The organism is Gottfriedia acidiceleris, assembly GCF_002128425.1.
Classification (GTDB): Bacteria; Bacillota; Bacilli; order Bacillales; family Bacillaceae_G; genus Gottfriedia; species Gottfriedia acidiceleris.
In genome coordinates, this window is sequence record NZ_NESS01000008.1 from 1 (window position 1) to 57,671 (window position 57,671).

General features: G+C 33.1%; 60 protein-coding genes and 1 other annotated feature (1 of these 61 running past the window's edge). Of the genes, 52 read left to right on the forward strand and 8 right to left on the reverse strand.

Annotated elements, in window-relative coordinates:
- The 5 genes from B6K90_RS23770 to B6K90_RS15310 form a co-directional block, all read left to right on the forward strand.
- On the forward strand, nt 1-476 hold a 476-nt coding region (locus B6K90_RS23770; RefSeq protein WP_407920531.1), incomplete at its 5' end, for a hypothetical protein.
- Between the two features lie 250 nt (nt 477-726).
- Nucleotides 727-1,500, forward strand: a complete 774-nt coding sequence (locus tag B6K90_RS15295) for a YhcN/YlaJ family sporulation lipoprotein (RefSeq protein WP_088013638.1) — start codon at nt 727-729, stop codon at nt 1,498-1,500.
- A gap of 326 nt (nt 1,501-1,826) precedes the next feature.
- Nucleotides 1,827-2,402 (forward strand): TetR/AcrR family transcriptional regulator, encoded by a 576-nt coding sequence (locus tag B6K90_RS15300; RefSeq protein WP_088013639.1) that lies wholly within the window; start codon nt 1,827-1,829, stop codon nt 2,400-2,402.
- Between the two features lie 35 nt (nt 2,403-2,437).
- On the forward strand, nt 2,438-2,896 hold the full coding sequence (locus tag B6K90_RS15305; protein WP_235821818.1) for a GNAT family N-acetyltransferase: 459 nt from the start codon (nt 2,438-2,440) through the stop codon (nt 2,894-2,896).
- Nucleotides 2,897-3,296: 400 nt separating this feature from the next.
- The gene (locus tag B6K90_RS15310; RefSeq protein ID WP_167555385.1) at nt 3,297-3,806 is read left to right on the forward strand and encodes a BofC C-terminal domain-containing protein; all 510 of its coding nucleotides are present in this window, start codon (nt 3,297-3,299) and stop codon (nt 3,804-3,806) included.
- Nucleotides 3,807-3,917: 111 nt separating this feature from the next.
- Here the strand turns inward: B6K90_RS15310 and B6K90_RS15315 are convergent, their stop codons facing one another.
- Nucleotides 3,918-4,490, reverse strand: coding sequence for a GNAT family N-acetyltransferase (locus tag B6K90_RS15315; protein WP_088013800.1), 573 nt, complete (start codon nt 4,488-4,490; stop codon nt 3,918-3,920).
- A gap of 182 nt (nt 4,491-4,672) precedes the next feature.
- Between B6K90_RS15315 and ruvA the strand changes: the two genes are divergently transcribed.
- The 6 genes from ruvA (at nt 4,673) to yajC (ending at nt 9,079) form a co-directional block, all read left to right on the forward strand.
- Complete coding sequence (gene ruvA, locus B6K90_RS15320) at nt 4,673-5,290, forward strand: Holliday junction branch migration protein RuvA (RefSeq protein WP_088013641.1); 618 nt, start codon at nt 4,673-4,675, stop codon at nt 5,288-5,290.
- 5 nt (nt 5,291-5,295) lie between these two features.
- Nucleotides 5,296-6,297: a Holliday junction branch migration DNA helicase RuvB gene (gene ruvB, locus B6K90_RS15325; RefSeq protein WP_088013642.1), complete on the forward strand. Its 1,002-nt coding sequence runs from the start codon at nt 5,296-5,298 to the stop codon at nt 6,295-6,297.
- Entirely contained in the window at nt 6,294-6,491 is a 198-nt protein-coding gene (locus tag B6K90_RS15330) for a DUF2905 domain-containing protein (RefSeq protein ID WP_056472616.1), read from the forward strand. The genes ruvB and B6K90_RS15330 overlap by 4 nt, the downstream gene beginning before the upstream one ends.
- 87 nt (nt 6,492-6,578) lie before the next feature.
- On the forward strand, nt 6,579-7,607 hold the full coding sequence (queA, locus tag B6K90_RS15335; protein WP_088013643.1) for a tRNA preQ1(34) S-adenosylmethionine ribosyltransferase-isomerase QueA: 1,029 nt from the start codon (nt 6,579-6,581) through the stop codon (nt 7,605-7,607).
- A gap of 20 nt (nt 7,608-7,627) precedes the next feature.
- Nucleotides 7,628-8,767 (forward strand): tRNA guanosine(34) transglycosylase Tgt, encoded by a 1,140-nt coding sequence (gene tgt / locus B6K90_RS15340; protein ID WP_088013644.1) that lies wholly within the window; start codon nt 7,628-7,630, stop codon nt 8,765-8,767.
- A 27-nt stretch (nt 8,768-8,794) separates the two neighbouring features.
- Complete coding sequence (gene yajC, locus B6K90_RS15345; protein ID WP_088013645.1) at nt 8,795-9,079, forward strand: preprotein translocase subunit YajC; 285 nt, start codon at nt 8,795-8,797, stop codon at nt 9,077-9,079.
- Nucleotides 9,080-9,208: 129 nt separating this feature from the next.
- Here yajC and B6K90_RS15350 read toward each other — a convergent pair whose 3' ends face one another.
- Nucleotides 9,209-9,592 carry a TIGR04086 family membrane protein gene (locus B6K90_RS15350; RefSeq protein WP_069035161.1) on the reverse strand — a complete coding sequence of 128 codons (384 nt, stop codon included), beginning with the start codon at nt 9,590-9,592 and terminating at the stop codon, nt 9,209-9,211.
- 222 nt (nt 9,593-9,814) lie between these two features.
- Between B6K90_RS15350 and B6K90_RS15355 the strand changes: the two genes are divergently transcribed.
- Complete coding sequence (locus tag B6K90_RS15355) at nt 9,815-10,465, forward strand: DUF421 domain-containing protein (RefSeq protein ID WP_088013646.1); 651 nt, start codon at nt 9,815-9,817, stop codon at nt 10,463-10,465.
- Between the two features lie 150 nt (nt 10,466-10,615).
- Here B6K90_RS15355 and spoVB read toward each other — a convergent pair whose 3' ends face one another.
- On the reverse strand, nt 10,616-12,172 hold the full coding sequence (gene spoVB / locus B6K90_RS15360; protein ID WP_088013647.1) for a stage V sporulation protein B: 1,557 nt from the start codon (nt 12,170-12,172) through the stop codon (nt 10,616-10,618).
- Between the two features lie 157 nt (nt 12,173-12,329).
- Between spoVB and B6K90_RS15365 the strand changes: the two genes are divergently transcribed.
- The 13 genes from B6K90_RS15365 to B6K90_RS15425 all read left to right on the forward strand — a co-directional run bounded on the left by B6K90_RS15365 (nt 12,330) and on the right by B6K90_RS15425 (nt 27,541).
- Nucleotides 12,330-12,608 carry a post-transcriptional regulator gene (locus B6K90_RS15365; protein WP_088013648.1) on the forward strand — a complete coding sequence of 93 codons (279 nt, stop codon included), beginning with the start codon at nt 12,330-12,332 and terminating at the stop codon, nt 12,606-12,608.
- A 102-nt stretch (nt 12,609-12,710) separates the two neighbouring features.
- The gene (gene secDF / locus B6K90_RS15370; RefSeq protein WP_088013649.1) at nt 12,711-14,948 is read left to right on the forward strand and encodes a protein translocase subunit SecDF; all 2,238 of its coding nucleotides are present in this window, start codon (nt 12,711-12,713) and stop codon (nt 14,946-14,948) included.
- Between the two features lie 145 nt (nt 14,949-15,093).
- Nucleotides 15,094-16,005, forward strand: coding sequence for a cation diffusion facilitator family transporter (locus B6K90_RS15375; RefSeq protein ID WP_088013650.1), 912 nt, complete (start codon nt 15,094-15,096; stop codon nt 16,003-16,005).
- Nucleotides 16,006-16,044: 39 nt separating this feature from the next.
- Complete coding sequence (recJ, locus tag B6K90_RS15380) at nt 16,045-18,396, forward strand: single-stranded-DNA-specific exonuclease RecJ (RefSeq protein WP_088013651.1); 2,352 nt, start codon at nt 16,045-16,047, stop codon at nt 18,394-18,396.
- The gene (locus B6K90_RS15385; protein ID WP_088013652.1) at nt 18,396-18,908 is read left to right on the forward strand and encodes an adenine phosphoribosyltransferase; all 513 of its coding nucleotides are present in this window, start codon (nt 18,396-18,398) and stop codon (nt 18,906-18,908) included. Before recJ ends, B6K90_RS15385 begins: the two co-directional genes overlap by 1 nt.
- A gap of 162 nt (nt 18,909-19,070) precedes the next feature.
- Nucleotides 19,071-21,266 (forward strand): RelA/SpoT family protein, encoded by a 2,196-nt coding sequence (locus B6K90_RS15390; RefSeq protein ID WP_088013653.1) that lies wholly within the window; start codon nt 19,071-19,073, stop codon nt 21,264-21,266.
- 15 nt (nt 21,267-21,281) lie between these two features.
- A complete protein-coding gene (gene dtd / locus B6K90_RS15395; protein WP_088013654.1) occupies nt 21,282-21,722 on the forward strand; it encodes a D-aminoacyl-tRNA deacylase in 441 nt (146 codons plus the stop codon).
- A gap of 135 nt (nt 21,723-21,857) precedes the next feature.
- Nucleotides 21,858-22,037, forward strand: coding sequence for a hypothetical protein (locus B6K90_RS15400; RefSeq protein WP_088013655.1), 180 nt, complete (start codon nt 21,858-21,860; stop codon nt 22,035-22,037).
- A gap of 626 nt (nt 22,038-22,663) precedes the next feature.
- The gene (locus B6K90_RS23775) at nt 22,664-22,837 is read left to right on the forward strand and encodes a hypothetical protein (protein ID WP_088013656.1); all 174 of its coding nucleotides are present in this window, start codon (nt 22,664-22,666) and stop codon (nt 22,835-22,837) included.
- A 71-nt stretch (nt 22,838-22,908) separates the two neighbouring features.
- Nucleotides 22,909-23,136, forward strand: a binding site (T-box leader).
- Between the two features lie 67 nt (nt 23,137-23,203).
- On the forward strand, nt 23,204-24,469 hold the full coding sequence (hisS, locus tag B6K90_RS15410; RefSeq protein WP_088013657.1) for a histidine--tRNA ligase: 1,266 nt from the start codon (nt 23,204-23,206) through the stop codon (nt 24,467-24,469).
- Nucleotides 24,470-24,488: 19 nt separating this feature from the next.
- Nucleotides 24,489-26,258: an aspartate--tRNA ligase gene (gene aspS, locus B6K90_RS15415; RefSeq protein WP_088013658.1), complete on the forward strand. Its 1,770-nt coding sequence runs from the start codon at nt 24,489-24,491 to the stop codon at nt 26,256-26,258.
- A 165-nt stretch (nt 26,259-26,423) separates the two neighbouring features.
- Nucleotides 26,424-27,191, forward strand: a complete 768-nt coding sequence (locus B6K90_RS15420; RefSeq protein WP_088013659.1) for a tRNA threonylcarbamoyladenosine dehydratase — start codon at nt 26,424-26,426, stop codon at nt 27,189-27,191.
- A gap of 101 nt (nt 27,192-27,292) precedes the next feature.
- Nucleotides 27,293-27,541, forward strand: coding sequence for a hypothetical protein (locus B6K90_RS15425; RefSeq protein ID WP_088013660.1), 249 nt, complete (start codon nt 27,293-27,295; stop codon nt 27,539-27,541).
- 94 nt (nt 27,542-27,635) lie between these two features.
- Here B6K90_RS15425 and B6K90_RS15430 read toward each other — a convergent pair whose 3' ends face one another.
- Nucleotides 27,636-27,854 carry a hypothetical protein gene (locus tag B6K90_RS15430; protein ID WP_088013661.1) on the reverse strand — a complete coding sequence of 73 codons (219 nt, stop codon included), beginning with the start codon at nt 27,852-27,854 and terminating at the stop codon, nt 27,636-27,638.
- A 99-nt stretch (nt 27,855-27,953) separates the two neighbouring features.
- The gene (locus B6K90_RS15435) at nt 27,954-28,385 is read right to left on the reverse strand and encodes a Myb-like DNA-binding domain-containing protein (RefSeq protein ID WP_088013662.1); all 432 of its coding nucleotides are present in this window, start codon (nt 28,383-28,385) and stop codon (nt 27,954-27,956) included.
- Nucleotides 28,386-28,522: 137 nt separating this feature from the next.
- Here B6K90_RS15435 and B6K90_RS15440 point away from each other — a divergent pair, with 137 nt between their 5' ends.
- Nucleotides 28,523-29,812, forward strand: a complete 1,290-nt coding sequence (locus B6K90_RS15440; RefSeq protein ID WP_088013663.1) for a replication-associated recombination protein A — start codon at nt 28,523-28,525, stop codon at nt 29,810-29,812.
- A 45-nt stretch (nt 29,813-29,857) separates the two neighbouring features.
- Here the strand turns inward: B6K90_RS15440 and B6K90_RS15445 are convergent, their stop codons facing one another.
- Both B6K90_RS15445 and B6K90_RS15450 read right to left on the reverse strand, forming a co-directional pair.
- The gene (locus B6K90_RS15445) at nt 29,858-30,490 is read right to left on the reverse strand and encodes a DUF2306 domain-containing protein (RefSeq protein WP_088013664.1); all 633 of its coding nucleotides are present in this window, start codon (nt 30,488-30,490) and stop codon (nt 29,858-29,860) included.
- 110 nt (nt 30,491-30,600) lie between these two features.
- Nucleotides 30,601-32,361 carry a hypothetical protein gene (locus tag B6K90_RS15450; RefSeq protein WP_088013665.1) on the reverse strand — a complete coding sequence of 587 codons (1,761 nt, stop codon included), beginning with the start codon at nt 32,359-32,361 and terminating at the stop codon, nt 30,601-30,603.
- Between the two features lie 299 nt (nt 32,362-32,660).
- Here B6K90_RS15450 and B6K90_RS15455 point away from each other — a divergent pair, with 299 nt between their 5' ends.
- Nucleotides 32,661-32,993 (forward strand): DUF4257 domain-containing protein, encoded by a 333-nt coding sequence (locus B6K90_RS15455; RefSeq protein ID WP_056472677.1) that lies wholly within the window; start codon nt 32,661-32,663, stop codon nt 32,991-32,993.
- 43 nt (nt 32,994-33,036) lie between these two features.
- Nucleotides 33,037-33,249, forward strand: a complete 213-nt coding sequence (locus B6K90_RS15460) for a hypothetical protein (RefSeq protein WP_088013666.1) — start codon at nt 33,037-33,039, stop codon at nt 33,247-33,249.
- Nucleotides 33,250-33,278: 29 nt separating this feature from the next.
- On the opposite strand, the gene B6K90_RS23780 is transcribed toward B6K90_RS15460, so the two are convergent.
- Nucleotides 33,279-33,455: a hypothetical protein gene (locus B6K90_RS23780; protein ID WP_167555386.1), complete on the reverse strand. Its 177-nt coding sequence runs from the start codon at nt 33,453-33,455 to the stop codon at nt 33,279-33,281.
- 433 nt (nt 33,456-33,888) lie between these two features.
- On the opposite strand from B6K90_RS23780, the gene cymR reads away from it, so the two are divergent.
- The 24 genes from cymR to B6K90_RS15580 all read left to right on the forward strand — a co-directional run.
- Nucleotides 33,889-34,305, forward strand: coding sequence for a cysteine metabolism transcriptional regulator CymR (gene cymR, locus B6K90_RS15465; RefSeq protein ID WP_056472685.1), 417 nt, complete (start codon nt 33,889-33,891; stop codon nt 34,303-34,305).
- 55 nt (nt 34,306-34,360) lie between these two features.
- Nucleotides 34,361-35,506 (forward strand): cysteine desulfurase family protein, encoded by a 1,146-nt coding sequence (locus B6K90_RS15470; protein ID WP_088013667.1) that lies wholly within the window; start codon nt 34,361-34,363, stop codon nt 35,504-35,506.
- Nucleotides 35,507-35,515: 9 nt separating this feature from the next.
- Nucleotides 35,516-36,652 (forward strand): tRNA 2-thiouridine(34) synthase MnmA, encoded by a 1,137-nt coding sequence (gene mnmA / locus B6K90_RS15475; protein ID WP_407920532.1) that lies wholly within the window; start codon nt 35,516-35,518, stop codon nt 36,650-36,652.
- Between the two features lie 221 nt (nt 36,653-36,873).
- Nucleotides 36,874-37,533: a tetratricopeptide repeat protein gene (locus B6K90_RS15480; protein WP_088013669.1), complete on the forward strand. Its 660-nt coding sequence runs from the start codon at nt 36,874-36,876 to the stop codon at nt 37,531-37,533.
- A gap of 37 nt (nt 37,534-37,570) precedes the next feature.
- Nucleotides 37,571-39,928 carry an SF1B family DNA helicase RecD2 gene (gene recD2 / locus B6K90_RS15485; protein ID WP_088013670.1) on the forward strand — a complete coding sequence of 786 codons (2,358 nt, stop codon included), beginning with the start codon at nt 37,571-37,573 and terminating at the stop codon, nt 39,926-39,928.
- Nucleotides 39,929-39,996: 68 nt separating this feature from the next.
- Entirely contained in the window at nt 39,997-40,230 is a 234-nt protein-coding gene (locus tag B6K90_RS15490; protein ID WP_088013671.1) for a hypothetical protein, read from the forward strand.
- Between the two features lie 13 nt (nt 40,231-40,243).
- Nucleotides 40,244-40,378, forward strand: coding sequence for a DUF3918 family protein (locus B6K90_RS15495; protein WP_088013672.1), 135 nt, complete (start codon nt 40,244-40,246; stop codon nt 40,376-40,378).
- Nucleotides 40,379-41,045: 667 nt separating this feature from the next.
- Nucleotides 41,046-41,600, forward strand: a complete 555-nt coding sequence (locus B6K90_RS15500) for a GNAT family N-acetyltransferase (RefSeq protein WP_088013673.1) — start codon at nt 41,046-41,048, stop codon at nt 41,598-41,600.
- A gap of 39 nt (nt 41,601-41,639) precedes the next feature.
- Complete coding sequence (locus B6K90_RS15505; RefSeq protein ID WP_088013674.1) at nt 41,640-42,707, forward strand: AI-2E family transporter; 1,068 nt, start codon at nt 41,640-41,642, stop codon at nt 42,705-42,707.
- Nucleotides 42,708-43,066: 359 nt separating this feature from the next.
- Nucleotides 43,067-45,718 (forward strand): alanine--tRNA ligase, encoded by a 2,652-nt coding sequence (gene alaS, locus B6K90_RS15510; RefSeq protein ID WP_088013675.1) that lies wholly within the window; start codon nt 43,067-43,069, stop codon nt 45,716-45,718.
- Between the two features lie 114 nt (nt 45,719-45,832).
- Complete coding sequence (locus B6K90_RS15515; RefSeq protein ID WP_056472706.1) at nt 45,833-46,099, forward strand: IreB family regulatory phosphoprotein; 267 nt, start codon at nt 45,833-45,835, stop codon at nt 46,097-46,099.
- Nucleotides 46,100-46,102: 3 nt separating this feature from the next.
- Nucleotides 46,103-46,519: a Holliday junction resolvase RuvX gene (gene ruvX / locus B6K90_RS15520; RefSeq protein WP_088013676.1), complete on the forward strand. Its 417-nt coding sequence runs from the start codon at nt 46,103-46,105 to the stop codon at nt 46,517-46,519.
- 113 nt (nt 46,520-46,632) lie between these two features.
- Complete coding sequence (locus B6K90_RS15525) at nt 46,633-46,923, forward strand: DUF1292 domain-containing protein (RefSeq protein WP_056472710.1); 291 nt, start codon at nt 46,633-46,635, stop codon at nt 46,921-46,923.
- A gap of 121 nt (nt 46,924-47,044) precedes the next feature.
- Nucleotides 47,045-48,139, forward strand: coding sequence for an endolytic transglycosylase MltG (gene mltG / locus B6K90_RS15530; RefSeq protein WP_235821819.1), 1,095 nt, complete (start codon nt 47,045-47,047; stop codon nt 48,137-48,139).
- A 234-nt stretch (nt 48,140-48,373) separates the two neighbouring features.
- Nucleotides 48,374-49,033, forward strand: a complete 660-nt coding sequence (locus B6K90_RS15535) for an O-methyltransferase (protein ID WP_088013677.1) — start codon at nt 48,374-48,376, stop codon at nt 49,031-49,033.
- On the forward strand, nt 49,026-49,958 hold the full coding sequence (locus B6K90_RS15540) for a peptidase U32 family protein (protein WP_088013678.1): 933 nt from the start codon (nt 49,026-49,028) through the stop codon (nt 49,956-49,958). Before B6K90_RS15535 ends, B6K90_RS15540 begins: the two co-directional genes overlap by 8 nt.
- Before the next feature lie 111 nt (nt 49,959-50,069).
- Complete coding sequence (locus tag B6K90_RS15545; RefSeq protein WP_088013679.1) at nt 50,070-51,347, forward strand: peptidase U32 family protein; 1,278 nt, start codon at nt 50,070-50,072, stop codon at nt 51,345-51,347.
- A 20-nt stretch (nt 51,348-51,367) separates the two neighbouring features.
- The gene (gene udk / locus B6K90_RS15550) at nt 51,368-52,003 is read left to right on the forward strand and encodes a uridine kinase (RefSeq protein WP_056472723.1); all 636 of its coding nucleotides are present in this window, start codon (nt 51,368-51,370) and stop codon (nt 52,001-52,003) included.
- Between the two features lie 209 nt (nt 52,004-52,212).
- Nucleotides 52,213-52,689 (forward strand): transcription elongation factor GreA, encoded by a 477-nt coding sequence (gene greA, locus B6K90_RS15555; RefSeq protein ID WP_088013680.1) that lies wholly within the window; start codon nt 52,213-52,215, stop codon nt 52,687-52,689.
- A gap of 73 nt (nt 52,690-52,762) precedes the next feature.
- The gene (locus B6K90_RS15560) at nt 52,763-54,523 is read left to right on the forward strand and encodes a peptidoglycan D,D-transpeptidase FtsI family protein (RefSeq protein WP_088013681.1); all 1,761 of its coding nucleotides are present in this window, start codon (nt 52,763-52,765) and stop codon (nt 54,521-54,523) included.
- Nucleotides 54,524-54,590: 67 nt separating this feature from the next.
- Complete coding sequence (locus B6K90_RS15565; RefSeq protein WP_088013682.1) at nt 54,591-55,187, forward strand: YrrS family protein; 597 nt, start codon at nt 54,591-54,593, stop codon at nt 55,185-55,187.
- Between the two features lie 197 nt (nt 55,188-55,384).
- Nucleotides 55,385-56,077, forward strand: a complete 693-nt coding sequence (gene mtnN / locus B6K90_RS15570; protein WP_088013683.1) for a 5'-methylthioadenosine/S-adenosylhomocysteine nucleosidase — start codon at nt 55,385-55,387, stop codon at nt 56,075-56,077.
- A 173-nt stretch (nt 56,078-56,250) separates the two neighbouring features.
- Complete coding sequence (locus tag B6K90_RS15575; RefSeq protein WP_088013684.1) at nt 56,251-56,970, forward strand: ABC transporter ATP-binding protein; 720 nt, start codon at nt 56,251-56,253, stop codon at nt 56,968-56,970.
- Nucleotides 56,967-57,671, forward strand: partial view of an ABC transporter permease gene (locus tag B6K90_RS15580; protein WP_088013685.1) — the 5' portion only. The gene runs 312 nt beyond the window's last position; the window shows 705 of its 1,017 coding nt (coding positions 1-705); its start codon is at nt 56,967-56,969; the stop codon falls past the right edge of the window. The genes B6K90_RS15575 and B6K90_RS15580 overlap by 4 nt, the downstream gene beginning before the upstream one ends.

The following is a 57,671-nucleotide window of genomic DNA, read 5'->3' on the forward strand; positions in this document are numbered from 1 at the left end:
CATATATGGGACCAAATGAAAACTTCCCAGCAACAATGCCAGCATATATGGGACCAAATGAAAACTTCCCAGCAACACTACCAGCATATATGGGACCAAACGCAAACTTCCCAGCAACAATGCCAGCATATATGGGACCAAATGAAAACTTCCCAGCAACAATGCCAGCATATATGGGACCAAACGCAAACTTCCCACAAACAATGCCAGCATATATGGGACCAAACGCAAACTTCCCACAAACATTACCAGCGTATATGGGACCAAATGAAAACTTCCCACAAACAATGCCAGCTATGGACTATCCAAAGTTCCAAGGCGGACCAGTTGTTTCACCTTATGCTACTGGACCGAATACTCCAATGTATCGTGATGCATCTGAACCTTATTTTGATCCAAATTCGCAATTATTTACTCCTTATGCACAAAATCAGTCTTCATACGGAGTGCCATATTTTGAGGAAGATGAACAATAACGAATATAATTTGAAAAGGCAAAAGGCGATTAATTTTTAATCGTCTTTTTTTATTTTTTCTATTTTAATACAGGAATTAATTGGAGAAGAAATTAATTCCTCATGTAAAAGCCTTTAGAGACCACTTTTTGACTTAAAATGAGTTTCAAACCATCAATTAACAATTTAAAATCCACCTAAAAAGGTCAACCTAACTTTGTAATACAACATGAGTATTACAATTAGCTGTAATTAAAGGGAGGGTTTTATATTGAATAAAAAAGGTCTTATCGTTGCTACAGGTACGGTGCTAACAGCTTTAACATTATCTGCTTGTGGAACAAATAATAATGCTATGAATGACCACAAAAGAAATGTTGGTTATGAAAAAGTAGATTTCAATAGACCGACAAACCCTTATGCTGTTAATTATCGTTATGAAAACGTAAACTATCCAAATAATAAAGATTTTTTCACAAAGAAAAATAATCATTACGGAAATGATCGCATAAATGAAGGTTTAAGTAGTGAGTATTCTAATGATGGCGTAATCCATGACGGAACATATGGAAGAAATGTCAATTATACGAATAGAAACTACACGATGGATCAAGTTCGTTATACTAACGATTTAAACACAGCTCCTCTTGTACCGTATACAAATATTAGTACAAACACTAATATGAATGCAGGTGAACGAAAGTTTGCGGACCAAATTTCTAAACGAGTAGAACAAATGTCTAATGTAGCCGACGCAAACACGGTTGCTGTTGGTGATCAGGTTCTCGTTGCAGTAGATTTGGTAAATGAAAATGTTGATGAAAGCGCATTTCGATCAAAAATCAAAGACGCTTTATCACCATACACTAGTGGTAAAAAAGTTTATGTAACATTCGATGGAACAATTAGAAATAATTTAAATAACGGTTTAAATAACGTTCCAAAAGCCACTAAAAATGTATTATACGATACAAAAGAAAATGTTAAACATATGTATCGTAATGTAAAAAATGATGTTAAGGATGTAACTAATCCTAACCGATAAAACATCAATTTTTTACACTAAAAAGGAAGAAGCCCTTGCTTCTTCCTTTTTTCATGCAGTTGAGAAAGAATTTATCACTGATAAGTAAGTTGTGTGATATTGATTTCCACTACAGGGTGCTCGCTTTCAATAACATTTAGAACAATTTAAAAGCTCCAATCATTTTTTTCCCTTTCAACTCTTTAATTTGATTGTGAAAAATAAGTTCCTTTTAGTTCTTAGAATAGTTAAACAATTCGTTTGATGAGGGTTAAACAATATGGTAAAGTGATTTTTATATTGACCAAAAGTTTGAAGTGGTCAATTGGTTAATTAGAGAACTTGAGGTGAGTTTTTTGAAAAAGCAAAATATTTTACAAGCTGCCACAAAGTCATTTACCATTTTTGGCTATAAAGCAACTACAATGAGTCAAATCGCAAAACAGGCAAATGTGGGAAAGGGAACAATCTATACTTTCTTCAAAAATAAAGAAGAATTGTTTGATGAAATCATAAATAATTTAATTACTGAAATGAAATTTTTAGCAGAACAATCCATTCGTGATGAAGATTCATTCATCGAAAAAGCTCATAAAGGAATAGAAGTTTTTATAGCCTTTCATAATGAACATGAATTAACAATAAAGTTACTTCAAGAACAAAAAGAAATTGGAACGACTATTGTACATGACGCATTAAAACGATTGAATCAATCAATCATTTTATACATACAGAAAAAAATTGAAGAAGCAATAGCAAAGAAAGAAATCGTTGAATGCGATCCTGAAATAACTGCTTTGGTAATGTTTCGACTTTATACAACACTAAAAATTGATTGGGAGAAAGAGCACGAAGCATTAAGTCCTAAAAAAATTACTGAGTTATTTAACTTTTATATCCTAAATGGTTTATCAAAAGGATAGGAATAAGGGGCAATGGATTATAGGAGGAGAAAATTTTGATTTTTAAATTAGATAATAAAGATAAAAAAATGGCAAATTTAATTTTAAATGTACAGTTACTTGCATATAAGGTTGAAGCAAAGTTAATCAATTTCGAAGGGATACCTCAATTACAGGACAATGTCGAAAGTATTAGAAATTCCAAAGAAATCTTTATCGGTTATATGATTAAGAATGATTTAAAGGGATTTTTGGCATATTCAGAAAACGATACTGAATATCAAATATGTAGATTGGTAGTACATCCTAGTTGCTTTAAGCGGGGCATAGCTAGAAAATTAGTTAATTATTTTTTAAATGAAATTGCCAAAAAGAAAAAGGTAATTGTTTCAACAGGATCAGATAATTTACCAGCCATTAATTTATATAAAACTTCTGGATTTAAATTTCATCAGAAAATTGAAGTCGCTCCTAATTTTTTTATTTCTCTATTTGAAAATACACCTGATAATTAAAGATATAATTACAAATAAAAGGTTCTTTTTTAGTAGAAAGATGAAAAAGCTGAGTGATGAGGTTCAGACCTCTCCATTTGGGAAGTTAATTAAATATTAACGTTACGAAAACAGTATTTGGTGTTTTAAGAATTAAGTTTTTTCAAAAAGTGTTCATAATAATTATCAAATCTTTAAATAGTTAAATGCTAAAATTATATTGAGGTTTCATTAACATTATTTGTTAGTGAATCCAGCTATGTTCATTCCATCCCCCTTACCTAAAGACAACTCTTTAGGTTTTTTTGTTTAAAAGCTTAATGGTCATCTCAAGTTAAAAATATGAACATTTTGGATAAAGATAAATAGAATGGTCAAACTAAAAAAGCTTGTATGATTTTGTCTAAAGGAGTGGATGTTTGTGAAAAAGTTCATTTTATTATTTGTTTGTTTCCTAGCTTTGTTTATACCGGCACAAACTGAAACATTGGCAGCTCATAATGATGTTCATCATAGTTCTAACATTAAGGGGATTACGATCATTTTACATAAAGTTTATATAAACGGTGAAGTGATTGAAGAAATTTATATTAATCAACATAAAAAGCTAGGTCAAGTAAAGAAAGAATTTAAGGGTTGGAAAGTCATAGAAGAGAATGATGATCAAATCGTACTATTGAAAAAAATCAATGATCTTTCACCTACTTTGAAGTCGAAAGGTTACTTAGGAATAAATTCAAATGGTGTGTTGAATTTATATATTGGAGTGCCAAGTGGTAATAATATTATTGAATCTTTTTTTCAAATAGATACAAATAAATTAGAAGTAAATAAACAAAATCAGCTTGAAAAAGGGATTAAAATTTCGACTAAAAATCATTACGAATATCTATTACATTACTTAAAAGAGTATGAAAGAATCGTAAATTAAATTTTGGGATTCGACTATGGTCAATCGTAATCGGCTGTGTCTAAATGTTATGTAAATAAAGAAGCCACAAGGTAATTTCCTTGTGGTTTTTCAGTATTTCTATCGTTTAAGTCATTTTCTATGTCTCGAACTTCCTTTTTGCTCAATTCTTTTCCATTCACTTCGCAAAATTGAATAAACATATGTATCATGCGCTGTACTACCTTGTATTAAATACTCGCGTAGTAGACCCTCATTCGTAAATCCTATTTTTTCAAGAAGTTTTTGGGAAGGTACATTTTCTGGATAAACGATCGCTCCAATTCGATTTAATTGAAGAATATCAAATCCATATGATAATAATGCTTTTAAAGCTTCTGTGGCAAAGCCTTTTCTCCAATAGTCGGGGTGTAACTCATAGCCAACTTCAGCCCTTTTGTTTCGTTCTTGGTAGGCATTAAATCCACATGTTCCGATTAGTTTGTTTGTTACATTATTAATCATCGCCCAACGGATGCCTTGGCGCGTTTCATACATTTCTCTAAAATAATGAATTACGTCCAATACTTCACTACTATTTTTTAGCGCATCTAGTCCATAATATTTCGTGACATCTTCCCTTGATAAAATATTAAACATTCGATTAAGATCAGTGACTTTAATTTCTCTTAAATAAAGTCGCTCTGTAGTTAGAATTGGAAACATGTTCAAATCGAATGGCCTCCCTATAGAATTTCTTAAGTATCGAGTTTTAAAATGTTTATACATTTTTATATAAATTTTTAAGATAAATTATATGTATAAAATTTTTATTTTCGACAGCCGTCTATTTTTTTCCTTCTTCTATCTATGGTACAATGGAATACATGTAAAAAGGGGAGAAAACCATGTACGAATACATAATTGGAAAGATAGAATGGGTTGGACCAGAATATATAGTAATTGATCATAATGGAATGGGCTATCAATTATTTACACCTAATCCATATGTTTTTAGACCTTCAAATGAAATCTTAAAAGTTTATACTCATCTTTATGTAAGAGAAGATGTTATGATGTTATATGGTTTTAAAACATTAGATGAACGTACTTTATTTCAAAAATTGTTAAGTGTGTCAGGGATCGGTCCAAAAGGTGCCTTGGCAATTGTTGCGACTGGAGAACCAAATCAAATAGTTCATGCGATCGAAGAAGAGGACGAGGTATTTTTAACAAAATTTCCTGGTGTTGGTAAAAAGACAGCAAGACAAATGATCCTTGATTTAAAAGGAAAACTTGAAAAAGTCTTTGGAGCTGTTCAAGTCGATTTATTTACTGACATGGATGCTATTGAAGAGAAGGAAAGTGCAGCATCTTCATTAGATGATGCAATTGAAGCTTTAAAAGCATTAGGCTATGCAGAAAAAGAAGTTAAAAAGATTGTACCTTTATTAAAGAATGAGACACTTTCAACTGATGAATATATTAAAAAAGCACTTCAATTACTATTGCAAGCTAAGAGGTGATATAAATGGATGACCGAATTTTATCAAGTGAAAGTAGTGGCGAAGAATTTGATCAAGAACTTTCACTAAGGCCTCAATCATTAAGGGAATATATCGGGCAAGATAAAGTTAAAAAGAATTTGCAAGTCTTTATTGAAGCTGCAAAAATGCGAAATGAGTCTTTAGATCATGTTCTATTATATGGTCCTCCTGGATTAGGTAAAACTACTTTAGCAGCGATTATTGCGAATGAACTAGGTGTTGGATTCAAAACGACTTCAGGACCAGCGATTGAGCGTCCAGGAGATTTAGCGGCTATTTTGACTTCACTTCAACCAGGCGATGTATTATTTATCGATGAAATTCACCGATTGCCTCGTACAGTAGAAGAAGTACTCTATCCAGCAATGGAAGACTTTTTCTTTGATATCGTAATTGGAAAGGATGCAACTGCTAGGTCGGTAAGAATTGATTTGCCACCATTTACATTAATAGGTGCAACAACTAGAGCAGGACTGCTATCTTCACCACTTAGAGATCGTTTTGGTGTATTAAATCGTTTAGAATTTTATACAGTTGAACAGCTCGCATTGATCGTTAAAAGAACAGCGGAGTTATTTGGAATGGAAATTGAAAACGATGCTGCTTTAGAGGTAGCTAGAAGGTCGCGAGGTACACCTCGAATTGCAAACCGTTTATTACGAAGAGTTAGAGATTTTGCTCAAGTTCAAGGTAGTGGAATCATTACTTTTACGATTGCAAAAGACTCTTTAATTCAAATGCAAGTAGATGAAGCAGGTCTAGACCATATTGATCATAAATTGTTACTAGCTATTATTGAACGATTTCGAGGAGGCCCTGTTGGAGTTGATACGATTGCAGCTTCGATCGGAGAAGAATCTCAAACGATTGAAGATGTATATGAGCCCTATTTACTGCAAATTGGATTTCTTCAGCGGACTCCAAGGGGACGAATTGTTACTGATTTAACATACAAACATTTCGGTTTGCAGGTGCCAGAGAAATGATTGATTTGTCAAAAATTTTAATTACACTTGGAATTATATTATTAGTTGTTGGTTTGTTTATTCGTTTTGTTGGGAAACTTCCAGGCGATATTTTTATTAAAAAAGGAAATGTATCGTTTTACTTTCCGATTGTAACATGTATTATCATAAGTATTTTACTTTCACTTATTTTTTCACTATTTGGGAGAAAATAAGTGAGTAGGAATAAATAGAGTTTGGAGAAGGGAATTGTGGATAACCTCCCTTTTTCTTTACTCCTGAAATTTATGAGGTGTATAGAAATGGATGTAAATTTATTTGATTTTGATTTACCTGAGGAATTGATTGCTCAGACTCCTTTGTTGGACCGAGAAGCATCGAGACTAATGGTATTACATAAAGAGTCTGGAAATGTAGAGCATAAACAGTTTCCTGATGTGTTAGATTATTTACAAGAAGGCGATTGTTTAGTTTTAAATGAAACAAAAGTTATGCCTGCTAGATTATTTGGTGTGAAAGAAGATACAGGTGCTCAAATTGAAGTATTATTACTTCAACAAGAAGAGCAGGATGTATGGGAAACATTAGTCAAGCCTGCTAAAAGAGTAAAAGAAGGTACAATCATTCTATTTGGAGATGGCAGATTAAAGGCAGAATGTGTTGGTTCTAGTGATCAAGGTGGAAGAAAATTAAAATTCCAATACGATGGGATTTTTTATGAGATTTTAGATCAACTAGGTGAAATGCCATTACCTCCATATATAAAAGAAAAATTAGAGGATAAAGATCGTTATCAGACTGTATTTGCAAAAGAAATTGGTTCAGCGGCTGCGCCTACAGCAGGTTTACATTTTACAAAAGAACTTTTAGCTAAAGTTCAAGAAAAAGGTGTAAAGTTAGCATTTATTACTTTGCATGTAGGTTTAGGTACATTTAGACCAGTAAGTGTAGAATCGATTGAAGAACATGATATGCATTCGGAATACTACTATATGTCAGATGAAACGGCTAAACTGTTAAATGAAACAAAAGCAAACGGTGGTAGAATCATTACTGTTGGGACAACTTCTACTCGTACAGTTGAAACGATTGCTACAGCTAACAATGGTAAGTTTGAAGGATCTAGTGGTTGGACGTCCATCTTCATTTTCCCAGGATATAAATTTATGGGAATTGACGGGATGATAACGAACTTCCATTTACCAAAATCAACTCTAATTATGCTGATTAGTGCTTTAGCTGGAAGAGAACCAGTTTTATCTGCTTATAAAGAAGCAGTAGATCAAAAATATCGCTTTTTTAGCTTTGGCGATGCAATGTTAATACTTTAAGAATTGAAAGGAATCGAAAAATGACAGCAATTCGTTATGAACATATTAAAACTTGTAAGCAAACAGGTGCGAGATTAGGAATTGTCCATACTCCACATGGTTCATTTGAAACTCCAGCATTTATGCCTGTTGGAACTTTAGCCACTGTTAAAACAATGGCTCCTGAAGATTTAAAAGCAATGGGAGCAGGTATAATTTTAAGCAATACTTACCATTTATGGTTAAGACCTGGTCATGAGATTATTAAAAAAGCTGGTGGCTTACATAAATTTATGAATTGGGATCGTGCAATTTTAACAGATTCAGGAGGATTCCAAGTATTTAGCTTAAGCCAATTCCGTAAAATTGAAGAAGAGGGTGTACATTTCAGAAATCATCTAAATGGTGACAAATTATTCCTTTCTCCAGAAAAAGCAATGGAAATTCAAAATGCGCTTGGCTCAGATATTATGATGGCATTTGATGAATGTCCCCCATATCCTGCTGAGTATGACTATATGAAGCGTTCAGTTGAAAGAACAAGTAGATGGGCTGAGCGTTGTCTAAATTCTCACCAAAGACCAGAAGACCAAGGTTTATTTGGAATTGTACAAGGTGGAGAATATGAAGAACTTCGTAAACAATCTGCAAGAGACTTAGTTTCTTTAGATTTCCCAGGTTATGCGATTGGTGGATTATCTGTTGGTGAACCTAAGGATGTAATGAATCGAGTATTAGAGTTTACGACACCTTTATTACCGACAAATAAACCTAGATATTTAATGGGCGTAGGTTCTCCAGATTCATTAATTGATGGGGCTATTCGAGGAGTAGATATGTTTGACTGCGTACTTCCAACGCGTATCGCTCGAAATGGTACATGTATGACTAGTGAAGGTCGATTAGTTATTAAGAATGCAAAATATGCAGAGGACTATACTCCACTTGATCCTAATTGTGATTGTTATGCATGTAAAAACTATACAAGAGCATATATCCGTCATTTAATCCGATGCGAAGAAACGTTTGGAATGCGTTTGACTACTTACCATAACTTACATTTTCTGTTACAATTAATGGAACAAGTTCGCCAAGCAATCCGCGAAGACCGTTTAGGTGATTTCCGAGAAGAATTTTTTGAACAATACGGTTTTAATAAGCCGAACGCTAGGAACTTCTAAAATTTACATATTGAAAGGAAGATATGAATGAACTTAGGATCTTTAGGTGGAATTTTACCACTAATATTAATGTTCGTAATTTTCTACTTCTTACTAATCCGTCCACAACAAAAGCGTCAAAAACAAACAGCTGCTATGCAAGCTGGAATTAGTAAAGGCGATACGGTTGTAACAATCGGTGGATTACACGGATTAGTTGATGCGGTTAACGAAGAGAATAATACAATTACATTAAAAACTGCTGACGGATCACGTATGGTATTTGAAAAAAACGCAATTCGTGAAACAAGAACACAAGCTAAAGGTAATTAATTGTAATCGTAAAGAAACGCTAGTTCCAATTTGGTGACTAGCGTTTTATTTATATTCTAAGAAATCAAAATGATGTCCGAAGTCGATGCCAGTTCTACTTCGCCTAAAAAACTCGTCAATAGACGAATTTTATTTATTATAAGATTTATTACTTGCAGCATTCACTCCAAAAATTGAGCCTAACATACAAACGCCTAAGAAAATACCATGATACATTATTTGTTCTTGTGAAAAAGTTCGATCATAACCAAGAAACTGTACAAAAAATACAAAAATGGAATACGCTCCACTCGTTAATAATCCAAGAATCCACCCTTTTTCTTTTCCTTTTGCTCCCGTAACAAAACCACCAATTAACATAACGATAAATGATAGGATAAGAGTTGTTGTCGTGACACTTGCTTCTGTAAGAGAAGTTAGTTTAAGTAATAATGATAAAATCAAACTAATTGACAATACTAATAATAGAATAGTTAAAAAGCCAAAAGAGACAGCTACAGCTGTTTTTTTCATTCATATTCCCCCTTGTACACTCTTTTAATACAAGCATATTCATGAGATGAATTTTTAGAATACTTATAGGGCAATTACAAATAGTAAAATTATGAACAAAATTCTACTATTATTTTCTTTAGGGGAAATTAGTTGTATTTGGGCTCATATTTACAGGTATTAAGCGCTAACTTAATATCATGTTTTTGATATCAACAAGTTTTGGATGTGAGGGTAAGTAAAATGGAATTAGGTTCTATGACGATTCGTACCATTTCGATCTATTTAATTATTGCATTTTTCTTTCGGTTAATGGGAAAGAGAGAAATTGGAGAGTTAAGTTTATTAGATTTAGTAGTATATATATTGTTAACTGAAATAGCAGCCATCGGAATTGAAACCCACAATGAACCGATAATAAAAGTGATTTATCCAATGTTTTTAATTGTGGTTATCCAAATAATTTTTTCTCTAATCTCCTTAAAAAGTGTTATGTTCAGAAAAATATTAGATGGACATCCTGTATTAATCATTAGCAAAGGTAAAGTTTTAGAGAAAGAGATGAAAAAACAGAGATACACATTTGACGACCTATTACTCCAACTAAGAGAGAAAGATATTGGAGATGTACGAGATGTCGATTATGCAATACTAGAGCCTACAGGAAAATTATCAATATTTAAAAAGGAAATAAACGGTGATATAAATTATAGTTCACTCACATTTCCATTAATATTAGATGGTGTCGTACAAGAAGATAATTTAAATCAGTATCATAAAGATAAAGAATGGTTACTAGAGCAGTTGAAAGAACATGGTTATGATGGTTTTAAACAAGTATCTTATTGTAGTTTACGAGGCGGAGAAATATTTTTTGATAAGAAAGACGTTTAATGAAGATCAAGAGATAACAGTATCCTTATGTGGATTTCATCTAACATATACATATTAGGCAAAATAACCTGGATAAAAATTAATCAAAGAAAATAAAAATAAACCACAAAGTACATTAAATTCTTTGTGGTTTTGTTAAGGTTTAAGTAATTATCTCGTAATTAGCTTTTTAAAGAATGGGATTCGGATAATTTCGTCTTTCTTAACTAGGTTAAATAATAGAATTAATAAGATATACATTAATGTGACAACAGAAATACTTGCTAAGGTTTGTACTAATAAAGAGGATGAAAAAACTACATATTCCTTGATGAATTTTCCAACATAAATACAAATACCTAAAATGATTAGACAATAAACATAATCCTTAACGTAAATTGAAAAATTGATGGCCTTTAATACAGTGAAATAGTGTAGAACTGTTATTGTTACAATACTAATATTCATAGCTAAGGCAACACCGTTAATACCAAACTTTGGATTTGTTGCTAGTAATAAAATACTAGCGATTTTTACGACTGAGCCGACAAAGCTATTGATCATGGCTGAATTAGCAAGATTAAGTGCTTGCAATACAGCTTGTAGAGGACCTTGGAAATAGTAAAAAATAAAGCAAGGTGCTAATAGTAATATAAAATTCGTAGCTTGGTCACTTTTGTACATTAGCGTTAATATCGGTGAGGCAAAAACGTATAAAATAACTACAGACCAACCACCCGCAATCATTGAGTAGCGTAGAGCTTGCTGCAATCTTCTTTCGACAGTTACACGATCTTTTTTGGCCATTGCTTCACTAATCGCTGGTACAAGTGAAGTAGATAATGCATAAGTAATAAACGCTGGTAAAAGTAATAGTGGTAAAGCGTAACCTGCAAGTAATCCATATTGTTTAGTTGCAACAGCTGCGGTTACCCCTGCAATTGCTAAACTTTGTGAGACAACTATTGGTTCTAAAAACATTGATATTGAACCAATTAAACGACTTCCAGTTGTTGGAAGTGCAATGCTTAATAAGTCGCTAAGCGTTTTTCTTCCATCTTTAATATTGTTCTTAAATCCAGAAATGAACTTTGCATTTTTTTCTTTCTTAAAAACATAAAGCATATAAATTAAAGAAGCTAATTCTCCTAAAACAGAAGAGATAATGGCTCCACTAGCGGCAAATTCAACTCCATATGGTAAAAAAGTTTTAGTACATACAGCAACTAGTACAATACGAACAACTTGTTCAATAACTTGAGAAAAGGAAGAAGGTCGCATATTCTGTACACCTTGAAAATATCCACGTAAAACTGATGAGATAGCAATAATCGGAACAACTGGAGCGATTGCAATTAGTGGGTACATAGTCCTTGCGTCCGTTAATAAGTTTTTAGCAATAAAAGGGGATAAAAAGATCATTGCTGTTGTAAAAATAATACTTAAAACGCCAGTAATTGACATTGAGACAGCTAAAATCTTTTTTATCCGATCTTGTCTATTTTGAGCAACAGCTTCAGCAATTAATTTTGAGATGGCAATTGGTAAGCCGAGTTGTGTCAGTGTCATAACCAAAAATAGTGTAGGAACAGCCATCATAAATAATCCTACGCCTTCTTCACCCATTATTCTTGCTACTACAATTCGATTAAAAAATCCTAATATTCTTGTAATAAGCCCTGCAATAAGTAAAAAAAACGTTCCTCTTAAAAACGTTTGCTTTGTCATTACTTTTACCACCTTCTCAAACAGCCTAGAATGATTTACAATTATATATATGCAAGAAATGTAGGCAAGCATGACAAGTTAGTTCAACATCTAGGAAATGAAATGTAAAGGTCTAAAATCATTTTTCTAAAAATACAGAAAATTAGGGGGGAAGAGTATGTCGACATTTCATCAACAAGCTGCAGAATTTAAGCCTAAGCTACAGGTAGTAATTGAAAGTAAACTAGATGAATTTAGAATGCTTGGATTCGATACTGTCAGTGAGGATGACTTATGGGAATGCCTCGAAAAAACCTTATGGCGAAAGAAAGAGGATGAACCAAAGCTTTTTCAACTCGTAGAAGACATACTCTCATTAACTGTAAACGATTATATGAATTATATTCGAATCGAGGCATTTAAATCACCTACTTGGCAGTTTGGGGAGTCAGTTTAACCATTAATTGACAATAAAAAAATTGCATTTGTATAATATAAGAATGAAAACATACCATTTTCGTACTAGAACTTGAACTAGTTAGAGGAGGAAATTCACAACATGGTGAAGCGTAACAGAATTGTTGCTTTCTTCTTAATTATTGCTGTTTTAGCAGCAGTTATCGGAACAACTGTCTTTGGTACCGCGAAAAATATAAAGCTTGGTCTGGATTTACAGGGTGGCTTTGAGGTGCTTTACAAAGTTAAGCCGATTAAGAAAGGCGACAAAATTAACAAAAATGTTTTAGTAAGTACAGCAAAAGCTCTTGAAAAACGTGTAAACGTATTAGGGGTAAGTGAACCAAACATTCAAATCGAAGGAAAAGATCGTATACGTGTACAATTGGCTGGTATAAAAGATCAAGCTAAAGCACGTGATATTCTTTCTACTGAAGCGAATTTAACAATTCGTGACGTAAATGATAAGGTTCTAATGACTGGAGCGGATTTAAAAGAAGGCGCTTCAAAGCAAACATTTGACCAAATGGGTAAACCTAGTGTATCAATCACATTTAAGGATGCTTCTAAGGTTAAGGATGTTACAAGTAAAGTTTTAAAAATGGGTGCTCCAAATAATATGATGGTTATTTGGTTAGATTTTAAAGAAGGAGAAGACTCTTTCAAAAAGGAATCTGCAAAAGCAAAGCCTAAATTCTTATCTGCAGCAAGTGTAAATCAAGTATTTACCGACGATTCACTTTCTATTGTTGGTTCTACATTTACAGTTGAAAGTGCAAAAGAACTTTCAGACTTATTAAATGCAGGGGCTCTTCCAGTGCACCTTGAAGAAATGTATTCAACATCAATCGGTGCAAAGTTTGGTACAGATGCTCTGCATGAAACTATCTTTGCTGGAATTATTGGTGTATCAGTTATTTTCTTATTTATGCTTTATTTCTATCGCTTACCAGGTTTAATCGCAAGCATTATGTTAATGGCTTATACATACGTAACATTACTTGTATTTGACGGCATGAATGCAGTATTAACACTTCCAGGTATTGCTGCATTAATACTCGGAGTAGGTATTGCGGTTGATAACAACATTATTACTTTTGAAAGATTGAAGGACGAGCTTAAACTAGGAAAATCAGTTGCATCAGCGTATCGTGCTGGTAATCAGCGTTCATTTGGAACTATTTTTGATGCTAATATTACAACTTTACTTGCTGCGGTAGTATTGTTCATATTTGGAACAAGCTCAGTAAAAGGATTTGCAACAAGTTTAATTGTAAGTATTTTAGTAAGCTTTTTAACTGCAGTTTTCGGAACTCGTTTATTACTTTCATTATTAGTTCAAAGTCGATACTTAAATAACAAGAAAACTTGGTTTGGTATTAAGCAAAGTGAAATTCTTGGTTTAAATCATAATTTATCACATCCTCCTACAAAATATGATAAGGTCGATTTTGTAAGTATTGGTCGTAAATTTGTTTATTTTTCAATTGTTACATTAGTTGTCGGTGTCATTTTACTTTCAATTTTCCGACTAAATTTAGGAATTGATTTTGCAAGTGGTACACGTGTAACATTTGAATCTAAATCGGCAGTTACAAAACAAGTTGTTAATGATGAAGTTTCAAAAATGGGTTTAAAGCCTGAGAGCATTACCGTTTCAACAAATGATGCAAAAACAGGTTCAATCGTATTTAAAGGTGTATTAACAAAGGATCAGATTAATGATTTGAAAAAGGATTTTACGACTAAATTTGGGGTAGAACCAAACGTGAGTACTGTTGATCCAGTTGTTGGTAGAGAATTAGCAGCTAATGCCATTAAAGCATTAATTATCGCGTCAGCAGGTATTATTCTTTACGTATCATTACGTTTCCAATTCTCATACGCAATTGCTTCAGTAATTGCCCTACTACATGATGCATTTTTCATCGTTGTAGTATTTAGTATTTTTAGATTAGAAGTAGATATAACCTTCATCGCAGCGGTTCTAACGATTGTTGGTTATTCAATTAATGACTCGATTGTTACTTTTGACCGAGTTCGTGAAAATATGAAGCTTAAGAAGAAAATTCGTACTAGAGAAGAATTGAAAGAAGTTGTAAATGAATCAATTCGTCAAACTTTAGGTCGATCTGTTAAAACAGTTCTAACTGTCGTATTAGCAGTACTTGCATTGCTTTTATTCGGAAGTCATGCAATTCTTAACTTCTCACTTGCATTATTAATAGGTTTAGTCGTTGGAACGTATTCTTCAATCTTTATCGCTTCACAAATTTGGTTATTTATTAAAGGTCGCCAACTTGATAAAAACCAAGTAATCGATGTTGAAGAAGCTAAATAAACTTTAAAGAGTTAAAAGAGTATAAGCACATGCTTATACTCTTTTTTGTATTAAACTCATTATGAATTGAAGATACTAATATAATGTGTTAATAATGGTTAGTGTAATTTTTTTAGAGTTAGAAAAAGGGAAGTAGGTAAAGTATATGGAACAGGAAGAACGTTATAAAGAAGCCAAGAAAGGGGCTTATATTGGAATATATGGAAATTTACTTCTAGCAATTGTTAAAGCAATTATCGGATATATTGGAAATAGTAAAGCGTTAATGGCTGATGCAGTACATTCTGCGTCAGATGTGGTCGGTTCGATAGCGGTTTTATTTGGTTTAAGAGCTGCGAAAATGCCTCCAGACGATGATCACCCTTATGGTCATGGTAAAGCTGAATCTATCGCTGCAATTATTGTTGCTGTACTTTTATTTATCGTTGGAATTGAAATAACTAAATCCTCTATAACCGCATTTTTTAAGCCTGTTCATCCACCAGAATTAATCGCTTTATTAGCGGCTTTTATATCTATATTTTTAAAAGAATGGATGTTTCGCTATAAATATGCTTTAGGGAAAAGATTAAATAGTGACGCAATCATCGCTAATGCATATGAACATCGCTCTGATGTATACTCATCTGCTGCAGCTATGGTTGGTATTGGAATTGCGATTCTAGGTACTAAATTTAATATGCCAGTACTTTTATATGCTGACCCAGCGGCTGGTCTTATTGTAGCAATTATGATTTTAAAGATGGCATGGGATATAGGAGCAGAATCAATACATACGACAATGGATCACGTCCTTCATGAAGAAGATATTGAACCATATAAAGAAATCGTTAGAAATATAGAAGGAGTTAAGGAAATAAATACTCTTTATGCGAGAGAACACGGATATTACGTCATAATCGATATAAAGGTCTCCGTAGACCCATATATAACGGTTGAAGAAGGGCATAAGATAGGAAAAAATGTTAAAGCAAAGTTGATGGAACACAATGATGTGGAAAATGTTTTTGTCCATATTAATCCATATAATGATAAAAATAACTCTTTCATCCAATAAGTTTACTTTAGTATAATAGTACAGTTAGGGGTGAGAGTATTGTTAAAGTCAAAAGCACGTTGGAAACCGAAATTATCGAATCACCAAGAAGAGCAATTATTAAGTAAAGAATTACAGATTTCCCCTCTATTAGCTAAGCTACTTGTTACTCGTGGATTTAATACAGTAGATACAGCAAGTAAGTTCTTATATGAAGATCAAATGAACTTTCATGACCCGTTTTTATTAGAGGGTATGGATATTGCAATTGACAGAGTATTTCAAGCGATTGAAGAAAATGAAAAAATATTAATTTTTGGCGATTATGATGCAGATGGAGTTAGCAGTACTTCAGTATTGTATTTAACATTAATCGAACTAGAAGCAAAAGTAGATTTTTATATACCAAATCGTTTTACTGAAGGGTATGGCCCAAATAAGAATGCTTTTAAATGGGCGAATGAACAAGGTTACTCATTAATCATTACTGTAGATACAGGTATTTCCGCAGCAGAGGAAGTTAACTTTGCAAATGAACTAGGTATTGATGTAATTATTACGGATCATCATGAACCACCAGAGGTGCTACCAAACGCTATTGCTATTCTTCATCCAAAGCTAAGTCCAAGCTATCCTTTTAAAGAATTAGCAGGTGTAGGAGTTGTGTTTAAATTTGCTACCGCATTATTAGGTAGGGAGCCTGAGGAATATTTGGAACTAGTTTCAATTGGAACGGTTGCTGATTTAGTACCTTTAGTTGATGAAAATCGTTTAATCGTAAAAAAAGGTGTAAGGCAACTGAAGCAAACTAAGCGAGAAGGACTAAGAGCTCTTTTAGAAATTAGTGGAACTACAACAGATTCAATTACTGAAGAAACAATTGGATTTGCAATTGGTCCTAGAATTAATGCAGTTGGTAGACTTGGTGATGCTAAGCCTGCAGTAGATTTAGTTTTAGAAAATGATAGAGCACTTGCTAAAAAAAGAGCAGAACAAATTGAAATTCTAAATAAGGAACGACAAGAATTAGTATCACGTATGACAGAAGAGGCAATTAAGCAAGTTAACGAGCTGGATTCATCTTGTTCAAACAAAGTGATTATTGTAGCAAAAGAAGGCTGGAATGCAGGAGTAGTTGGAATTGTTGCTTCGAAATTAGTTGATCGCTTTTACAAACCAGTAATTGTTCTAAGTATTGATCGTGAGAAGGGAATAGCAAAAGGTTCAGCAAGAAGCATTGAAGGTTTTTCGCTATTTGAAAACTTAACAAAATGTAAAGATATTTTACCTCATTTTGGAGGTCATACACTTGCTGCTGGAATGACATTGGCAATTGAAGATGTCGAGTTATTAAGACATCGTTTAAATGAATATGCTGATCAAATAATGACAGATGAAGACTTCATCCCGTTAAAAGAAGTCGATTTAAAATGTCAGGCTAGTGAAGTTTCAATTTCATTTATTAATGAGTTAAATATGCTGGCACCTTTTGGGATGCATAATCCAAAACCTGTTTTAGAAATAAACGAGGTTGATGCTCTAAATATTAAACAAATCGGTAATGAAGGTGCACATCTTAAAGTACAACTAAAAGATGACATTACATTCCTTGATGCTGTAGGGTTTGGATTTGGACATGTTGCAAATGAAATTGCAAGCGGGTCAAAAGTATCTTGCTTAGGAATGGCTTCTATTAACGAATGGAATGGTAAACGTAAACCACAATTAATGATTCATGATATTAAAGTAAATCATTGGCAGTTATTTGATTTAAGAGGTCAAGAACCACACCGGTTAACTTTACCTATGAACGAAGAAAAATTTATATTCTTACATCAATCTTTAAATGAATATGAAAATTTAAAGACAAAATATCCTATTTCAAAGTTTGTTGCATATGAAGATGTACTAGACTTAGATGTTAATATACAAAATAATTATGTGATTCTACTTGATTTACCAAGTTCTGAAAATGATTTAAAAGAAGTTTTTCGAAATGGTTTATCAGAACGGATCTACTTAATTTTTAATCAAGAAGAATTACATTTCTTCTCACCAATTCCAAGTAGAGAAAGTTTTAAAAAATTCTATTCAATCTTAGCAAATACCAATCCATTTGACATGAACATGTATGAAGTGGCATTATGTCGTAAGATGGGATGGAAAAAAGAACAAGTCGATTTTATGACAAAGGTGTTTTTTGATTTAGAATTTGTTACAATAGAGGATGGAAAAATTCGTTTGTTGCCACAAACTGAGAAGAAAGATCTCTCTTTATCTAATACGTATGCAAAAAAATTAGCTAGTATTGAACTAGAACGTTTGTTTCTGTACTCAAAATGTGATGAATTAACTACATTTTTTCAAAATATGAAAAGTCATTTTTCCGAAAATGGGGAGGCACTTATTTAATGAATTTAAAAGATTATATTACAATTGTACCGGACTGGCCTAAAGAAGGCGTTCAGTTTAAAGATATTTCGTCATTAATGAATGATGGAAAAGCTTATAAAGAAGCAACAGATCAAATTGTAGCTTATGCAAAAGAAAAAAACGTAGATTTAGTAGTTGGACCAGAAGCTCGTGGATTTATCGTTGGTTGTCCAATTTCTTACGCTTTAGAAATAGGTTTTGCACCTGTTCGTAAACCAGGAAAATTACCTCGTGAAGTAATTAGCTACAATTATGATTTAGAATACGGTACAAATACGTTAACAATGCATAAAGATGCTATTAAACCAGGTCAACGTATACTGATCACTGATGATTTATTAGCTACTGGTGGTACGATTGAAGCTACAATCAAACTAGTTGAAGAATTAGGTGGAATCGTAGTTGGAATTGCTTTCTTAATTGAGCTTTCTTACCTAGAAGGACGCAAAAAATTAGAAGGTTATGATATATTTACACTAATGACATATTAATTTTTAACATATTATAATGTTATCTAGACAGGGTACTCTGATGAATCAGAGTGCTCTTTTTCTATCAAAGATTTGCAAAAAAAATTGAAATTTGACGACTCCTGCTTTACAAAAAACGAAATTTTCATGATAATAAAAGAAATAATGATTTAAGGTGATTAGATGGCTACTGAGCAAGTTTTGACAGCAGAACAGGTTTTAGAGCAAGCGTCCCATTATTTAAAAGAAGATGATGTGGCGTTTATTAAACGTGCTTATGAATATGCTCGTGACGCACATAGTGAGCAATTTCGTAAGTCAGGAGAACCATATATTATACACCCGGTTCAAGTAGCAGGTATCCTTGTAGGCTTAGAGATGGATGCTACAACCATTAGTGCTGGTTTTCTTCATGATGTAGTAGAGGATACAGAAGTATCTAAAGAGGACTTAGAGAACCATTTTGGCAAAGAAGTATCTATGCTTGTAGATGGTGTAACAAAGTTAGGTAAAATCAAGTTTAAATCGAAGGAAGAACAGCAAGCTGAAAATCATCGCAAAATGTTCGTAGCGATGGCACAGGACTTGAGAGTAATATTAATTAAATTAGCCGATCGCCTTCACAATATGAGAACGTTAAAACACTTACCTCAAGAAAAACGTATGCGAATTGCAAATGAAACGTTAGAAATATTTGCACCGCTAGCTCATCGACTAGGGATTAGTAAAGTAAAGTGGGAGCTTGAAGATACAGCGCTACGCTATTTAAATCCACAGCAATACTATCGAATAGTTAATTTAATGAAGCGAAAAAGAGCAGAGCGCGAGCAATATTTAGAAGAGGTTATTAACGAAATCTCAACTCAACTTGAAGACGTTGAAATTAAAACAGAAATTTCTGGACGTCCTAAGCATATCTATAGCATTTATCATAAAATGGCTAAGCAGAATAAACAATTTAACGAGATCTATGACTTATTAGCTGTACGTGTAATTGTTAATAGTATTAAAGATTGCTACGCTGTTTTAGGCGTTATTCATACATGCTGGAAACCGATGCCTGGTCGTTTTAAAGATTATATTGCAATGCCTAAGGCAAATTTGTATCAATCTCTTCATACGACTGTAATCGGTCCAAAAGGTGAACCACTAGAAGTACAAATTCGTACAAAGGAAATGCACCAAATTGCTGAATATGGTGTTGCAGCACACTGGGTATACAAAGAAGATAATGCAAATCTTCCTTCACAAAAAACGTTAGAAAATAAATTAAGTTGGTTCCGTGAAATTATCGAATGGCAAGATAATTCTACAAATGCAGAAGAGTTCATGGAATCAGTAAAAATGGACTTATTCTCTGATATGGTTTTTGTATTTACTCCAAAAGGTGATGTATTTGAATTACCACTAGGATCTGTTCCAATTGATTTTGCTTACCGAATTCACTCTGAAATTGGAAATAAAACAATTGGCTCAAAAGTAAATGGGAAAATGGTACCACTTGATTATAAACTTAAAACCGGTGATATCGTTGAGATTATGACATCGAAGCATTCATACGGACCTAGCCAAGACTGGTTGAAGGTCGCTCAGTCTTCACATGCTAAAAATAAAATACGTCAATATTTTAAAAAGCAAAGAAGAGAAGAGAATGTTGAAAAAGGCAAGGAATTAGTTGAAAAAGAAATTAAAGCTTTAGAATGTGATTTAAAAGAAGTTTTAACGTCTGAAAATTTAAAACGCGTCGCAGAGAAATTTAATTTCTCTAATGCAGAAGATATGTATGCAGCCGTTGGATACAATGGAATTACTGCAACACAGATTGCTCACCGTTTAACAGATAAATTCCGTAAACGTACTGAAATTGAGCTAGAAGACCGATTAAAAGAACTTTCTTCGGACCTTAAAAAAGCTCCATCACGTCGTAAAGATGCTGGTATTTCAGTAAAAGGTGTAGATAATTTATTAATCCGTTTATCAAAATGCTGTAATCCCGTACCTGGTGATGATATTGTTGGCTATATCACAAAAGGCAGAGGAATATCAGTTCATAGAAGCGACTGTGTAAACATGTTAAATGATAGTGAAGAAGATCGTTTTATTGAAGTTGATTGGGAGGAAAGTCCTACATTTGAGCGTGATTATAACGTTGATATAGAAATCTTCGGTTATGATCGTCGTGGTCTTTTAAATGAAGTTCTTTCAGTTGTAAATGAAACAAAAACAAATATTTCTTCAGTAACAGGAAAAAATGACCGAAATAAAATGGCAACTATTACAATGAGTTTGTCTATTCGTAATATAAACCACCTGCAAAAAGTTGTGGATAAGGTTAAACAAATTCCAGACATTTACTCTGTGAGACGTATTTTTCACTAATAGGAGGTTGCTATCTTGAAAGTATTATTACAGCGCACAAAAGAAGCAAAAGTCGTAGTAGACGGACAAGTAGTAGGTCAAATACCTAAAGGATTATTATTGCTAGTCGGAATTACGCATGAAGACACAATTGAAGATGTTAAATATTGTGCTGACAAAGCAGTTAACCTAAGAATTTTTGAAGATGAACTTGGAAAAATGAATTTATCATTAAATGATGTTGGAGGCCAGATTCTATCTGTTTCTCAATTCACTTTATATGGAGATACTAGAAAAGGTAGACGTCCAAGCTTCACAGATGCAGCCAAGCCAGAAATCGCAAATGAATTATACGAATATTTTAATTCATATTTACGCGAGCAAGGTTACGAAGTACAAACGGGTATTTTTGGTGCAGATATGGATGTAACATTTACAAACTGGGGACCAATTACAATTATGATTGAAAGTAAATAAGCTAATCTTTAACCTCCTTTTTCCAATTAAAAAGGAGGCATTTTTTTTTAGAATTAATTTTTAAAATAATAACTTCATATTGCGAATATACTGAAGTACACGGGTTCTTACAAAGAATTCAGAGGAGGTAATTATTTGGACATAATTACAATTGTGTTAATCCTTATCGCTGGTGTAATTTTGTTTACAATCCTCAAAAGCTTCTTTAAAGCACTTTTATTTGTCATTTTAATCATTCTAGTTTATTACGGATTAATGTATTTCATTGACGGGTCAGTTGAAAGCATTCAATCTAATTTAAGAATATTTCATTAGGCCATGGTGTGTACCATGGTTTTTTTAGTTGAGATGAAGATTTGTTGGATGTAGTACATAATAACTGGGAATGACAATTAAATACAAGGAATCGCAAATAAAAATCGAGAATCGCAAATAAAACCTTGTGATGGCAAATAAAAACTGGAAGTGGCAAATAAATATAGGGAAATGCAAATAAAAGCTGGTGATGGCAATTAAAAATAGGAATTGAAAAAAAGACCGAGAATCGCAAATAAAAACTGGAAGAGGCAAATAAATATAGGGAAACGCAAATAAAAGCTGATGAAGGCAATTAAAAATAGGAATGGCAAATAAAAACCGAGAATCGCAATTAAAAATCAGAAATCGCAAAATAATAACTGATATTCACAATTAAACTTAGTAGCTTTATGAAATTTGCAATAATATCATAAATTTTACTAATTAAAATCTCCTTTCAAGATTATCCATATTAAAAACTACTCTAATCTAATCAAATTCCAACTTTCTAAATCCATGGAACTAGATAAGTGCTGAACAAACTCAAGTAAAAGATTCCTTAAGTTTTCAATAATATTTTAATTGTTTAATCCATTAATATTTGGACATCCTATATAACAACATACTTGGAAGGAGACTGCAGCATGAGAATAAATAATCGTAATAGTCTAGGATCAGGTAGAAAAGGTGTCTTGAATATGGATTTTCATGAGTTTCAAAATAGAGGACAAGAATCCAATTCATTAGAGATGGCGAGTGAGTTTGGCTTAACTTTAAGAGAAGTGCGTGATTTAAAAAGACAGTTGGAGCGTTCGTAAAAAATTTTTAACTGTTCTTGACATTTGTTGTATCCGAACGTAAGATATTAAATAACATATTGATACATAGTAACATTCCATAGACGGAGAAAAGTAGGATAGGATCTCTTGGAGAGAGAGGAAGTGCCGTGGCTGAGAGCATTTCCACAAGTAGACTATTTGAAAGACACTCCCGAGGCTTTATTCTGAACGATTTCTAGTAAGAATAAACGTAATCGGCGTTAACGATGAAAGTGGGAGAACAGTTTATTGTTCTTCAATTAGGGTGGCACCACGGGCTTATAACTCTCGTCCCTACTGTTTTTATTTCAGTAGGCACGAGGGTTTTTTGTATTTATAAAGGTTTATTATTTAGGAGGATTTAAAATGTCGATTAATATTCCAAGAGGTACACAGGATCTTTTACCTGGTACGATTGAAAAATGGCAGTATATTGAAAAGTTTGCAAGAGACTTATGCAAACGATATAACTATAACGAAATTCGAACACCAATCTTTGAACATACTGAATTATTCCAGCGTGGTGTTGGAGATACAACGGATATTGTTCAAAAAGAAATGTACACATTTACAGATCGTGGAGATCGTCAATTAACATTACGTCCAGAAGGAACTGCGTCAATTGCTCGTTCTTATGTTGAAAATAAAATGTACGGAAATAGCAATCAACCTACAAAGTTGTACTATATCGGACCTATGTTCCGTTATGAACGCCCACAGGCTGGTCGCTATCGTCAATTCGTACAATTCGGTATAGAAGCTTTAGGTAGTAATGATCCTTCTATCGATGCAGAAGTATTAGCTCTATCAATGGAATTATATCGTGGTCTTGGATTGAAAAATGTTAAGTTAGTTATTAATAGTTTAGGTGACTTAGAAAGCCGTAAAGCACACCGTGAAGCGCTTGTGAATCATTTTAAACCGGTAGCACATGAGTTATGTAGTGATTGTAATAATCGTTTAGAAACAAATCCATTACGTGTTTTAGATTGTAAAAAGGATCATGATCACCCTTCAATGAAGACAGCACCATCGATTTTAGACTATTTAAATGAAGAATCTATGAACTATTTCGAAGCTGTTCAATCTTACTTAACAGCTATGAAAATTCCGTTTGAGATCGATGCAAATTTAGTACGTGGTTTAGATTATTATAATCACACTGTATTTGAAATCATGTTAGAAGGTAAAGGATTCGGTACAATTTCAACTTTAAGTGGTGGTGGTCGCTATAACGGATTAGTTGAAGAAATCGGCGGACCGAATACTCCTGGTATTGGTTTTGCATTAAGTATAGAGCGTTTAATATTAGCTCTTGAAACAGAAGGAATCGAACTTCCAATCCAACAAGAAATGGATGTTTTCTTAATTGGCCTTGGAGAAGAAGTGAAAAAAGAAGCGACTGCTATTTTATATCAATTGCGTAAAGCTGGTCTTGTTTGTGAAAAAGATTATCAAGACCGTAAAATAAAAGCACAATTCAAAGCAGCGGACCGTTTTAAAGCGAAATATGTAGCGGTTCTAGGTGAAGAAGAATTATCTCGAGGAGTCATTAATTTAAAAGACCAAGAGACTGGTGTACAAGAGGAAGTTGCATTAGACATCTTTGTAAAATACGTAAGCTCTAAATAAACAAATGGGGGAATTGAAAATGGAACAACGAACGCATTTATGTGGGGAACTAAGAGAATCCCATATCGGTCAAAGTGTAACACTTAAAGGATGGGTACAAAAAAGACGTGATTTAGGTGGATTAATTTTTATTGATTTACGTGACCGTTCTGGACTTGTACAAATCGTTTTTAATCCTGAAACTTCAGGTGAAGCTTTAGCTCTAGCAGAAACTGTACGTAATGAATTTATTCTTCATGTTCATGGGAAAGTATTATCTCGTGGTGAAGGTACAGTTAATACAAATCTTGAAACGGGAGCAGTTGAAGTTTCTGTTGAAAAACTTGAGATTATTAATAAAGCTAAGAATCCTCCATTTGCAATTGAAAATAAAACGGAGGTAGCAGAAGACCTTCGTTTAAAATATCGTTATTTAGATCTACGTCGTCCAGTTATGTATGACACATTTAAATTACGTTCAAAAATTACAAAATCAATTCGTGATTTCTTAGATGGTGAAGACTTCTTAGAAGTTGAAACGCCAATTTTAACGAAGAGTACACCAGAAGGAGCGCGTGACTATTTAGTACCTAGCCGTGTGCATCCAGGTGAGTTTTATGCATTACCACAATCACCTCAAATTTTTAAACAATTATTAATGGTTTCAGGCTTCGAACGCTATTTCCAAATTGCACGATGCTTCCGAGACGAAGATTTACGTGCTGACCGTCAACCAGAATTTACTCAAATAGACATTGAAACAAGTTTCCTTTCTCAAGAGGAAATTATGGAAATGACTGAAAGAATGATGGTTAAAATGATGAAGGAAACAAAAGGTGTTGAGTTAGTTACACCACTTCCTCGTATGAGCTATGAAGTAGCGATGAATCGTTACGGTTCTGATAAGCCTGATACTCGTTTTGGATTAGAGCTAATTGATGTTTCATCTTTTGCTAAAGAAAGTGGATTTAAAGTATTTACTTCAGCTGTTGAAAACGGTGGCCAAGTAAAATGTTTAAACGTAAAAGGTCAAGCAGCAAATTATTCTCGTAAAGACATTGATGGCCTTCAAGAATATGCTAGTCGTTATGGAGCAAAAGGTCTTGCTTGGTTAAAACTTGAAGAAGATGGTTTCAAAGGTCCAATCGCTAAATTCTTTAGTGAAGAAGAGTTTGCTACATTAAAATTAGCTGTAGAAGCAGAGGTAGGTGACTTAATTTTATTTGTAGCTTCAGATGCTTCAGTAGTTGCAAATAGCTTAGGTGCACTTCGATTAAAACTAGGTAAAGACTTAGATTTAATTGATCAATCTAAATTCAATTTCTTATGGGTTACTGACTGGCCATTACTTGAGTATGATGCAGAATTAGATCGTTATTTTGCGGCTCATCATCCATTTACTTCACCAGTTCGTGAAGATATTGAGAAACTTGATACTGACCCAGGTAGTGTAAAAGCTCAAGCTTATGACTTAGTATTAAACGGTTACGAGCTTGGTGGGGGATCTGTTCGAATTTACGAAAGAGACGTACAAGAAAAAATGTTCAAATGCTTAGGATTTTCTGAAGAAGAAGCGCAGGCACAATTTGGTTTCTTAATGGAAGCATTTGAATATGGTACTCCACCACATGGCGGAATCGCGTTAGGCTTAGACCGTATTGTTATGTTGCTTGCAGGTCGCTCAAATTTACGTGACACAATTGCATTCCCTAAAACAGCATCAGCAAGTTGCTTATTAACAAATGCACCAAGTGCAGTTTCTTCTGCACAATTAGAAGAATTAGCGTTAAAAACAACTGTAGAAGAGTAAAATAAAAAGGAAGGGTGAAGGAATTAATTTTCTTAATCCTTTCCTTTTTCATGTTGTTAGGTTAAGAAAAATTCTGTTTTTCTTTAATTCAAGCTTGATGTAAATAGCTTGTATCATGTATATTTAAATCATTGTAATCTGATTAAGATAGTGGGAGTTGAATAAATGTTACACCAATTTTCTCGTAATGAGCTTGCTTTTGGTAAAGCAGGTTTAGAGCGATTACAAAACAGTACGGTAGCTATTTTAGGTATTGGAGGCGTTGGCTCATTTTCTGCAGAAGCTTTAGCGCGTTCTGGAGTCGGCCGTTTAATACTAGTGGATAAAGATGTTATTGATATAACAAACGTGAATAGACAAATTCATGCATTATTATCAACAGTTGGAGAGCCTAAAGTAGAAATGATGAAGCAACGTATTCTTGAGATTAATCCTGAGTGCGAAGTAATTACACATAGAATGTTTTATACAGAAGAAACATTTGAAAAGTTTTTCGAAATTCCATTAGATTTTGTAATTGATGCTTCTGATACAATTACATATAAAATTCACTTAATTAAAGAGTGTCGTCGTAGAGGAATTCCACTTATTTCAAGTATGGGTGCAGCTAATAAGATGGATCCAACTCGATTTAAAATTGCTGATATATCTAAAACAACTCATGATCCTATTGCAAAGGTTATTCGAACTAAACTTCGCAAAGAAGGTATTCAAAAAGGGGTAACAGTTGTTTATTCAGACGAAAGTCCTATTGTTATTCGTGAAGATGTACGTAAAGAAATCGTGCCAGATGAAAATACAAAAATTCGTAAAGCAAAGATGCCACCATCTTCAAACGCCTTTGTACCATCAGTTGCTGGCTTAATCGCAGCTAGTCATGCAGTACGTGAATTAATAAAGGATATTGAAATTAAGCGTGTAGGTAAAGAATAACTAAAAGATGTTCATGCTGGAAACAGTCTGACTGTAGGAATTAATTTCCTACAGTTTTTTTATTTATTAATGTAAAAACTACCTTCAATAGGAGGTGTTTGATGTTGAATAGAGTGTTGAAAGTATTTTGTACTTTCGGATTATCTTTAACAATTTTAACTGCTTGTAATAGTACTAGTGACGTGGAAAAAGATCCAAAACAGCATAGTGTAGATAATTTATCCAATCGGATTAATGTTAAGTATAAAAAGCAAAATAATGTTGTCGAGAAAAATGGTAAGGTTGGCAATGATGGTGTTGTAAACGATATGGAATCCATTGAAATGAATAAAAGAAAGCCTAGTAAGTAAAAAAATACCCCCATTCAGATTGGGGGTTGCAGGGATTTTATAACTTTGTCTTTTGGGGAGTATGGCCCCATATATCCGTTTAGCGTGAGAAGGATTACATAGTTAAATCCTTCTCATTTTTTGCTTTATTTTTACGTCTTCTCACAATTTGGCGACCAATAATCGAAATTACTAAAAGTCCAACTACAAGAAGTAGAATTTGAATAGATGATAAGTTAAAGTATTTAGCACCAGTAATAATTAAAAGTGAGGATAACGTACCTTTAATAATAAAAAATATAATTATCCATAAACCGCCTTTTTTCCAATTCATTTCATTATACTCCTTACTAATGCATGCAATTTGTTACTTCATTATACAATAGTCCAAGATATAATATACTGTGAATGTTTTACATTATTTTGTCCAAAGTTATTCTGTTAGATTGACCAATACATTTTGTTTCTTTTGGATTAATGTTTTTAAATTAACAATTTTTTTGTTTAGATTTTCATTTTCTATTTTTATTTTGCTTACTCTTTCTTTTAACTGCCTATTTTGATCTGAAGCTTGAAGCTTTTGTTCAAAATTCATTAAAAATTGGATAATCATTTCTATATCTAGTGAATGATGATTTATAGTCTTATTAGATTCAGTAATTTCATTCGGTTTGTTTATTTCTTTAAATTGACTTTTTGATAATTTTCGGTATCTTGAAGCACATGCTGCTTTTGTCCGATTAATAATATTTGCTACCATTTCAAATGCTTCTTGCTTCGATTTACCTTTACATTCATAATTTTCAACTAGTTCAATTAATGTATTTTCATCTTCGAGTGACCATTTTGTTTTCGGAGCATTCATTTTTTCACCTTCTTAATTTCATCTATTATTATCTTCACCAAATAATTGTTTAGTAAAAAGAAATATTTTCAGGTGCAGATGAAAAATGTTTCCAATTCATTTACAATAGAAAAAAGAGTTATAAAGGAGGGAGAAAAATGAGTCATGAACCTCTAGCATACCGTATGAGACCAAGAACGATTGATGAATTAATTGGTCAGGAAAAAATTATCGGAAAAGAATCAGCGTTATATCGATTAATACATAACGGAAGAGTTCCTTCTATGTTAATACACGGGGAACCAGGAATAGGTAAGACATCGTTTGCCCATGCAATTGCTGGTACTGTTGATAAACGTTTTGTAACTGTAAATGCGACTACTTCTGGTAAAAAAGAACTTGAGGATATCGTTCATGAGGCGAAAATGTTCGGTGAGATCATTCTTTTTGCAGATGAAATTCATCGTTGGTCAAAGCTACAGCAGGATTATTTATTATCATATGTAGAAAGCGGGTTTATCACGTTAATTGGAGCAACAACGGAGAATCCATACCATGATGTTAACAGTGCGATACGATCTCGATGTAACCACATATTAAAATTAGAACCGCTCTTACCAAAACATATTTATAAATTACTAGATAAAGCTTTAAGAGATGAGGATAGAGGGTTAGGCAATCTGCAAATCCAAATTTCAGAGGAACAAATTTTAAAAATTGCTCATGGGGTAAACGGTGATGCAAGGTCATCATTAAATATTTTGGAATCAATTGTATACGGTTCTCCAAAAGAATCAGATGGAACGATTGTCGTACAAGATGAAATTATTGATGAATTTCTTCGTTCAAAAGGTTTTAATCATGATAAAAATGGAGACTTTCATTATGACACATTGTCTGGTTTCCAAAAGAGTATTCGTGGAAGTGATGTAAATGCAGCACTTTATTATTTGGCAAGGCTCATTGAAGCGGGCGATATAACGAGTATTATTCGAAGATTATTAGTTATTGCTTACGAGGATATCGGCTTAGCTGGCGATCCATGGAAGGTTGTACTGGCATGTGAAGCCGCAAAGCAAGTTGGATTTCCTGAAGCAAGAATTATTCTTTCAAATGCGGTAATAGAGCTTTGTTTGTCATCCAAATCTAATTCTAGTGTTACATCAATTGATCGAGCATTAAATGATGTGAGAAGTGGGCTACATGATGATATCCCAGCACATTTAAAGGATAGTCATTATGCTGGTGCCAAAGATATGGGGCATGGGATTGGATATATTTATCCGCATGATCATCCATTAGGTAATTTTGGCGGTTGGGTAAATCAACAATATCTTCCAGATCGACTTGTAAATCAAGTTTACTATAAACCAAAAGAAGCAGGTAACGAAAAACGTTACGGTGCCATTTTTGAAAAACTACAGCAGTTCAAGAAAAATCAGAATTAGTTCATAAAATTAACGAGAAGGTAGATTAAAAGCGGGGTTAGTCGCCTAATCTACCTGCTTTTTTAATATGATCCACTCGATCATGATTAAATTGATTAATAAACCTACCCATATATTAACGTTTAGAGCTTCCTCAACCATTCGTTCTCTTCCACCAGGTACATGCAATCCATTTAGCAAAAAGTAGGCTAATAAAATAAATGGCACTAAAACTCTACCACTAACTGCTACTAATGTGATTCCAAAACTCCGAGTCATCCAGATTTGATGGGCTATGTAATTTTTCTTCTTACTGCTATGAACACCTTTAAATGTAGTAAAAATCCAAAGTATAGCTAAAACAAGAAAAGACATTACTTTTGAAAAATTATCAATATACAAAATTACAATCAATGACAAAATTCCACTTATAAAAACACTAGTATAGTAAATCTTTCCGATCATTCGATGGATTTTTGGAGATCGAGTTCTAATTCTTTTTACAAACTGTAAGAATCCAGTAATTAAAGCAATAAATGCAAAAAAGATATGTGTAATTAAAGCAGGATATTGAATTGAAGTTGAACTAATATGGATACGACTTTTCTCAGGATCTATTAGAAAATAAGGAGTCATAAATGGAACGATGACACAAAGCGAAATAATAAATAAAATCCACCAACTTTTTTTAGAATACATAAACTAACTTGTCCCCCGATATTTAGTATGAAAATCTTATTAAGTAATATCATAACAACCTAATATGAACGGAACATGAATAAAAAAAGTCGAGACTCGAGTCTCGACTTTTAAGCACTAATATCATTTTCAAAAACCTCGATAGTTGGAGAATCAACTAAATGGCTTGTTAATAATTTTATCTCGAGGAAAAGTAGATCAGGTTTAATAAAAGTTGAAGGAATTGATAAAATTTCTTTGTCATCCTTATCATAGAAAACAATATAATTTACTTTTCGTTGATATGCTGCCGTTTTCCCTTCGTTTTTACCCCATTTTCGGAGTTCAATCGTCATTCGGTTTATCTTATGAAGCTCAATTGACTTCAATATATTTCCTATTTTTAATGTTAGTTGTCTACTAGTTAAAATTAATTTAGACTCTTTTCGTAGTTGAATTGTTGCATACACTTTATATAAGAAAATAAGCCATAGTAAAGCTAATAATAAAAAATAAATAGGATCATGATTTCCAAAAGCAGTTCCTGTTCTAACAGCTGTTAAAAATCCAAGAAAATAAGTACCAAAATGCCAGCTTGGTTTTGATTCCAAAATGACTTCTTGACCTAATTTATCGGTTTCCTCTTTATTCAATAATTCAAGTTGGGTTTTATGTTCATCCTCAGTGAATTTGTCCCATTTTGTAAATGCCGTAATTGTTTCATCATAAAATTTTGGACTAGGAATTTGATCAGAAATATAAGCTCCTACATATGCAGCCATCCAATCTTTTTCTTCCCAATTTTCTTGTTGACTGCGAAATCTAGTTAAATAATAAGTTACTTCTTGTTCATAATAGTTTGAAGTTTCATATCGTTTTACAACTTCTATTTCATCGGGGATTACACCAAAATCTTCATGAGCAATTAAATAAAGAAACAGTCTGTTTTTCACAAAACTAAGTTGATGTTCTTCCGTAAATGAGTAAATATTTTTCTTTGAAAATTCATTTAATTTTGTATAAAACCATACAGCAGATTCAATATTGTGAGCACAATAATCTAGGATTTCTTTTTCAATTTGTACGCCTTGTTCCATCAGTGATATAACAGCATCGACTTTTAGGTAAGGATCTTTATAATCAAGTGCTTCTTTTAAATATACATGAATACGATCGTCAACATAAAATTGCATTAATTGAAGGCAAATACCCATCTCTGTTCGAACGATTAGGTAAGATTCCTTCCAAGCCTGGTATACATATTTTAAGTTGTAAGCTTGATCATAATTCAAATATGAATCTCGTTTATTCTTGTAAAAAACTTTAATTTGTTCGATTATATAATCGTTCTCAGCAGATGTAAAAGGTAGAGAAATTGAATTCCTTTTACATAATAAAATCAGATGGAAAATTGAAACAGCAGTTTCTTCATTTTCGATTAAACGTATTAATTTTTTTACAAGTTCAGGAGCCCAATCTGTCTCTTCAAAAATGAATTGAACATCGATATCTAGCGAGAATCGATTACTATTTTTTTTAATGATTCGGATATAAGCATCTCTAGCTAACTCTGATTTTAGACTGATTAATAAATAGAGAGCTTGAAGTTTTGCTCGTTCACTATATGCTTCAAAATTCATTTCGATTGGAGTTATTAATTCTTGAACCTGGAACTCTGAACAAAATCCAACTAAGTGATAGCTTCCATCGTCCCAATCTTCTATTGATTTCGGGAAATTAGTTCCCGCTTCTTCTAATAAATAAATTAATGATTCAATAGAAGCACTTGATTGAAGAGACTTTCTAAGTTGGTCTATGCCTTTTGCACGCTGATATAGATCTTGGTGGCGTAATTGATTTACTATTTTCTTGAATTTTCTTTGTACGGCCAACTTAAAACCTCCTCTAGCTTCTTTTTAATACAAATATATCATAATAAGGGTAATGGAAAATAGTTAAATAGTCTTATAGTATATTTGCTTAAATAATAATACAGGACTTTTAACTTGTTTTTTGTCACAATTGGATAATTTTTACAAATTGTTTTGAAAATTTATTATAATAATAAGAACAAGCTGTTCATATTTTAATAAGGAACTTGTCCAATTCTAGCGATCATTTCGATTAATTTATTCTCGAAAAGAAAGTAGGAATTTTTTTTTGTACCTAAAAATTAGAATGGAGGATGAACATGGTTAAACTCTATGTCCTGGCGGTTGTCATTGGTGGAGTGACCGGATTTATTTTTCACATCCTGTTTAACAAAGGTACGATTATGCTTCCGGTGAGACGTAAGAAAGGCTTTTATTTAGGTTTTCTTGCAGATATTTTATTTGGAGCAACAGCCGCGACATTATTTGTTTCTTTATTTATACCAGAAAACATGTTAAAAGATATGCGTATGGTAATTGGTTACTGTATATTAGCTGGTCTCTCATCACAAAGCTTTCTTTTAAGTAGGGCACTTAACACTGAACGGGAAAGGGTAAGTTCACTGCATAATATTTCTAAGCAAATTGTGTAGTATTTTCAATAATGTACTTAGCAAAATTTGAAGGAGGCATGTAATGAGGCTAGTGCTAACACCTGAAGAAAAAGCTATTTATTTAGATTTATTAGAGGATTTATTAAATGCTGATACTGAATACGAAATAAAAAGTATCGAATTCCAAGTCATAAGCTTTTTGAAAAACATAAAAGAATCTAGGAAAAATGTTGAAGATTTCGATGAAAAAGCGGCAGCGGCTCAATTTGTACGTGCTGGTAAATTGAAAAGTTAAGCGATTTTTTAATTGACTTTTTTCAACAACTAAAAATTGGAACTCAAAATAGAGTTCCAGTTCTTTTTTTTAGTTAATTTTACTTTAATTGTTTGGATTGTTTGAACATTAAGTTCTTGAACTGGACTTGGTGTATCTAACACATAATCATTTTCTTTTAAATAATTTGATTCTAGTAATTTAAACTCCGTAGTTGCTCTTCTCAAATCTTTGTCTACCCCTTCCGAAAATAGTAAAGAGTTTACTATGTACCTTTACATACTCATCTGCTTTCGTATCGAATACTAGATTTCAATGTAATGTTAGATGTTAAACTTGTTGTACCGCTAGTAGTGAAACCTTGATTTAACAACAATTCGTGTATAAAAATATTGGGCGGATTTTTAGGATTAGTAGATTAATTGTGAAATGAAGTAGTATATTTAAATTTTTTGGTTTGTCAGGTAGTTAGTAAAACTTAAAATTCTTATATATTATTTTTAAGGTAGATATTGCACTTTTCCAATTGGTTTAGTGCATTTTTTTCTCCACATGTGAATTTATAGAATAAATAGTGTACAATAATTGTATTACTACAGTTTAAAAATAGGATAAATCTGATTAAAATAAGAGATACAGTTTATTGAACGGAGTGAATAAATGAAGATTTCAACTAAGGGAAGATACGGACTGACAGTTATGATTGAATTAGCTAAAAGATATTGTGATAAACCAATTTCACTTAAGAGTATTGCGAAAGCACAAAATCTTTCTGAGCATTATTTAGAACAAATTATTTCATTATTACGTAATGCAGGATTAGTTAAGAGTATTCGCGGAGCATATGGTGGGTATATTTTAACAAAGGAACCAAATGAAATTTCTGCAGGTGAAGTGATAACTGCACTTGAGGGATCACTATCACCAATCGAAAATCTTGAAGATGAAAATCCTGCACAAAGAGAGTTATGGACTCGTGTTCAAAAAGCGATTAATGAAGTGTTAGACCATACGAGTCTTGAGGACTTAGCAAAATTAGAATCTGATGATTTAAACGGATATATGTTTTATATATAATTTTAGTGCGTTCAAGTTTGATTGGAACGCTTCATAAAGAAAGGGTTTAATAAAAATGGAACGAATTTATGTAGATCATGCTGCGACTTCTCCAATTCATCCAGAAGTAATCGAAAAGATGGTTGTAGAAATGCAAGAAACTTTTGGAAATCCATCTAGTATTCATTCTTTTGGCCGACAAGCGAGACAAAAGATTGATACTGCACGCATGATTTGTGCCAATAGTATTGGAGCAAAAGTTAACGAAATTATTTTTACAAGCGGTGGAACTGAAAGTGATAACCTTGCAGTTCGAGGTGCTGCTTATGCAAATCAAAAATATGGTAAGCACATTATTACCTCTAGCATTGAGCATCATGCTATATTACATACATGCCAAGCTCTTGAAAAAGAAGGCTTTGAGGTTACGTATTTACCTGTTGATGATACAGGCCGAGTGAATGTAGAGGACGTTAAGGCTGCGCTTCGTGATGATACGATTTTAGTATCTATCATGATGGTTAATAATGAAATCGGAACAGTTCAACCAATTAAAGAAATTGGTGAACTTCTTTGTGACCATAAAGCTCATTTCCATACAGATGCAGTGCAAGCTTACGGCTTAATTCCTATTAATGTTGAAGAACTTGGTGTCGACTTTTTATCAATTTCATCACATAAAATTAATGGGCCTAAAGGTGTAGGTTTTCTTTATGTAAGTGAAAATGCAATCTTTACACAATTGCAATTCGGGGGTCAGCAGGAGCGTAAACGTCGTGCTGGTACAGAAAATGTTCCCGGTATTGTTGGATTAGCAAAAGCGGTGGAAGTTATTCACATTGAAAGAGATGACCGTGTAAAAAGCTATTTACGTTTCCAAGAAATCTTAATGAATGTTCTAAAAGAGAATGGAATTCAGTTTGAAAAAAATGGAAATGAGATGTTTTTTGCACCACATGTGTTAAACTTATCATTTGAAGATATTTCAATTGAATCATTTTTGGTAAACCTTGATTTATCAGGCATAGCAGCTTCAAGCGGATCTGCTTGTACAGCTGGTAGTATAGATCCATCACATGTTTTAGTTGAAATGTTTGGAATAGATTCACCTAAAATACGTTCTTCGGTTCGATTCAGCTTTGGTTATGGAAATACAGACGAACAAATCCGTATACTTGGAGAACGTGTATCTTCAATTGTAAAGCGATTAGTTAAAATATAAATTTTAAAAATGCGAGGGGATATATCTATGAACAAAAAAGATCCAAAAGACACTCGCGTAGTAGTAGGAATGTCAGGTGGTGTAGATTCATCTGTAACGGCATATTTATTGAAACAACAAGGATATGATGTCATCGGTATTTTTATGAAAAACTGGGATGACACAGATGAATTTGGCGTATGTACAGCAACTGAAGATTATGAAGATGTAATTGCAGTTTGTAATCAAATAGGAATTCCGTATTATGCAGTGAATTTTGAAAAGCAATATTGGGATAAAGTGTTTACTTATTTTTTAGATGAATATAAAAAAGGTAGAACACCAAACCCAGACGTAATGTGTAATAAAGAAATTAAGTTTAAAGCATTTCTTGAACATGCAATGACACTTGGTGCAGATTATGTAGCGACAGGTCATTATGCTGGAGTTGAGTTTCGTGACGGTGAATATAAAATGTTACGAGGCATTGATAGCAATAAAGACCAAACTTATTTCCTAAACCAACTTGGGCAAGAACAACTTTCAAAAGTTATGTTTCCACTTGGAGGCTATTTAAAGCCTGAAATTCGTAAAATTGCTGAAGAGGCAGATTTAGCAACAGCTAAGAAAAAAGACAGTACTGGAATTTGCTTTATTGGTGAGCGTAATTTTAAAGAATTTCTAAGTAATTATTTACCTGCACAACCTGGTGAAATGAGAACAATGAACGGGGAAGTGAAAGGTAAACATGATGGACTTATGTATTATACAATTGGTCAACGTCATGGACTTGGAATCGGTGGAAATGGAGACCCTTGGTTCGTAGTAGGAAAAGACTTAGAAAATAATGTTTTGTTAGTCGAACAAGGTTTTCATAATGAGTTACTTTATAGTAATGAAGTACTTGCTTCTGATATTAGTTGGACATCAGATAAACCAAAAGAAGGTACATTTACATGTACTGCTAAATTCCGTTATCGTTCTGAAGATAACGAAGTAACAGTTCACATTTTAGATGATAACTCAGTAAGAATTCTTTGCCATGAAAAAATTCGTGCAATCACTCCAGGACAAGCCGTTGTATTTTATGACGGAACAGACTGCCTAGGTGGGGGTACAATTGATCGTGCATTTATCGATGGTGAAGAATTAACATATTTAAGATAAATCTGTTTACCCCAATCGTAATGGTTGGGGTTGTTTTTTTGAATAAAAATAACCAATTAATCGCTATAATTTTGAAGAAACGTTCCTTTGAAATGTATTCGACGGTGTGATAGTGTTAAATAGATATCGTAAGTTTATAATATTTAGTAAGCTTAAGAATTAAAAAAATAAAATGGAGTTTATCCAAAATAATTAAAAGAAAATACATAGAGGTGTCACACATGAATAATTTTGAACGTGGAGTAGCAGCCCTGCAAGAGGGAAACTTAGAGGATGCAGCTAATTTTTTAACGAAAGAGATTGAAGAAAATCCTACTAATTCATTAGCGTATGTTAATTTTGGTCAGCTTTTACTATCGATGGGAGATGTAGAACGAGCTTGTCGTTTTTTTGAAAAGGCTTTAGAAATTGATCCAGAATTGGCAGCAGCCCATTATGCAGTTGGGACAGTGTATTTTGAAGACGGAAAGTTTGAAATAGCTAAAAAACATTTTCAACATTGTGTAAAACTTGGCATGAATGATAGTGATGTTCATTTTATGATTGGATTATGCTGTGTTAATAATGGAGAAGATCGTTTTGCACTTCCGTTTTTTCAACGTGCGATTGAGTTAGATGATAAAGATGTAGACGCATTATTCCAATATGGCCTTACTTTAGCAAAATTAGAAATGTTAGATGAAGCAAAAATAAATTTAGAAAAGGTTTTACAATTAGATGAACTACATGCTGATGCACATTATAATCTAGGCATTATTGCGATGTTTAATGATCAAGTTACAACTGCAAAAGACCATTTTAATAAAGCAATTGAAAGTCAAGATGATCATATGCTTGCTATGCATGCATTAAAAGTAATTGAAAATAAAGAAGAGGAATGAAGCTCTTTTAATTGTTTAAGATTGGGGAGGTGAAGAAATGCAAACCCAAAGTGAAATGGAATTGTTTGTTGATGAGACACCATATATTAAAGGGCATATCACGACAATCATCTTTTATAATGCCGAAAATTTTTATACTGTTGCAAAGGTAAAAGTGGTCGATACAAATTTATCAAATTGTGAACAGGAAATGACCATTACAGGCAATATTCCAAGGATGAATGAAGATGAAGCATATACATTTAAGGGGATTGTAAAAGACCATCCGAGGTATGGTAAACAATTTCAAATTTCTTCATTTGAAAAAGAGCTTCCATCTACTAAAAAAGGTGTTATCCAATATTTATCTTCAGATTTGTTTAAAGGAATTGGAAAGAAAACGGCTGAGAAAATCGTTGATCATTTAGGTGAGGATGCAATTAATAAAATTTTAGATAACTCTGATAGCTTAGAAGGAGTTCCTGGGCTGGCAAAATCCAAAGCTAAAGAAATTTATGAAACAATTCTATCTCATCAAGGGCTTGAAAAAGTAATAAGTTTTTTAAGCAGTTACGGTATTGGTACGGGCTTATCGATTAAAATTTATAAGACTTATAACGAATCAACTCTAGATGTTATCCGAACGAATCCATTTAAGTTAATTGAAGATGTGGATGGGATTGGGTTTGGAAGAGCAGATGAAATTGGACGAGCAATAGGTATTACAGGTAATCATCCAGATCGGATTCGTGCGGGTTGTATTTATATTTTAGAGCATTTATCGATGCAAGAGGGACATGTTTATATAACACAAGATCAGTTTATTGATGAAACTAGACAACTATTAATGAAACAAGATAAAGAGCTTGTCGAAGCAGTCGACATTTCTCGGGAAATGAAAAGATTGGTAGCAGACGGAAAGCTAGTAATGGAAGACGAGCGAATCTATTTAGCTGCTCTTTATTATGCCGAGAAAGGCATTGTAAACGCGATCCAAAAACTATTGAGCAGTGCTCCAGATTTAGGAGAAATGACTGAGACTAGATTTGCAAAAGAGCTAGAAGTACTTGAATCAAAAATGAATGTAAAATATGCACCTTCACAAGCGCAAGCGATTAAAAAGGCTATGGAGTCACCTATGATGGTCCTTACTGGTGGGCCAGGGACAGGTAAAACGACAGTTATTAAAGGAATCGTAAATCTATTTTCAACAATCCATGATTTATCACTAGATCAGCATTCTTATCCGAAAGATGACCCATTCCCTTATTTACTTGCTGCACCGACAGGTAGAGCGGCAAAACGAATGAGTGAAGCGACTGGATTACCGGCAGTAACAATCCATCGTTTACTTGGTTGGACAAGAGAAGGGGAGTTTAGCCATCACGAGGAAAATCCTTTAAATGGAAAATTACTGATCATTGATGAGTTTTCAATGGTCGATGTTTGGTTAGGCAATCAATTATTGAAAAGCATTCCAGAAGGCTGCCAAGTAATTTTTGTAGGGGATGAGGACCAATTACCTTCAGTTGGCCCAGGCCAAGTCTTAAAGGATTTATTAAACTCTGGTACAGTTCCAACAGTACGATTAAAAGACATTTACCGTCAATCAGAAGATTCCTCAATTATTACGCTTGCACATTATATAAAAGATGGAACAATTTCTGAGGATTTATTTGAACAAAGAAAAGATCGTTCATTTATCGGGTGTTCAAGTCAGCAAGTTGTTGATGTCGTTAAAAAGGTGTGTGAAAACGCCAATAAAAAAGGTTTTCCAGTAAGAGATATCCAAGTATTAGCACCGATGTATCGTGGTCCAGCAGGAATTGATGCCCTAAATGAAGGGTTACAAGAGGTGTTTAATCCAAAAAAAGAAAAGCAACGTGAAATGAATTTTGGTGATACAACTTTCCGTACAGGTGATAAAATTCTCCAACTCGTAAATGTTCCTGAAAACAATGTTTTTAATGGAGATATGGGTGAAATTGTGAACATTTTTTTCGCGAAAGAAAATGTAGAACAACAAGATATTATAATCGTTTCATTTGATGGAAATGAAGTCACCTATACTAGACCGGATTTTTCTCAATTAACACTTGCATACTGCTGTTCAATTCATAAGTCGCAAGGTAGTGAATTTGATATTATTGTGCTTCCAATTGTCAAAAGTTATTATCGAATGCTTCGAAGAAATTTAATTTACACTGCAGTGACAAGAAGTAAAAAGTTCTTAATCATGTGCGGTGAACAAGATGCATTTATTCAAGGCATTGGAAGAACAGATGATGGTCAAAGACAAACTACTTTATGTATGAAACTAAAAGGGATTGAAAATGGTGAAGTACATTTAAACGAAGATTTACCATTTCAGCTTTCAGATGAATTACCAAATCTTTCACCTTATGATTTCATGTAATTGACTAAGAATATATAGTGCAAGACGATTCCTGTACTAACGTATATTTTTATGAAAATTTGGTCACAATGCATAGAAACATTGCCTTTTTTAAGGCTAAGGGAGCGAGCGTTGTGATTTGTCCAAATTGTCATAGTAAAGACTTAGGGAAAATAGGTGTAAATCAATATTATTGCTGGGGTTGTTATATTGAACTAACAATTAATAAAGGCATCATTTACACCCACCAAGTTGAAGAAGATGGTACGTTAAGTTCGTTAGATGATTTATTTGACGAAGAGGATCGAAAACTTAGTATGTAGGAGTGGGTAATTGATGGCTAGAAAAAGCTCTTTATTAGGTTTAGGTTTAGGTGCAGGTGCACTTGCGATGAAATTAATGTACGATAACAAATGGCTTACTCAAAAGAATATGAAACGAATGAGAAAGTCATTGAAAAAGATGCTTTAATTTTTTAAGCACATGTCTATAAAGGCATGTGCTTTTTTACTGTCGAAAAAGAGTTTGTCAATTAAATTGTTGGATTGATCATTGATAAGTAAGTTGTGTGATATGATTTCCACTACAGTGTGACTCGCTTTCCATGGGGCGAGAATTCTTTAGCCTCCTCGGCGTGCGCCTGTGGGGTCTTTAGCCTTCCCGCTAATCCCATAGGAGCCTGGCACCCTTTCGTTCCAATCAACTTCTTTTTTAAAAAAATAATCTTAAAAACAATAGAATCGTCAATTGAACGAATGAATTACCCTTTATTGATCAAATTGTAACTTATAATGACGACTTACACATCTTTACAAATATTGATCGTCAAAAGAGAAAATATTATAATTTTTTCAAGTTAGTTCACCCAAAATCACTTGTTTATTTATCCTTGAAAAGAAGAGTTAGATTAACTAAAATCAACGAACTTATCAGTAATCATTACTTAGTTTTCTAATTATCGTTTAAAAAAGCTGTCTGCACATGTCTATAAAGGACATGTGTGCTTTGTTTTTCCTAGATTTTTTGTTCAACGTATTTCATCCAATCCTCTACCTGCTATCAATTCTAAAATTTTTTCATTGAAAATATAACCATGTTCTTTTATGATTTTAAAAAACATGGAAAAGAGATGGTAAATATGGGAGTGAGAGTTAAGGTTGTTAAAAACGATTTAAAGTATGCAGAGCAGGTATTTAAGTTATCATCAGATCCAGGTGTGAAAGATGTATTAGGAATAAAAGTAGATAATATTGAGGATACAATTGGATTTATTAACTATATTGTTGATCAGGAATTAGAAGGTAAAGTAATAAATCGGATAATATTGAATGAGGAAGATGAAGTAGTTGGTATAACAAGTTTAAAGCACATTGACCGAAGAGATGGAATTTGTCATATAGGTACTTGGATTGGGGTTCCATATTGGGGGCAAGGATATAATGAAGCCTCAAAAATTGAAATTTTAAAAATTGCTTTTAATGAGTTAAAAATGGACTATGTTTTTGCTGGTGCAAAAGAGTCTAATATTAGATCAAGACGTGCACAAGAAAAGTTGGCTTATATGACAATTGGTGTTGAGATGGAATTTCCAAAAGAACTAACAATCATTGAAAAAGAAGCAAAAACTAAATGTGTATTGAATGTAGTTAAGAGAGAAGAATTCCTAAAATTTTTAATACATCACATAATTTAATTGAAAACCTCCATACTATTATCAGTATGGAGGTTTTTTATGGACGGGTTAAAGTTAAAATGGATTTATCGGTTATGTTTAATTTTGTTAATTGGATTAGTTGGAATTGTTTTTTATTATTTAAAACCGGTTTATTTACATATTGTAATTAGTGTTTTAAAATCGATGGTTCCATTTTTGATTGGATTAATAATTGCCTATTTGTTACATCCAGCAATTGAATTCATTCATAAAAAAGGGATAAAACGAGTATTTGCGATTTTATTGATCTATTTATTATTTTTTGGGGGTTGTGTACTAGGACTTTATTTACTACTCCCTATTTTTAAACAACAATGGCAAGATATTTTAAAATCCTTCCCTAAAGTAATGGCATTATATGATACTTTTTTATCAAAAATAGAACGAAAGACTTCAAGAATGCCAATTTTTATTCATAATCGAATTGATTTAATGATTAATGGTGCTGAAAAATCAGGGTTATCATTATTGAATAAATCTGGAGAATGGATGAAGCAATTAGTAAATAATATTATTTCACTCTTTATCATTCCATTTATCGTATTTTACTTTTTAAAAGACTATAAGGTCTTATCGAATATGTTTTGGAAAATTATCCCTTATAAATGGCGATACGAAACAAAAGGTTTAGCAAAAGAACTTAATAATACATTTGGAAAATATATTCGAGGTCAAATACTTGTATGTTTTTTACTTTTCGTATTAGCAACAATATTTCTTTGGATTATTCGAATGAAATATGCACTAGTATTAGGAGTGATTATAGGCATAACAGATATAATTCCGTATTTCGGACCGGTTATTGGAGCTGTGCCTACTCTGTTTCTAGCCGCTTCGGAAGGGACAAGTTTATTAATTCGAGTAGGTATTGCATTAATTGTTTTACAATTGATCGAAGGGAACGTCCTTTCTCCGCTCATAATTGGAAAGTCAATTCACACTCATCCGGTTATTATTATGTTTTCTTTATTAGTTGCAGGTGAAATAGCTGGTTTTATAGGTTTGTTAATTGCCGTTCCAGCATTAGTCGTCATTATTTCAGTTATTCGCTATTACAGTAATAGAAAAGAACGTCTCTCAACTTGACTTTCATTTTTGACAATGATACTATTTTTTCATACAATTTATATTTGCAAAATTTTGAAGGAACAAGTATGTCACTAAACCATTTAAGCTTACGCAAAAGAGAGAAGTTTCCTAGGCTGAAAGAAACTTTAATGAAGGGTGACAGAAAAGCTACTCCTGAATGCAGCTAATCACTGACGCGTCAGACCACGTTACGGTCTCTTGAGGTGATGAATAGACTTCGAGGCAGTAATTTGCCTAAGCAATATGCTTTCTATTCATAATCAGGGTGGTATCGCGAGTACATCTCGTCCCTGTTTTAGGGACGGGATTTTTTTGTTTTTATAACATTATAAATTTATTAAATGGAGGTTAATATAATGAAAAAGCTAACTGCTGCTCAAATTCGCCAAATGTACTTAGATTTCTTTAAAGAAAAAGGTCACTCTATTGAGCCAAGTGCATCTTTAGTACCAGTAGAAGATCCAACTTTATTATGGATTAATAGTGGTGTAGCGACTTTAAAAAAATATTTTGATGGTCGAGTAATTCCAGAGAATCCAAGGATAACAAATTCACAAAAATCAATTCGAACAAATGATATTGAGAATGTTGGAAAAACAGCTCGTCACCATACATTTTTTGAAATGTTAGGTAATTTCTCAATCGGAGATTATTTCCGTGAAGACGCTGTTACTTGGGGTTGGGAACTTTTAACTTCATCTAAATGGTTTGGTTTTGAAAAAGAAAAATTATACGTGACTGTATATCCTGAGGATAAAGAAACGTACAATTTATGGATTAAATTAGGGTTAGACCCTGAGCATATTATCCTGTTAGAAGGTAACTTCTGGGAAATTGGTGAAGGACCATGTGGACCATGTACAGAGATTTTCTATGATCGTGGGACAAAATATGATCCAGAAAACATTGGGATTAAGTTATTAAAAGAGGATTTAGAGAATGATCGATATTTAGAAATTTGGAATATTGTATTCTCTCAATTTAATTCAAAAGAGGGCTTAGACCGCAAAGAATACCCTGAATTACCAAACAAAAACATTGATACTGGAATGGGCTTAGAACGTATGGCAAGTGTACTACAAGAAGTAGACACAAACTTTGACACTGATTTGTTTATGCCAATTATCAATGTAGTTGAAACAATCTCAGGTCAAAAATATCGAAATGGACAATTAGATCAAGATACTGCTTTTAAAGTAATTGCTGATCATATTCGTACTGTATCATTTGCTGTTGCAGATGGCGCTCTTCCTTCAAATGAAGGTCGTGGATATGTACTACGTCGCTTAATCCGTCGTGCTGTTCGTTTTGCTAAAAAATTAGGAATTGAACGTCCATTTATGTTTGAACTTGTGCCAGTTGTTGCAGAAATCATGGAAAGCTACTATCCAAATGTGAAAGAAAAAGTACCTTTCATTCAAAAAGTGATTAAAAATGAAGAAGAGCGTTTCCATGAAACATTACATGAAGGATTATCACTTCTTACAAATGTAATGAAGGATGCGAAAGCAAAAGGAAGTACTGTAATTAAAGGTGAAGATGTTTTCCGTCTTTATGACACATATGGATTCCCAATTGAATTAACAGAAGAATATGCAGAAGAAGAAGGATTAACAGTAGATCATGACGGTTTTGAAGTTGAAATGGAAAAACAACGTGAGCGTGCACGTTCTGCAAGACAAGATGTTGACTCAATGCAAGTACAAAGTGAGGCACTTCGTGAAATCAAGGAAACTTCAGCTTTTGTAGGTTATAGCGAAGGTTCAGTTGAATCTAAAGTTCTTGTTCTAGTGCAAGACGGAGAAAGAGTTGAAGATGTAGCAAATGGTGAAGAGGCTCATTTAATTCTTGATGTAACTCCTTTCTATGCTGAAAGTGGAGGTCAAATTGCAGACCGTGGAACTTTAACGGCTCCTGGATTAAAGGTAGAAGTGCTTGATGTTCAAAAAGCTCCAAACGGACAAAATTTACATCGAGTGAAGGTTGTTGAAGGTGCGTTATCAGTTGGTGCTAAAGTTGAATCAACAATTAATAAAGCTAACCGTTCAAGTATTGTAAAGAACCACACAGCTACTCACTTATTACACCAAGCATTAAAGGATGTACTTGGAACTCATGTAAATCAAGCTGGTTCATTAGTAAACCAAGAACGCCTACGTTTTGACTTCTCGCATTTCGGTCAAGTAACGGCTGAAGAACTAGAAACAATTGAAAAAATTGTGAATGAAAAAATTTGGGAAAGCATTCCTGTTCAAATTTCTGAAAAAGCAATTGCTGAAGCAAAAGCAATGGGAGCAATGGCATTATTCGGTGAAAAATATGGTGATGTAGTACGAGTAGTTCAAGTTGGAGATTATAGTCTTGAGCTATGTGGCGGTTGTCATGTTGATAACACAGCATCAATCGGTACATTTAAAATAATTTCTGAATCAGGAATTGGAGCTGGTACTCGCCGTATTGAAGCAGTAACTGGCAAATCAGCTTATGAATATATGCAAGAACAAATTGGTCAGCTAAAAGAAGCGGCTAGCCTATTAAAATCAAATACGAAAGACGTTGTTGCTCGTATTGAAACTTTACAATCAGATTTAAAACAAGTACAAAAAGAGAATGAATCACTTTCTTCAAAATTAAGCAATATTGAAGCAGGAAATATTAGTAATAACGTAAAAGAAGTAAATGGAGTGAAATTCGTTGCTGCTAAAGTTAATGGAGCAGATATGAATAGTCTTCGCACAATGGTTGATGATCTTAAAAATAAACTTGGATCTGTTGTTGTATTACTTGGTTCTGCGAATGAAGGTAAAGTAAACTTAATCGCTGGTGTCACAAAAGATTTAGTAGGTCAAGGATATCATGCAGGAAATTTAATAAAAGAAGCTGCTTCAATTTGTGGCGGAGGAGGCGGGGGCCGTCCTGATATGGCTCAAGCTGGCGGTAAGGATCCTTCGAAATTAGACGAGGCTGTTGCTTTTGTTGAAAAATGGATGAACACGATTTCAAATTAATACAAAAATCGTGTACAATAACAGAAATAAAAATTTTTAGCTGATTCGTAACTGCGTAATAAAAATGGTACAATGTAATTAGCTAAAAATATACGGATAAGTGGGGTGCTTTGTATGGATTCATTTGATAAAACGATGAAGTTTAGTTTGCAAGATGAAGGTCAAGATATACGAGTTAATGAAGTTTTGTTAAAGGTTCATGACGCGTTACAAGAAAAAGGCTATAATCCAATCAATCAAATAGTAGGATACTTACTATCAGGTGATCCTGCATACATTCCTCGTCATAATGACGCAAGAAGTATGATGAAAAAATTAGAACGTGATGAAATCATTGAGGAATTAGTTAAATCTTACTTACAACAACATCGTGGAGAATAATTAATGAGAGCACTTGGGCTAGATGTAGGTACTAAAACAATTGGTGTAGCTGTAAGTGATGCTCTTGGTTGGACAGCTCAAGGTATTGAGACAGTCAGAATTGATGAAGAACGTCAGAAATTTGGACTAGACCGACTAAAAGAAATCATCGATAGTTACGAAATCGAAAAAATAGTTGTAGGCTTACCTAAAAATATGAACGGAAGTATTGGAGAACGCGGTGAAGCTTGCAAGCGTTTTGGAAAAATGATTGAAGAAGAATTCAAACTTCCGGTTATACTATGGGATGAAAGACTTTCAACTATGGCTGCCGAACGATTTCTAATCTCTGCCGACGTAAGTCGTAAGAAAAGAAAACAAGTAATCGATAAAATGGCAGCAGTAGTTATTTTACAAAACTACTTGGATAGTATAAAGTGATATAGAAGAATGGAGATTGGCCGCACAAAAAGGATTACCTTACTTTGCGGCCCCTCCACCTATTCACTTTTATACTCATACATAAAAGGATTAAAATAATAGAGGTGATATAAATGGAACACGGTGAAGACAGACAAATTACAATCATCGATGAGGAAGGTAATGAGATTCTTTGTAATATTATTATGACTTTCGAATCAGATGATTATGGTAAATCATACGTAATCTATAGTCCAGTTGGACAAGAGTTTGATGAAGATGGAGATCCAATCTACCATGCATCTAGCTTCATTCCTGCAGAAGACGGTGAAGATGGAGAGTTATATCCAATCGAATCTGACGAAGAGTGGGAAATGGTTGAAGAAGTATTAAACACTTTCTTTGATGAAGAAGAAGGAGAATAATATTCTCGGATTCAAAAATGCTAATCACTTATAAAAGTGTTTAGCATTTTTTTATGTAGAAAAATTGCCGATTTTGCACTTATTTGTAGTATACTATAACGTGGAAAAGGAGGTAGGTAAGTTGTCATTTAATGATTTTGATAAAAATGGATACAAGAATACAAATAAAAAAAGCAAAGGTATGCTTATTTTTACATATTTTATTATTGCTTGTATTGTCGTAGTTGGAGCGGGATTTGCAACTTATAAATATATGTTAAAACCTGTTAATTCAGCAAACAAACAAATTAAGTTAGTAACCATCCCTGAAGGAAGCTCAGTTAATGATATTGCAGCAATTTTCAAAAAGAAAAACTTAATAAAAAATGCATCAATTTTTAAACTATATGTGAAGTTGCATAACAACGCTAGTCTAAAATCAGGGAACTATCATTTCAGTGAAAACCAAGGAGTAGCAACGATTGTAAACCACTTACAGGTAGGTGGTAAATATCAAGTTGCTGTTAAGGATTTAATGATTCCTGAAGGTTCTCAATTAAACGAGATCGCAGCGCTTATTGCAAAAGAATTTAAATTAGATCAAACAGCTGTACTAAAACAGTTGAATGATAAAGCATTTATTCAGGGACTACAAAAAAAGTTTCCTCAATTAATAACAAATGATATTTTTAAACCTGGAATTCGCTATCCATTAGAAGGGTACTTATATCCTTCAACATATATGTATGGGGATTTTACTCCAAGCTTAGAGGGTATAATTACACCAATGTTAACTGAAACAGTGAAAATATTAGACCAATATAAAACAGAAATGAGTAATAAAAAGCTTACTCCACATCAGACATTAACAATGGCCTCGTTAATTGAGGAAGAAGCCACTGGTACAACAGATCGAAAGTTAATTTCAAGTGTATTTTATAATCGTCTTAAAATAGGTATGCCATTACAAACGGATCCAACAGTTTTGTATGCATTAGGTAAACATAAAGAACGCGTATTATATAAAGATTTAGAAGTTAAATCCCCTTATAATACTTACTATGTTAAAGGGTTACCAGTAGGACCAATCGCAAGTGCTGGCGTTGATAGTATTGTAGCTGCTCTTGAGCCTGCCAAATCAGATTATTTATATTTCCTTGCTGATAAAACAGGGAAAGTAATCTTTACAAAATCGCTACAAGAGCACAATACTGAAAAAGAAAAGCATATAAAATAAAAAGTTGGAAATACTTGTATACGAAATATTAAATTCCTCAGTAGTATAAATAGTCTACTGAGGAATTTTGTAAATTTAAATATAGTGAAAGCGTTGCAACAATTCTTGGTACTAGCCAAGGGTCTTTTTTTTATGTTAGAATATTACGGGTCTAAAAAATTCAGATACTCAAGAAATTTTACTTACACCTTGTTTTTAGACAAGGTTGTATTTCTATTGGAGGCTTTATAAGCAATGAATGACGTTTTAGTTCGTCAATACTTGGCGAATTTTTATAAACATAGAGAACCTTTTATAGAAGAAATGGAAACTTATGCATTTGAGCATCATGTGCCAATTATGGATAAAGCAGGCATGGAATTTATGCTTGGTTTACTTTATTTAATACAGCCAACTTCCATTCTTGAAATTGGCAGTGCAATAGGTTATTCAAGTATTCGAATGGCAAAAGAGTTTCCAAATGTGAAGATTGTTACAATGGAGCGAAATGCAGAGAGAATTCGAAAAGCAAAAGAGTTTATTGAGCGAAGTGATTACAGTAATCGAATTCTACTTTTAGAAGGTGATGCTTTACTTTTAAAAGAAAAGTTGCCTGAAAACAGACAATTTGATGTAATTTTTATCGACGCAGCTAAAGCTCAGTATAAACGATTTTTTGAATTATATGAGCCTTTGTTATCAGACAGAGGTGTTATCATTTCAGATAATGTTTTATTTAAAGGCCAAGTTGCTGAAAGTGCGGAACTTGTTGATGATCGACGAAAGAAAGCTTTAATAAAAAAGATTCAAAATTACAATGAATGGCTAATGAATCACCCTAAGTATGATTCGACAATTATACCAATTGGTGATGGAGTTGCTATTAGTAAGAAAAGGGGAGTTAATAATGATTAAGCCAGAATTATTAGTTACGCCAACTAACCTAAATGATATAGATAAATTAGCCGATGCCGGTGCAGACGCTGTTATTATTGGTGAACAACGTTTTGGATTGCGTTTAGCGGGCGAATTTAATCGTGAAGATGTAAAAGAAGCAGTACAAATTGCACATAAAAAAAATGTAAAAGTATATGTTGCGATGAATGGTGTTTACCATAATGAAATTCTTGATGAAATTGAAGATTATATTGCTTTTTTAAGAGATGCAAATGTGGATGCAATTGTATTCGGAGATCCTGCAGTTCTAATGTCAGTACGTCAGATTGCACCTAATATGCAATTACATTGGAATACAGAAACAACGGCTACAAACTGGTTTACATGTAATTACTGGGGTAAACGTGGATCTAAACGTGCGGTATTAGCTAGAGAATTAAGCTTTGAGGCTGTCGCTGAAATTAAAGAGAACGCTAAAGTAGAAATCGAAGTACAAGTACATGGGATGACTGCTATGTTCCAATCAAAACGTTCACTTGTCGGTAACTATTTTGAATACCAAGGAAAGAATTTAGAAATCGTTCAACAAAAGAAATACGAAGAAAATATGTTCTTAGTTGACCACGAGCGCAATAATAAATATCCAATTTTTGAAGATCAAAATGGAACGCATATTATGAGTCCAAATGATATTTGTATTGTTAACGAGTTAGAAGAATTAGTTGATGCAGGTATTGATTCATTCAAAATTGACGGAGTCTTAAAATCTTCTGAATATATCATTGAAGTAACAAAACTATACAGACAAGCTATTGATTTATGTGTAGAAGACCGTGAAGCTTACGAAGAAATCAAAGACGAACTTTTCGACAAAATCGAAGCAATCCAGCCTGTAAACAGACCACTGGACACAGGATTCTTCTTTAAAGAAACGGTGTATTAATAGAAGTAGTTTAAATCATGGAATAGCAGGATTACCAGGGAATTCTAATGCAGTAATAGCAGTATGATAGAGCCTTGGACCATAGTCCTGTATTAAAGAGGAGGATTAATAATGGCAATTGGACAATTAGATAAAATAGTTGATGGCAAACGTGTAATCGTGAAGAAACCTGAGCTATTAGCACCGGCTGGTAATTTAGAAAAATTAAAAATTGCAGTAAGATATGGCGCTGATGCCGTATTTATTGGTGGTAGAGAGTTTGGTTTACGTTCGAATGCAGATAACTTCTCTTTAGAAGAAATGGCTGAAGGTGTAGAATTTGCAAATAAATTTAATGCGAAAATTTATGTAACAACAAATATATTTGCTCATAACGAAAACATGGACGGATTAGTTGAGTATTTACAAGGAATTGAAGCTGCAGGAGTTACAGGTATTATTGTAGCTGACCCATATATTATTGAAACATGTAAAGAGGCTGCTCCTAAATTAGAGGTACATTTAAGTACACAACAGTCTTTATCAAATTATCGTGCTGCACAGTATTGGAAAGAAGAAGGATTACATCGATTAGTATTAGCACGTGAGACAAGCTATGAAGAAATTAAAGAAATCAAGGAAAAAGTAGACGTAGAAATTGAAACATTTATTCATGGAGCAATGTGTATTGCTTATTCTGGCCGTTGTACTTTGAGTAATCATATGACTGCACGTGATTCGAACCGTGGTGGCTGCTGTCAATCATGTCGTTGGGATTACGATTTAGTTCAAACTGAGTCACAAAATCCGGATGCTTCAGAAAATGCTTTATTTGCTGAAGAAGATGCACCATTTGCAATGAGCCCTAAAGATTTAAATTTATTACGTTCAATTCCTAAATTTATTGAAATGGGTGTAGATAGTTTAAAAATTGAAGGACGTATGAAATCAATTCATTACGTAGCAACAGTTGTATCTGTATACCGTAAAGTAATTGATGCATATTGTGCTGACCCAGAAAACTTTGAATTTAAAGAAGAATGGGTTGAAGAACTAGATAAATGTGCAAATCGTGACACTGCTTCTTCATTCTTTGAAGGGTTCCCAGGAATGAAAGAACAAATGTATGGAAATCATAGCAAAAAAACAACGTATGATTTTGCAGGTCTTGTATTAGACTATGATGAGCAAACAGGTATCGCAACAATCCAACAACGTAACTACTTCAAACCAGGTGACCAAATTGAATTCTTTGGACCTGAAATTGAAAACTTCAAACAAACAGTTGGTGTAATTGTTAATGAAGAAGGAACGGAAGTAGACGCTGCAAGACATCCATTAGAGATTGTAAAAATTAAAGTGGATCAAAAAGTTTATCCTTACAACATGATGAGAAAAAAGTTAGTTTGATAAGAAAGAGGGATTGAAGTATGGGGAATAAGCCCATTGTAATTGGAATTGCTGGAGGGACTGGCTCTGGTAAAACTTCTGTAACAAAAGCAATCTATGATCAATTTAAAGGTCATTCAATTTTAATGATTCAGCAAGATTCTTATTATAGAGATCAAACGCATTTACCAATGGAAGAAAGATTGAAAACAAATTATGACCATCCATTAGCATTTGATAATGATTTGTTTATTGAGCATATAAAAGATTTATTGCAATACAAAGCAATTGAAAAACCTGTATATGACTATACAATTCATACAAGATCTTCAGAAACAATCCCTGTAGAACCAAAAGAAGTTATTATTTTAGAAGGTATTCTAGTATTAGAAGACGAGCGTTTACGTGACTTAATGGATATAAAGATATTTGTAGATACGGATGCTGACTTACGAATCCTTCGTCGAATACAACGAGATATTAAAGAACGTGGAAGAACAGTTGATTCTGTAGTAGATCAATATGTAAATGTTGTACGCCCTATGCATAATCAATTCTGTGAACCATCAAAGAAATTCGCAGATATTATCATACCAGAAGGCGGTCAGAACTTTGTGGCTATTGATTTAATGGCTACAAAAATTCAGACTATACTTGAAAGAGTAAGTGTATTATAATACGTTCATATGAGAGAATAATTCCTAAAAATAATTTTGGAAAGATGGAGAAGCGTTCACTTCTTCATCTTTCTATATAAAAGAATGCGTTTTCATAAGTTGAATGTTTCATTAATTATTCTCATACACTGTTTGTACAACTATATTGTATAAACATATATTAGAAGTTCTACATAAAGAAACGGTGGATACTAAAAGGAGTGTACAAAATGGCTAACGAAAAAAAATTCCCTATGACTTTAGCTGGGAAACAAAAATTAGAACAAGAATTAGAAAATTTAAAAACAGTAAAGCGTGCTGAAGTAGTAGAGCGTATTAAAATTGCTCGTAGCTTTGGTGACCTTTCAGAGAACTCTGAATACGATGCTGCAAAAGATGAACAAGCGTTTGTTGAAGGTCGTATTACAACTTTAGAAAATATGATCCGTAATGCTGAAATTATTACTGAAAATAATGATGCATCAGATACAGTAACTTTAGGTAAATCTGTAACTTTCTTAGAATTACCAGCTGGTGACGAAGAAACTTACACAATAGTAGGTAGTGCTGAGGCTGATCCATTTGATGGTAAAATTTCAAACGATTCTCCAATCGCAAAAAGCTTATTAGGTAAAACTGTTGGTGAAGAAGTAACAGTAAATACTCCAGGTGGAGATATGCAAGTAAGAATTATTGCTGTTAAATAATTTGATTTGTTTAACAATTTAATTGTTTGAAAAAAGAGCACCCCGTCTACACTGTAGATGAGGTGTTTTTTATATGCATAGACGGATAAAAGCCATATTAATTATATTTTCGTTACTATTTTCATTAATCGTATACAGATGTTTAGATATTGGTGTACTTCATCAAAAGAATTTTGGTCCACAAAAGGTAAATTTGATCGAACGAAGTGTAGCTCAAAGAACATTTCAGTTTCGGATCGATAATGGACGTGGAAAAATACTTGACCGGAATGGAAAATTATTAAGTGCAGCATACACGCCAAAAGTTATTCTATTTCCATTTTTAAAAACAATTGATTGGCCGATTGAAAAATTATCGTCGATTACAGGAGTACCAGTTGCAACAATTAAAAATCAGTTTAATGGTAAAAAAGAACCTTTTACATTAGAAGGAATTAAAGCAACATTAACTTCTGAAAAAATTGATGAAATAAATAATTTACATGTTTCTGGATTAATTTCCATGTTGTCTCAAGACAAAGACGATAAACAATTGGCAGAACACCTTATTGGTATAGCTAGAGAAAATAAAGAACAATATGAAAAACAATATGAAAGTGATCGTGATTATAAGCCTAAAGAATTTGGCGTAATTGGTTTAGAAGCTCAGTTTGAAGATTTCTTAAAATCTGATGGCACTTCAAATTTAATGCTCCATGTTGATAATTTAGGTAAGCCGATGTTTGGAAATGAAGTAAAATATGCGAAACCTAGTAATCCATTTTATCCAGTTTCCCTTTCTACAACACTAGATAAAGATTTACAACAAATTTTAGAACAAGCTGTTGACCAAGCAAAACTTCAAAAAGGTGCTGCAGTGCTAATTGACGTAAAAACTAACAATTTATTAGCCATGGTTAGCCGACCAAATATGAATTTCCAAAATTTATTTTCTACGAATGATAATACAGCGACTAATTATGCACTATTAGCTAGTACACCTGGTTCCGTCTTTAAAACAGTTGTAGCGGCTGCCGCAATTGATCAAGGAATCGTTAAAGAAAATCAAGTGTATAATTGCAATAATAATCTAGTTGGTAAATACGAAGATGAAGAGAAAAAGCGAAAAGGTAATTTAACTTTTCAACAAAGTTTCTATGAAAGTTGTAATTACACATTTGGGCAATTAGGTAAGCAATTAACTTTAAAAAATAAGGATATGTTTCAAACATATGCCAAAAAGCTAGGTTTAGATGGTCCAGTAGGATGGACAGGATCTGTCTATCATGAGGCTAATTTTAGTCAATTTCAAAACGAGGGGAAACCAACTTATTTTGTAGGAAACTATTTAAGTGATAAGCTCTTAAATACATCTATTGGGCAACAGGATGTGAAAGTATCCCCTTTAGCAGTAGCTAATATGATGGCTACCATTGCACGAGGTGGAAGCCCAAAACAAGTAAAAGTAGTAGATTCTGTATTATATAAAAATGGTACAGAAATGTTTAAGTTCCCAGAACAGACATTAGTTGATGATTATCTAGCTCCAGATTCAATGCAACAATTAAGAGAGCTACTCAGAGGTGTAGTTACGGATGCGAAAGGTACGGGAAATCGATATACTAGTTTGCCTTACACTTTAGCAGGGAAAAGTGGAACAGCGGAAACAAAAGTAGTAGATGGAAAAATAGTCGAACAAAACAAATGGTTTGCAGGTTATTTTCCATATGAGAAGCCAAGATATGCATTCGCAGTAGTTAGTTTAAATGTTCCAAACGAAGTTACATCTACTTCAGACACTGTTACAAATTTAATAAAATCTATAAATAACTTTGATAAAAGCCACACAAAATAGCTATTTTTAATTAATTAACTCTATGTTAAAATAGGGAAAAATTAGTTGTTTTTGGAGGATTTTGTCAATGTCTTCAATTGAACCAAACAAAAGGGTCCAAAAATTAAGACGAGTACGAAGAGGAAATTATTTTTTCCGCATATTACTTATTCCACTGCTTTTTGGAATCATCTATTTAGGGATAAAAATAACTTTACCGATCATTAATCAACAAAAAATAGAGCCTAACACTGCAGAAGCTAAGTTTACTACGATTGCTCAAGAACCGAAGCAAATGACAGATATACCGAATCCTTATCAAGCAAAATATCGTGATAAAGTAAATGAGATCATTAGAGATTCAATAAATGATGAAAATATTATAGAATCGACTGTGAAAGAATGGGTACCTAACAAAACAAGACAAGCTGAGCCTCATATAGTTCATTATAGTCATAGGTCTCAAGATTTTTATGAAATAGAAGAAGCGGTATCAAATGCGATTTCTTTAACAAAAGAAGATTATTCAGTTTGGCATCTTGGTCAAGGATACGATCAACAAAGTATAAAAGTATACGTTGCCACAAACGACTTAAGCTATAAATATGTAGTTTACTTACACTGGGTTGTAAAAGAAGGCTGGCTACCTATTTTGGTACAAGAAGTAAAAGAGTTAAAGTATTAAATGGACAAGGAATTGAGCCTATACAGGAGAAAAAGTTAAGCTTTAGACAAATGGAAAGCGGTCACCTGTATAGGAAATCAACGTTCTTCTTTTTAAGATTTAAATTGTTTTTTGTTGCATGCATTCTTAAAGATGAATGATATGTCTCTATATGGTAAAATGATTAAAGTTTGAAAGAGAAAGTAGGGAATTAAAGAATGAAAATAGCTATTATTGGAGCAATGGAAGAAGAAGTACATGTATTACGTGATAAATTAGACAACCTGAAAAAAGAAGAAGTTGCAGGCTCAGAATATAACATTGGTACATACGAAGGAAAAGAAGTGATTTTATTAAAATCTGGAATTGGTAAAGTTAATGCAGCAATGGCAACAGCAATTCTTTTAGAAAAATATCAGCCAGATGTTGTTATTAACACTGGTTCTGCAGGCGGACTTCATACTGATTTAAATGTTGGCGACGTAGTGATTTCAACTGAAGTGCGTCATCATGACGTTGACGTTACTGCATTCAATTATGAATATGGTCAAGTACCAGGTATGCCAGCAGCATTCCCTTCTGATGACAAATTAAAGTCTATCGCAAAAAAATGTGCTGAAAAAATTAATGGTATCCAAGTTGTTGAAGGATTAATTGTAACTGGTGATTCATTTATGAACGATCCGGTACGAGTTGACTTCGTAAAAGAAAAATTTGGTGATCTATATGCTGTAGAGATGGAAGCAGCTGCAATCGCTCAAGTTTGTTATGCTTTTAAAGTACCATTTGTTGTAACACGTGCATTGTCAGATATCGCTGGTAAAGAATCAAATATTTCATTTGATCAATTCCTTCATACGGCAGCTGTTAATTCAACATTAATGGTTGAGGAAATGATAAAAGCTTTATAAATCTTATAAAGAAAGATGTCTTATAGGCATCTTTCTTTTTTGTTCAAATAGATTGAGTGAGTACTCACTTTTTGTTGACTCGTAATAAAAAGTGAATTAAGATGTAAGTATAGAGTGAGTACTCACTCATTATGGATACTATGAAAGAAAATAGACTTGAACGGAGGAATAAGATGAGCGATGTTGTTCAAATCCAAAAAGTTGATCGTTTATTTGGAAAAAGAACTGTGCTAAAAAATATTTCAATGAACATTCAAGAAGGTGAGATTTTTGGGATTTTAGGCCCATCAGGTTCTGGCAAAACAACTTTAATAAAATTAATTGCTGGGATTGACAAAAGTTCAACAGGAGAAGTATTAGTTTACAATAAAAAAATGCCTAATTTCACAGTCCTTCCGTTAATAGGTTACATGGGACAATCTGACGCTTTATATAGTGATTTAACGGGAGCTGATAATTTAAGTTTCTTTGGTGCGCTATATAACTTAAAAGGTAAAGAACTTAAGTCCAGAATTAAAGAAGTAGCTGAAATCGTTGGTTTAGAGAATTCATTAAACAAGCAAGTTAATCAATACTCTGGCGGAATGAAAAAACGACTTTCTCTTGCAATTTCAATCCTTCATAAACCTACATTACTAATCCTTGATGAGCCAACAGTTGGAATTGATCCAGTATTAAGAAAGCAAATTTGGAATCAATTTTTTGATATGAAAAAACAAGGTACTACGATCATCATTACAACCCATATCATGGAAGAAGCTGAAAAATGTGAACGGATCGGATTAATTAGAGAAGGAGAATTAATCGCTTTAGATACAACTGAAAATTTAATCTCGCAATCAAAAACAGGCAAAATCGAAGACCTATATTTTAATACTGAGGTGAGCTCATGAGAGTCTTTGCTATTTCTAAACGAATAATAAAACAATTTTTAAAAGATAGAAGATCTCTTGCAATGATTTTTATTGCTCCTATCGTATTATTGTTTTTATTTTCGTATATTTTAAAACAGGATGATACTAAACCAACTTTAGCCTTAGTGGATGCCCCTCCAGCATTTGAGCAAATTGTGAAAGATTATGCGAAAGTAAAAAATGTAAATCCTTCAGACATTGAAGATAAATTGAAAAATATGGATCTTGATGGCGCTGTCTTGTTTAAATCCGGTAAAATAGTTGTACAGTTTGAAGGGACTGATAAGGCAAGAACTACTGCAGTAATGGATGCTATTCAATCTGCAGTTAAGGAAAACACACCTTCTAATCTTAAAATTGTAATGGACCCGATTTATGGTAGTAAAAATATGGAATCATTTGATTCAATTGGACCAATTTTTATTGGATTTTTCTCGTTCTTATTTGTATTTATCTTATCAGGTATTTCATTTGTAAGGGAACGATTAACAACAACACTTGAAAGATTACTTGTCACACCAGTCAAAAGATGGGAAATCGTAGTTGGTTATATTTTAGGCTTTGGATTTTTTGCTTTAATACAATCGATTATTATAACTGTCTTTTCAATCAGTGTATTAGATATGTATAATGTAGGAAGTGCATGGGAAGTCTGCGTAGTTAATATTCTTTTATCTCTT

Excerpts from the sequence above, each read along its gene's own strand:
- B6K90_RS15315 (WP_088013800.1), bottom strand. The coding sequence starts at position 4,490 with ATGTTTCCAATTCTAACTACAGAGCGACTTTATTTAAGAGAAATTAAA.
- ruvA (WP_088013641.1), top strand. The coding sequence starts at position 4,673 with ATGTACGAATACATAATTGGAAAGATAGAATGGGTTGGACCAGAATAT.
- ruvB (WP_088013642.1), top strand. The coding sequence starts at position 5,296 with ATGGATGACCGAATTTTATCAAGTGAAAGTAGTGGCGAAGAATTTGAT.
- B6K90_RS15330 (WP_056472616.1), top strand. The coding sequence starts at position 6,294 with ATGATTGATTTGTCAAAAATTTTAATTACACTTGGAATTATATTATTA.
- queA (WP_088013643.1), top strand. The coding sequence starts at position 6,579 with ATGGATGTAAATTTATTTGATTTTGATTTACCTGAGGAATTGATTGCT.
- tgt (WP_088013644.1), top strand. The coding sequence starts at position 7,628 with ATGACAGCAATTCGTTATGAACATATTAAAACTTGTAAGCAAACAGGT.
- yajC (WP_088013645.1), top strand. The coding sequence starts at position 8,795 with ATGAACTTAGGATCTTTAGGTGGAATTTTACCACTAATATTAATGTTC.
- B6K90_RS15350 (WP_069035161.1), bottom strand. The coding sequence starts at position 9,592 with ATGAAAAAAACAGCTGTAGCTGTCTCTTTTGGCTTTTTAACTATTCTA.
- B6K90_RS15355 (WP_088013646.1), top strand. The coding sequence starts at position 9,815 with ATGGAATTAGGTTCTATGACGATTCGTACCATTTCGATCTATTTAATT.
- spoVB (WP_088013647.1), bottom strand. The coding sequence starts at position 12,172 with ATGACAAAGCAAACGTTTTTAAGAGGAACGTTTTTTTTACTTATTGCA.
- B6K90_RS15365 (WP_088013648.1), top strand. The coding sequence starts at position 12,330 with ATGTCGACATTTCATCAACAAGCTGCAGAATTTAAGCCTAAGCTACAG.
- secDF (WP_088013649.1), top strand. The coding sequence starts at position 12,711 with ATGGTGAAGCGTAACAGAATTGTTGCTTTCTTCTTAATTATTGCTGTT.
- B6K90_RS15375 (WP_088013650.1), top strand. The coding sequence starts at position 15,094 with ATGGAACAGGAAGAACGTTATAAAGAAGCCAAGAAAGGGGCTTATATT.
- B6K90_RS15385 (WP_088013652.1), top strand. The coding sequence starts at position 18,396 with ATGAATTTAAAAGATTATATTACAATTGTACCGGACTGGCCTAAAGAA.
- B6K90_RS15390 (WP_088013653.1), top strand. The coding sequence starts at position 19,071 with ATGGCTACTGAGCAAGTTTTGACAGCAGAACAGGTTTTAGAGCAAGCG.
- B6K90_RS23775 (WP_088013656.1), top strand. The coding sequence starts at position 22,664 with ATGAGAATAAATAATCGTAATAGTCTAGGATCAGGTAGAAAAGGTGTC.
- hisS (WP_088013657.1), top strand. The coding sequence starts at position 23,204 with ATGTCGATTAATATTCCAAGAGGTACACAGGATCTTTTACCTGGTACG.
- aspS (WP_088013658.1), top strand. The coding sequence starts at position 24,489 with ATGGAACAACGAACGCATTTATGTGGGGAACTAAGAGAATCCCATATC.
- B6K90_RS15420 (WP_088013659.1), top strand. The coding sequence starts at position 26,424 with ATGTTACACCAATTTTCTCGTAATGAGCTTGCTTTTGGTAAAGCAGGT.
- B6K90_RS15425 (WP_088013660.1), top strand. The coding sequence starts at position 27,293 with ATGTTGAATAGAGTGTTGAAAGTATTTTGTACTTTCGGATTATCTTTA.
- B6K90_RS15430 (WP_088013661.1), bottom strand. The coding sequence starts at position 27,854 with ATGAATTGGAAAAAAGGCGGTTTATGGATAATTATATTTTTTATTATT.
- B6K90_RS15435 (WP_088013662.1), bottom strand. The coding sequence starts at position 28,385 with ATGAATGCTCCGAAAACAAAATGGTCACTCGAAGATGAAAATACATTA.
- B6K90_RS15440 (WP_088013663.1), top strand. The coding sequence starts at position 28,523 with ATGAGTCATGAACCTCTAGCATACCGTATGAGACCAAGAACGATTGAT.
- B6K90_RS15445 (WP_088013664.1), bottom strand. The coding sequence starts at position 30,490 with ATGTATTCTAAAAAAAGTTGGTGGATTTTATTTATTATTTCGCTTTGT.
- B6K90_RS15455 (WP_056472677.1), top strand. The coding sequence starts at position 32,661 with ATGGTTAAACTCTATGTCCTGGCGGTTGTCATTGGTGGAGTGACCGGA.
- B6K90_RS15460 (WP_088013666.1), top strand. The coding sequence starts at position 33,037 with ATGAGGCTAGTGCTAACACCTGAAGAAAAAGCTATTTATTTAGATTTA.
- cymR (WP_056472685.1), top strand. The coding sequence starts at position 33,889 with ATGAAGATTTCAACTAAGGGAAGATACGGACTGACAGTTATGATTGAA.
- B6K90_RS15470 (WP_088013667.1), top strand. The coding sequence starts at position 34,361 with ATGGAACGAATTTATGTAGATCATGCTGCGACTTCTCCAATTCATCCA.
- mnmA (WP_407920532.1), top strand. The coding sequence starts at position 35,516 with ATGCGAGGGGATATATCTATGAACAAAAAAGATCCAAAAGACACTCGC.
- B6K90_RS15480 (WP_088013669.1), top strand. The coding sequence starts at position 36,874 with ATGAATAATTTTGAACGTGGAGTAGCAGCCCTGCAAGAGGGAAACTTA.
- recD2 (WP_088013670.1), top strand. The coding sequence starts at position 37,571 with ATGCAAACCCAAAGTGAAATGGAATTGTTTGTTGATGAGACACCATAT.
- B6K90_RS15490 (WP_088013671.1), top strand. The coding sequence starts at position 39,997 with ATGCATAGAAACATTGCCTTTTTTAAGGCTAAGGGAGCGAGCGTTGTG.
- B6K90_RS15495 (WP_088013672.1), top strand. The coding sequence starts at position 40,244 with ATGGCTAGAAAAAGCTCTTTATTAGGTTTAGGTTTAGGTGCAGGTGCA.
- B6K90_RS15500 (WP_088013673.1), top strand. The coding sequence starts at position 41,046 with ATGGGAGTGAGAGTTAAGGTTGTTAAAAACGATTTAAAGTATGCAGAG.
- B6K90_RS15505 (WP_088013674.1), top strand. The coding sequence starts at position 41,640 with ATGGACGGGTTAAAGTTAAAATGGATTTATCGGTTATGTTTAATTTTG.
- alaS (WP_088013675.1), top strand. The coding sequence starts at position 43,067 with ATGAAAAAGCTAACTGCTGCTCAAATTCGCCAAATGTACTTAGATTTC.
- B6K90_RS15515 (WP_056472706.1), top strand. The coding sequence starts at position 45,833 with ATGGATTCATTTGATAAAACGATGAAGTTTAGTTTGCAAGATGAAGGT.
- ruvX (WP_088013676.1), top strand. The coding sequence starts at position 46,103 with ATGAGAGCACTTGGGCTAGATGTAGGTACTAAAACAATTGGTGTAGCT.
- B6K90_RS15525 (WP_056472710.1), top strand. The coding sequence starts at position 46,633 with ATGGAACACGGTGAAGACAGACAAATTACAATCATCGATGAGGAAGGT.
- B6K90_RS15535 (WP_088013677.1), top strand. The coding sequence starts at position 48,374 with ATGAATGACGTTTTAGTTCGTCAATACTTGGCGAATTTTTATAAACAT.
- B6K90_RS15540 (WP_088013678.1), top strand. The coding sequence starts at position 49,026 with ATGATTAAGCCAGAATTATTAGTTACGCCAACTAACCTAAATGATATA.
- B6K90_RS15545 (WP_088013679.1), top strand. The coding sequence starts at position 50,070 with ATGGCAATTGGACAATTAGATAAAATAGTTGATGGCAAACGTGTAATC.
- udk (WP_056472723.1), top strand. The coding sequence starts at position 51,368 with ATGGGGAATAAGCCCATTGTAATTGGAATTGCTGGAGGGACTGGCTCT.
- greA (WP_088013680.1), top strand. The coding sequence starts at position 52,213 with ATGGCTAACGAAAAAAAATTCCCTATGACTTTAGCTGGGAAACAAAAA.
- B6K90_RS15560 (WP_088013681.1), top strand. The coding sequence starts at position 52,763 with ATGCATAGACGGATAAAAGCCATATTAATTATATTTTCGTTACTATTT.
- B6K90_RS15565 (WP_088013682.1), top strand. The coding sequence starts at position 54,591 with ATGTCTTCAATTGAACCAAACAAAAGGGTCCAAAAATTAAGACGAGTA.
- mtnN (WP_088013683.1), top strand. The coding sequence starts at position 55,385 with ATGAAAATAGCTATTATTGGAGCAATGGAAGAAGAAGTACATGTATTA.
- B6K90_RS15575 (WP_088013684.1), top strand. The coding sequence starts at position 56,251 with ATGAGCGATGTTGTTCAAATCCAAAAAGTTGATCGTTTATTTGGAAAA.